The organism is Dulcicalothrix desertica PCC 7102 (genome assembly GCF_003991905.1).
In the GTDB taxonomy this organism is placed as follows: domain Bacteria; phylum Cyanobacteriota; class Cyanobacteriia; order Cyanobacteriales; family Nostocaceae; genus Dulcicalothrix; species Dulcicalothrix desertica.
Map to the genome: position 1 here is coordinate 1 of NZ_RSCL01000018.1, position 57,671 is coordinate 57,671.

49 protein-coding genes are annotated in these 57,671 nt (G+C 37.5%); 23 read left to right on the plus strand and 26 right to left on the minus strand.

Going from position 1 to position 57,671, the window contains the following annotated elements:
- Positions 1-223: 223 nt before the first annotated feature.
- Entirely contained in the window at positions 224-751 is a 528-nt protein-coding gene (locus DSM106972_RS32320) for a hypothetical protein (RefSeq protein ID WP_127084545.1), read from the minus strand.
- A gap of 480 nt (positions 752-1,231) precedes the next feature.
- Here DSM106972_RS32320 and mrdA point away from each other — a divergent pair, with 480 nt between their 5' ends.
- Positions 1,232-3,061 carry a penicillin-binding protein 2 gene (gene mrdA / locus DSM106972_RS32325; protein ID WP_127084546.1) on the plus strand — a complete coding sequence of 610 codons (1,830 nt, stop codon included), beginning with the start codon at positions 1,232-1,234 and terminating at the stop codon, positions 3,059-3,061.
- A gap of 56 nt (positions 3,062-3,117) precedes the next feature.
- On the opposite strand, the gene DSM106972_RS32330 is transcribed toward mrdA, so the two are convergent.
- Positions 3,118-3,669, minus strand: a complete 552-nt coding sequence (locus tag DSM106972_RS32330; RefSeq protein WP_127084547.1) for a peroxiredoxin family protein — start codon at positions 3,667-3,669, stop codon at positions 3,118-3,120.
- A gap of 214 nt (positions 3,670-3,883) precedes the next feature.
- Complete coding sequence (locus DSM106972_RS32335; RefSeq protein WP_019489078.1) at positions 3,884-4,477, minus strand: peroxiredoxin; 594 nt, start codon at positions 4,475-4,477, stop codon at positions 3,884-3,886.
- A 144-nt stretch (positions 4,478-4,621) separates the two neighbouring features.
- Here DSM106972_RS32335 and glgX point away from each other — a divergent pair, with 144 nt between their 5' ends.
- Positions 4,622-6,586, plus strand: coding sequence for a glycogen debranching enzyme GlgX (gene glgX / locus DSM106972_RS32340; RefSeq protein WP_127084548.1), 1,965 nt, complete (start codon positions 4,622-4,624; stop codon positions 6,584-6,586).
- Between the two features lie 113 nt (positions 6,587-6,699).
- On the opposite strand, the gene DSM106972_RS32345 is transcribed toward glgX, so the two are convergent.
- From DSM106972_RS32345 to DSM106972_RS32355, 3 genes are all read right to left on the minus strand, one after another.
- Complete coding sequence (locus DSM106972_RS32345; RefSeq protein WP_127084549.1) at positions 6,700-7,170, minus strand: DUF1822 family protein; 471 nt, start codon at positions 7,168-7,170, stop codon at positions 6,700-6,702.
- Positions 7,171-7,189: 19 nt separating this feature from the next.
- Complete coding sequence (locus DSM106972_RS32350) at positions 7,190-7,852, minus strand: hypothetical protein (protein WP_127084550.1); 663 nt, start codon at positions 7,850-7,852, stop codon at positions 7,190-7,192.
- A 399-nt stretch (positions 7,853-8,251) separates the two neighbouring features.
- Complete coding sequence (locus tag DSM106972_RS32355; RefSeq protein WP_127084551.1) at positions 8,252-10,561, minus strand: NACHT domain-containing protein; 2,310 nt, start codon at positions 10,559-10,561, stop codon at positions 8,252-8,254.
- Positions 10,562-11,133: 572 nt separating this feature from the next.
- Between DSM106972_RS32355 and DSM106972_RS32360 the strand changes: the two genes are divergently transcribed.
- The 6 genes from DSM106972_RS32360 (at position 11,134) to DSM106972_RS32385 (ending at position 16,200) form a co-directional block, all read left to right on the plus strand.
- Complete coding sequence (locus DSM106972_RS32360; RefSeq protein WP_127084552.1) at positions 11,134-12,018, plus strand: acyl-CoA desaturase; 885 nt, start codon at positions 11,134-11,136, stop codon at positions 12,016-12,018.
- A gap of 890 nt (positions 12,019-12,908) precedes the next feature.
- On the plus strand, positions 12,909-13,106 hold the full coding sequence (locus DSM106972_RS32365) for an NblA/ycf18 family protein (protein WP_127084553.1): 198 nt from the start codon (positions 12,909-12,911) through the stop codon (positions 13,104-13,106).
- A gap of 108 nt (positions 13,107-13,214) precedes the next feature.
- Positions 13,215-13,700, plus strand: coding sequence for an allophycocyanin subunit alpha (gene apcA / locus DSM106972_RS32370; protein WP_127084554.1), 486 nt, complete (start codon positions 13,215-13,217; stop codon positions 13,698-13,700).
- Positions 13,701-13,956: 256 nt separating this feature from the next.
- The gene (locus DSM106972_RS32375; protein ID WP_127084555.1) at positions 13,957-14,991 is read left to right on the plus strand and encodes an Acg family FMN-binding oxidoreductase; all 1,035 of its coding nucleotides are present in this window, start codon (positions 13,957-13,959) and stop codon (positions 14,989-14,991) included.
- Between the two features lie 75 nt (positions 14,992-15,066).
- Complete coding sequence (locus tag DSM106972_RS32380) at positions 15,067-15,258, plus strand: hypothetical protein (RefSeq protein WP_127084556.1); 192 nt, start codon at positions 15,067-15,069, stop codon at positions 15,256-15,258.
- Positions 15,259-15,366: 108 nt separating this feature from the next.
- Positions 15,367-16,200: a DUF6920 family protein gene (locus DSM106972_RS32385; RefSeq protein WP_127084557.1), complete on the plus strand. Its 834-nt coding sequence runs from the start codon at positions 15,367-15,369 to the stop codon at positions 16,198-16,200.
- Between the two features lie 16 nt (positions 16,201-16,216).
- Here the strand turns inward: DSM106972_RS32385 and DSM106972_RS32390 are convergent, their stop codons facing one another.
- Positions 16,217-16,630 carry an OsmC family protein gene (locus DSM106972_RS32390; protein WP_127084558.1) on the minus strand — a complete coding sequence of 138 codons (414 nt, stop codon included), beginning with the start codon at positions 16,628-16,630 and terminating at the stop codon, positions 16,217-16,219.
- A gap of 351 nt (positions 16,631-16,981) precedes the next feature.
- On the opposite strand from DSM106972_RS32390, the gene DSM106972_RS32395 reads away from it, so the two are divergent.
- From DSM106972_RS32395 to DSM106972_RS32410, 5 genes are all read left to right on the plus strand, one after another.
- Positions 16,982-17,512, plus strand: coding sequence for a universal stress protein (locus DSM106972_RS32395; RefSeq protein WP_127084559.1), 531 nt, complete (start codon positions 16,982-16,984; stop codon positions 17,510-17,512).
- Positions 17,513-17,594: 82 nt separating this feature from the next.
- Positions 17,595-18,188, plus strand: coding sequence for a hypothetical protein (locus tag DSM106972_RS32400; protein WP_127084560.1), 594 nt, complete (start codon positions 17,595-17,597; stop codon positions 18,186-18,188).
- On the plus strand, positions 18,188-19,228 hold the full coding sequence (locus tag DSM106972_RS32405; RefSeq protein WP_127084561.1) for a glycosyltransferase family protein: 1,041 nt from the start codon (positions 18,188-18,190) through the stop codon (positions 19,226-19,228). The genes DSM106972_RS32400 and DSM106972_RS32405 overlap by 1 nt, the downstream gene beginning before the upstream one ends.
- 66 nt (positions 19,229-19,294) lie before the next feature.
- Positions 19,295-19,423 (plus strand): hypothetical protein, encoded by a 129-nt coding sequence (locus DSM106972_RS55060; protein ID WP_267901189.1) that lies wholly within the window; start codon positions 19,295-19,297, stop codon positions 19,421-19,423.
- Positions 19,424-19,504: 81 nt separating this feature from the next.
- The gene (locus DSM106972_RS32410; RefSeq protein WP_127084562.1) at positions 19,505-19,777 is read left to right on the plus strand and encodes a peptidoglycan-binding domain-containing protein; all 273 of its coding nucleotides are present in this window, start codon (positions 19,505-19,507) and stop codon (positions 19,775-19,777) included.
- Positions 19,778-19,848: 71 nt separating this feature from the next.
- On the opposite strand, the gene DSM106972_RS32415 is transcribed toward DSM106972_RS32410, so the two are convergent.
- A complete protein-coding gene (locus DSM106972_RS32415; protein WP_201800816.1) occupies positions 19,849-20,100 on the minus strand; it encodes a DUF1816 domain-containing protein in 252 nt (83 codons plus the stop codon).
- A 60-nt stretch (positions 20,101-20,160) separates the two neighbouring features.
- Positions 20,161-20,874 carry a dienelactone hydrolase family protein gene (locus DSM106972_RS32420; protein WP_127084563.1) on the minus strand — a complete coding sequence of 238 codons (714 nt, stop codon included), beginning with the start codon at positions 20,872-20,874 and terminating at the stop codon, positions 20,161-20,163.
- A gap of 265 nt (positions 20,875-21,139) precedes the next feature.
- Between DSM106972_RS32420 and DSM106972_RS32425 the strand changes: the two genes are divergently transcribed.
- The 3 genes from DSM106972_RS32425 to DSM106972_RS32435 all read left to right on the plus strand — a co-directional run bounded on the left by DSM106972_RS32425 (position 21,140) and on the right by DSM106972_RS32435 (position 23,699).
- Complete coding sequence (locus DSM106972_RS32425) at positions 21,140-21,334, plus strand: DUF2949 domain-containing protein (protein ID WP_127084564.1); 195 nt, start codon at positions 21,140-21,142, stop codon at positions 21,332-21,334.
- A gap of 37 nt (positions 21,335-21,371) precedes the next feature.
- Positions 21,372-22,916: a phytoene desaturase family protein gene (locus DSM106972_RS32430; RefSeq protein WP_127084565.1), complete on the plus strand. Its 1,545-nt coding sequence runs from the start codon at positions 21,372-21,374 to the stop codon at positions 22,914-22,916.
- Positions 22,917-23,087: 171 nt separating this feature from the next.
- Positions 23,088-23,699 carry a DUF4360 domain-containing protein gene (locus DSM106972_RS32435; protein WP_127084566.1) on the plus strand — a complete coding sequence of 204 codons (612 nt, stop codon included), beginning with the start codon at positions 23,088-23,090 and terminating at the stop codon, positions 23,697-23,699.
- Positions 23,700-23,811: 112 nt separating this feature from the next.
- Here DSM106972_RS32435 and DSM106972_RS32440 read toward each other — a convergent pair whose 3' ends face one another.
- Positions 23,812-25,224, minus strand: coding sequence for an efflux RND transporter periplasmic adaptor subunit (locus DSM106972_RS32440; RefSeq protein ID WP_127084567.1), 1,413 nt, complete (start codon positions 25,222-25,224; stop codon positions 23,812-23,814).
- A gap of 94 nt (positions 25,225-25,318) precedes the next feature.
- Complete coding sequence (locus tag DSM106972_RS32445; RefSeq protein ID WP_127084568.1) at positions 25,319-27,685, minus strand: ABC transporter permease; 2,367 nt, start codon at positions 27,683-27,685, stop codon at positions 25,319-25,321.
- 365 nt (positions 27,686-28,050) lie between these two features.
- Here DSM106972_RS32445 and DSM106972_RS32450 point away from each other — a divergent pair, with 365 nt between their 5' ends.
- The gene (locus DSM106972_RS32450) at positions 28,051-28,935 is read left to right on the plus strand and encodes a DUF8173 domain-containing protein (protein ID WP_127084569.1); all 885 of its coding nucleotides are present in this window, start codon (positions 28,051-28,053) and stop codon (positions 28,933-28,935) included.
- Positions 28,936-28,956: 21 nt separating this feature from the next.
- Here the strand turns inward: DSM106972_RS32450 and DSM106972_RS32455 are convergent, their stop codons facing one another.
- The 10 genes from DSM106972_RS32455 to DSM106972_RS32495 form a co-directional block, all read right to left on the minus strand.
- Positions 28,957-29,667 carry an ABC transporter ATP-binding protein gene (locus DSM106972_RS32455; protein ID WP_127084570.1) on the minus strand — a complete coding sequence of 237 codons (711 nt, stop codon included), beginning with the start codon at positions 29,665-29,667 and terminating at the stop codon, positions 28,957-28,959.
- 67 nt (positions 29,668-29,734) lie between these two features.
- Positions 29,735-29,974 (minus strand): hypothetical protein, encoded by a 240-nt coding sequence (locus DSM106972_RS32460; protein ID WP_127084571.1) that lies wholly within the window; start codon positions 29,972-29,974, stop codon positions 29,735-29,737.
- A gap of 303 nt (positions 29,975-30,277) precedes the next feature.
- Positions 30,278-30,451 (minus strand): hypothetical protein, encoded by a 174-nt coding sequence (locus tag DSM106972_RS52290; protein WP_170213615.1) that lies wholly within the window; start codon positions 30,449-30,451, stop codon positions 30,278-30,280.
- Positions 30,452-30,585: 134 nt separating this feature from the next.
- A complete protein-coding gene (locus DSM106972_RS32465; RefSeq protein WP_127084572.1) occupies positions 30,586-32,586 on the minus strand; it encodes a response regulator in 2,001 nt (666 codons plus the stop codon).
- Positions 32,587-32,780: 194 nt separating this feature from the next.
- The gene (locus DSM106972_RS32470) at positions 32,781-34,097 is read right to left on the minus strand and encodes a toprim domain-containing protein (RefSeq protein WP_127084573.1); all 1,317 of its coding nucleotides are present in this window, start codon (positions 34,095-34,097) and stop codon (positions 32,781-32,783) included.
- Positions 34,098-34,212: 115 nt separating this feature from the next.
- Positions 34,213-35,169, minus strand: a complete 957-nt coding sequence (locus DSM106972_RS32475) for a hypothetical protein (protein WP_127084574.1) — start codon at positions 35,167-35,169, stop codon at positions 34,213-34,215.
- A 202-nt stretch (positions 35,170-35,371) separates the two neighbouring features.
- Positions 35,372-36,661 (minus strand): toprim domain-containing protein, encoded by a 1,290-nt coding sequence (locus tag DSM106972_RS32480; protein ID WP_127084575.1) that lies wholly within the window; start codon positions 36,659-36,661, stop codon positions 35,372-35,374.
- Positions 36,662-36,677: 16 nt separating this feature from the next.
- Positions 36,678-37,853 (minus strand): diaminopimelate decarboxylase family protein, encoded by a 1,176-nt coding sequence (locus DSM106972_RS32485; RefSeq protein ID WP_127084576.1) that lies wholly within the window; start codon positions 37,851-37,853, stop codon positions 36,678-36,680.
- On the minus strand, positions 37,841-39,592 hold the full coding sequence (locus DSM106972_RS32490; protein WP_325052236.1) for an asparagine synthetase B family protein: 1,752 nt from the start codon (positions 39,590-39,592) through the stop codon (positions 37,841-37,843). The genes DSM106972_RS32485 and DSM106972_RS32490 overlap by 13 nt, the downstream gene beginning before the upstream one ends.
- A 9-nt stretch (positions 39,593-39,601) precedes the next feature.
- Entirely contained in the window at positions 39,602-40,198 is a 597-nt protein-coding gene (locus DSM106972_RS32495) for a DUF3859 domain-containing protein (protein ID WP_233787405.1), read from the minus strand.
- 260 nt (positions 40,199-40,458) lie between these two features.
- Between DSM106972_RS32495 and DSM106972_RS32500 the strand changes: the two genes are divergently transcribed.
- Together DSM106972_RS32500 and DSM106972_RS32505 are read left to right on the plus strand one after the other, a co-directional pair.
- A complete protein-coding gene (locus tag DSM106972_RS32500; protein ID WP_127084578.1) occupies positions 40,459-41,568 on the plus strand; it encodes an LLM class flavin-dependent oxidoreductase in 1,110 nt (369 codons plus the stop codon).
- A gap of 124 nt (positions 41,569-41,692) precedes the next feature.
- Positions 41,693-42,211: an HMA2 domain-containing protein gene (locus DSM106972_RS32505; RefSeq protein WP_127084579.1), complete on the plus strand. Its 519-nt coding sequence runs from the start codon at positions 41,693-41,695 to the stop codon at positions 42,209-42,211.
- Here the strand turns inward: DSM106972_RS32505 and DSM106972_RS32510 are convergent.
- Positions 42,189-43,466 (minus strand): amidase, encoded by a 1,278-nt coding sequence (locus tag DSM106972_RS32510; RefSeq protein ID WP_127084580.1) that lies wholly within the window; start codon positions 43,464-43,466, stop codon positions 42,189-42,191. The genes DSM106972_RS32505 and DSM106972_RS32510 overlap by 23 nt on opposite strands.
- Before the next feature lie 17 nt (positions 43,467-43,483).
- Between DSM106972_RS32510 and DSM106972_RS32515 the strand changes: the two genes are divergently transcribed.
- Complete coding sequence (locus DSM106972_RS32515) at positions 43,484-45,196, plus strand: asparagine synthetase B family protein (RefSeq protein WP_127084581.1); 1,713 nt, start codon at positions 43,484-43,486, stop codon at positions 45,194-45,196.
- Positions 45,197-45,245: 49 nt separating this feature from the next.
- The gene (locus DSM106972_RS32520; protein ID WP_127084582.1) at positions 45,246-46,964 is read left to right on the plus strand and encodes a cation:proton antiporter; all 1,719 of its coding nucleotides are present in this window, start codon (positions 45,246-45,248) and stop codon (positions 46,962-46,964) included.
- Between the two features lie 20 nt (positions 46,965-46,984).
- Here the strand turns inward: DSM106972_RS32520 and DSM106972_RS32525 are convergent, their stop codons facing one another.
- On the minus strand, positions 46,985-48,892 hold the full coding sequence (locus DSM106972_RS32525; protein WP_127084583.1) for a sensor histidine kinase: 1,908 nt from the start codon (positions 48,890-48,892) through the stop codon (positions 46,985-46,987).
- Between the two features lie 247 nt (positions 48,893-49,139).
- Between DSM106972_RS32525 and DSM106972_RS32530 the strand changes: the two genes are divergently transcribed.
- Both DSM106972_RS32530 and DSM106972_RS32535 read left to right on the plus strand, forming a co-directional pair.
- Positions 49,140-49,817, plus strand: a complete 678-nt coding sequence (locus tag DSM106972_RS32530; protein WP_127084584.1) for a hypothetical protein — start codon at positions 49,140-49,142, stop codon at positions 49,815-49,817.
- 165 nt (positions 49,818-49,982) lie between these two features.
- On the plus strand, positions 49,983-51,485 hold the full coding sequence (locus DSM106972_RS32535) for an FAD-binding oxidoreductase (RefSeq protein ID WP_127084585.1): 1,503 nt from the start codon (positions 49,983-49,985) through the stop codon (positions 51,483-51,485).
- Between the two features lie 470 nt (positions 51,486-51,955).
- On the opposite strand, the gene DSM106972_RS32545 is transcribed toward DSM106972_RS32535, so the two are convergent.
- From DSM106972_RS32545 to DSM106972_RS32555, 3 genes are all read right to left on the minus strand, one after another.
- Positions 51,956-53,836 carry a sensor histidine kinase gene (locus tag DSM106972_RS32545; protein WP_127084587.1) on the minus strand — a complete coding sequence of 627 codons (1,881 nt, stop codon included), beginning with the start codon at positions 53,834-53,836 and terminating at the stop codon, positions 51,956-51,958.
- Positions 53,837-53,952: 116 nt separating this feature from the next.
- Complete coding sequence (locus tag DSM106972_RS32550) at positions 53,953-56,301, minus strand: NACHT domain-containing protein (RefSeq protein ID WP_127084588.1); 2,349 nt, start codon at positions 56,299-56,301, stop codon at positions 53,953-53,955.
- A gap of 53 nt (positions 56,302-56,354) precedes the next feature.
- Positions 56,355-57,548, minus strand: coding sequence for a two-component system response regulator (locus DSM106972_RS32555; RefSeq protein WP_127084589.1), 1,194 nt, complete (start codon positions 57,546-57,548; stop codon positions 56,355-56,357).
- Positions 57,549-57,671 lie beyond the last annotated feature (123 nt).

Here is a 57,671-nt window from a genome sequence, read left to right on the forward strand (position 1 = left end):
TCTAGACTACTTCTTAAGTCTAGTCTAAAATGTACAACATGTCTAGCATGTCTGATGATTTGTTGTCCTATCTTTTACTCCTCGCTATCGTTTTTCAACATTTATGATTTATCACGATATATCGTTATCGTTCTAAATAATCTATCGCGATATATCGAATTTGTCAAATCATGAATATAAATAGGGCGGGCAAGGATGCCCACCCCACAAGACAAACTGTTGATTATGCTCCTCGGTCGCGCGTTAGGTCATAAATAACTTTCTCTGCGTACCAGTTATTTGTCCGGTTTGGGTATTTGAACTTAGCTTGGTTCAAAAGTCTGTTTATTCCTTGTATATCTCTGTGTAGCAAAGTTAGAAGCTGCGTGCGAAGTTTACTACTTACTTGGTCAATCGTAATAATGTTACGGTCTTGTTGCTGCTGTTGACTTCGAGAATAACTGGCGCCAGTTTTATTAGTACTTTTATTCGCTTGTAAGGCGCCAACACCAAGACCAACGATAGCAGCAGCACTCAGTAACAGTCCAACTTGAGACGCTTGTTCAGCTTCGCGTGAAGTAGAACTCAAATTAGCTTCTCGAACAGGAGTTGTATTTAATGTTGCAGTAGCAAGTAAACTAGCCACAGCTGTCGCAGCCAAAATCTTTAAATTAGTCGATTGCTTAACAAGTTGATCAAATAATAGTTGCATATAGTTTATAACCAATAACTCATCCGTTACATCCGTTGCATCCGTTGCAAGCGTTGCCATATTTCTACTATGCTTAAAAATTATGACAAAATTATGTCATTATTAAAAATATCAAATTATCTCTAGCCAATAAAAAACACTGCTTTCGTGTTCTCCCCTTTCAACGATGTTTTACGGGCGAGTGAAGAATTTTGAGTAGCAGTTATTGGCGAAAGTTTAGCGAATAAGCGCGCGCAAAAATTTACCGACATGAGCTAGAGTGTTTTAAGTTATACATCTGTTTTCTCATGCCAGAGCTTAAAATGGCAAAGCAGGTATTACCTGAATTCAAAATATCTATAGGTATTATCGGAAAAAACTATCCAAAATCTATCTGAGTGTAGTTATGCTGATAGACCAAAGATAAAAATTACTTTATCTTAAGATTGTTTGTGATTTATTAATCAAATACATAGCCAATATCAGTGTATTAATGCCGATACGGTTGTCAAAGGCAGTATACAAATATAGTTAGTCCCCATTTGAGTATATATATTATTTATGGCATTATTAGATTCTGAATTTGGCAAGAAGGAGACACGTACTGTCGGGAACGGTCTTCAGTCATTATTTTTAATTATATTTACACTTGCCTCAATTACAGCAATGGGCGCCCGTCTAGCTCACTTGCAAGTGGTGGATGGCAAAAAGTACTCAGAGCGCGCGCAGTCAAATCGAATACGAGTTATTCCTAAACAACCAGAACGGGGTAACATTTTTGACCGTAACGGCAAACTGCTAGCAACAACTCGCTACCCACGTTCGGTGTACCTATGGCCTATGACCCATACAAAATCGGGTTGGGACGAAAAAATCGGGCCGCGTCTGTCTAAAATTCTAAATATGCCACAAGAAGAAATCGAGCAGAAACTCGAAGAAGCTGGCCCAAATTCTTCTACACTTGTGCGTATTGCTCGCGATTTGAGCATGGAAGAAGTTACTGCGCTCAAAGAATATCAGCATGAACTTCCTAACGTTGAGATTCACACCGAGGCAGTACGTTCTTACCCGCATAAGCACGAATTAGCTCACTTATTAGGATATACTCGTGAGTTAACGGCAGAACAACTCAAAAATAGGAAAAGTGAAGGTTATCGGCTTGGTGATGTAATTGGGCAAATGGGGGTTGAAAAAGCCTTTGAACAACACCTACGCGGAGAATGGGGTGGTCAAGAAGTCGAAGTTGATGGTCGTGGGCGCCCGCTCAAAACGCTAGGAGAAGTACAGGCAAAACAGGGTAAAGATTTACACTTAACTATTGATTTAGATGTTCAAAAAGCAGCCGAGAAAGCTTTGGGTGGTAGAAATGGCTCAATTGTGGTAATGAATCCAAACAATGGGTCTGTTTTAGCAATGGTTTCCCATCCCACATTTGACCCGAATGTTTTCTCAAAACACAAACCAAACCCAAAAGAATTACGAAATATTTTAGCAGGTGAAGGATATCCACTTGTAAATCGTGCGTTAAGTGCGTTTCCTCCTGCAAGTACCTTCAAAATTGTTACTACTGCTGCAGGCTTAGAATCGGGTAAATATAAATCGAATCTAATTTTACCAACATATGGGTCACTCAATATTGGCGGTGTAACATTTGGTGAATGGAACCATGCTGGGTTTGGACCATTGGGATGGAATGGTGCAATGGCAATGAGTAGCGATACCTTCTTTTACCAAATTGGTAGAGGTATAGGTGGTCAAATATTAATTGACTGGACGCGCAAATTTGGATTTGGTCAAAAAACCGGATTTGAATTTACAACCGAAGAGTCTAGAGGTTTAGTCCCAGATGAAAAATGGACGCTAAGAGCCTTAAAAATGCCTTGGACTATTGGACACACTATTAACATGACCATTGGTCAAGGCGCCTTGTTAACAACACCATTACAAGTAGCACGAATGTTTGCGGTGCCAGCTAACGGTGGTTATCTCGTGCAACCACATTTGTTCAAAGACAACGAAGATGCTAAAAAGTGGCGTAAATCAGTAGGAATGAAACCTGAAACAGTTAAAATTTTACAAGATGGTTTACGTAAAGTAATCACCGAAGGTACAGCAAAAGCGATGAATTCTCCAACAATACCCCCAATGGCTGGTAAAACAGGTACCGCAGAAGCTTGGAGAAAAGGCATAAAAGAGAACCACACATGGTTTGGCGGTTATGCTCCTGCGTCGAAACCAGAAATTTTAGTAGTTTCCTTTGTTGAACACTCTGGTGGTGGTGGTGGTAGCGTCGCGGCGCCGATGGCTTTACAAATTATGGAAGACTACTTCCAAAGAAAGTACCCTGGTAAATACAAAAAACCCGAAGTGAAGGAAGTAAAAACAAACTAATAACTGGCAACGGATACAACGGATTTAACGGATGAGTTATCCGTTACATCCGTTCATCATCCGTTGCCAATATTGTCGAACTGTTCTAATAGTTTCTCGACGCTGGCGTTATGGTCAATAAACGAAAATAAATGTCTATAGCGCAGTTTACCTTCTTTATCCAATACAAATTGTCCTGGTAACGGCGCCCCTAAAGCTTGCCCAGTTTGATACGTCCGAAATATTCTACAACTGGGGTCACTCAATAACGGCATTTTCAAACCTAAATCTTTAACTACGATTTGACTTTGCCTTTCATCGGTACTTGTTACCATTAATACTTCTATCCCACGATTGGTAAACTCCTCGTAATTCTCATTCAAAGCTTTGATGTGGGGAAAGCAAAACGGACAATACTGCTTTTCTGTAAAAATTCGAGTCAATGCTAGTAAAACAGGTTGCTTGTTACGATATTCTGACAACTTGACAACTTTACCGTTTTTCACATCCTGTAGCTGAAAGTCTGGTGTCAAAAAATTTATCAAAAGTTTGTCATATGCCGGAATGGGTAGAAAATTCCGTGCGAAACGCTCATTAAATAAACCCCTAAAATCTGTAGAAATCGCCATATTTATACTTAGTAAAGCATTCAACTTAATAGCAATGTACTAATTAAAAACCACAGTTAAACACGATTTGAGCGCAGTTGGTATTCCTTGACCTGTGAATTCTGCCCAATTTGGGTGAGAATAAAGCAAGAAACTATACGTGTTTACCTGTGGTTATTTCTATGATAATTCTAAAATTTTACTCCAATATCAAAAATGGAGCTAGGACAGGCGCCTACACACTCGCGAAGTAGACTTTGGACTTAACAGGGTCGGGGTTCATTGTCTTGTCACCAGGTTGCCAACCGGCAGGACAAACTTCATCGGGGTGCGACTGTACGTATTGAATTGCTTGTAGTGTTCGTAATGTTTCATCAACGCTACGACCAAATGCCAAGTTGTTGATAGTCGCGTGCTGAATTGTGCCATCTTTATCTATGATGAACAAACCACGCAATGCTACACCTGCCGCAGGGTCGAGAACATTGTAAGCTGTGCTGATTTCTTTTTTGATGTCAGAAACAAGCGGGTAGTTTAGGTCACCTACACCACCTGATTTACGGTCTGTTTGTATCCAAGCAAGGTGCGAAAATTCACTGTCAACTGAAACACCTAGTACTTCTGTGTTGACTTTCTTGAATTCTTCGTAACGGTCGCTGAATGCTGTAATCTCAGTTGGACAAACAAATGTAAAGTCTAAGGGGTAAAAGAATAGTACGACATACTTACCGCGATAGTCGGAAAGTTTTACTGTCTTAAATTCTTGGTCTAACACTGCTGTTGCTGTAAAGTCAGGAGCAGTTTGACCTACACGAATGCATTCTGTCATTTATTATTCTCCCTCATTGCTTACACATTTCTAATTAGCGCGCACAACTTTGGTGACTTTTGCACCAATGTTACGTTCTACGCTTTACTATTTAATTACGAACTGTTACAACTATATCATACTCATAACGATTTTGAGTAAATAATGTTAGATGATTTAGATAAGCGGGAATGGTTGTTAACTAACGGTTTGGGCAGTTTTGCGAGCGGGACAGTTACGGATATCCGCACCCGGACTTACCACGGGTGGTTTTTTGCTGCTTTAAAACCACCACTAGACCGCAGTTTACTGTTATCACATTTGGAAGCGAGTTTGGAGTTATTTGACCGTACTATACCTTTAGGTACAAACTACTGGGGAACGGGTGAGATTGAACCATCTGGATATAAGCTACTGCGTCATTTTAATATTAATCCGGTACCAACATGGGAATGGGGAGATGCAGATTGGCGCCTAACTAGACGTTTGTTAATGCCACATGAAACTAATCGCTTATTGATTCAATACTGTTATAACGGTGCAAAGCCTGCCATATTAAGGTTAAGGTTACTAATAGCCGACCGCGATTTTCATCGTCAGCAAAAACAGGCGCCATCTTTAAAGTTTATCGAAATGTTGGGAGTACAGCAAGTTTGTTTACAGGCAGACAATGGTGATATGGGTGTACCTTGGCATTTACGCTGGACGAGGGGAGAGTATAAGCAAGATGCTGTTTGGTACTGGAATTATAGTTTAAAAGAAGAAACCGCGCGTGGATTAGATGACAAGGAAGATTTATATAGTCCTGGTTATTTGAGTGTGGTAATGGAACCTGGAGATACTGTTACCCTGGAAACACGAGTTGGTTTTCCTGAAAGTTATCAAGATTACCTAACGGACGAAACTTTTGATAAAGCGGTAAGTGTCGAGCAACAACGCTTATTGGGAATAGGGGATAAAGAATTATTAAAAGCTTGTGACCAATTTATTGTTTATCATCAATATACTAATAGTCCAACAATCATGGCTGGATATCACTGGTTTGATGATTGGGGACGAGATGCTTTGATTGCGTTGCCAGGTTTATTGTTAGTTCCTAAGCGTTATGACCTTGCCAAGCAAATTTTAAATACTTTTGGTAATCATTGTCGTTATGGTTTAATAGCAAATCATTTACCTATTGCAGACGGTGAAGCACTATATAACAGTGTAGATGTATCGTTCTGGTGGATTGAAACACTCGGGTTATACCTTGAAGCAACACATGATTGGGAATTTTTAGCTTTACAATATCCAGTCGTACAGCAAATTTATAAAGCTTATATTGGTGGTACTCGCTACAATATACATGTGGATTCTACTGATGGATTAGTCAGTTGGGATAACCAAAGTGTACCATTAACTTGGATGGATGCGGTAGTTGACGGGCGCCCTGTTACGCCTCGTCGAGGTAAACCAGTGGAAGTAAATGCGCTGTGGTATTCTGTTTTGTGTTGGGCATCGCGATGGACAGAAATTCTTAGCGAATTACCCAACCTGCCAAATATAGATTATAAAAAACAAAGGCGCCTAGCGAAACAGTCAAGACGTTATGCAATGCAAGCAGAGTCAGTAAAAATATCACTGCAAAAATATTGGAATTCTAACTTGGGCTATCTTTACGACACAATAGAACCAGATGACCGTCGTAATTCTCAAATACGACCAAATGCCGTATTAGCATTATCATTTGCTCATTGTGGATTTACACAACTACAAGGGCAACAAATACTAGAAGTAGCACGTACACGTTTATTAACACCATATGGTCTTCGTAGTCTTGATCCACTAGACCCTGATTATATTGGTAAATACGCAGGCAATCAACAACAGCGTGATTATGCGTATCATCAAGGTACAGTATGGTGCTGGTTAATTGGTAGTTTTATTCGAGCTTGGCAAAGATTTCATCCAAATGAACCATTACGCTTTTCCTTTTCACCTTTACTCGAACACTTTACTTCTCAAGCATGTATTAATTCAATTTCAGAAATTTTCGATGGTGATGAACCATATACACCAAGAGGAGCAATAGCGCAAGCTAAATCTGTTGCTGAAGTCATGGGAAGTCTATATAAACGTCATCTTTAACTTAAACAAGCTAGTAGGTTGGGTTACACGAAGCAAAGGCAACATAATTATTAATATTACTAATACGTGGTGCCATTTAATTTGTACTTGTTCGTATACTTTGTCCTAGAAGTCTATAATTTGTGGAGATAATATAAAAAATCTTCTAGCGGTTCTAAACTAGTTAAAGGTAACTTTTCGCTCTCGACTGATTTAACAAAACCTAATATAGTAGCTTTAGAATTAACCTCATCTATCTCGACTCCTATATAACCAATACGGTCTTCTCTAACTTCTGTGGGAATATAACAAAAATCTTGACTCTTGAGTACAGGACGACATTCTAATAACCCTTTATCCTTAATAAATAAACCAGCAGTATCCATTAAGGGAGTTAAAATATTATTTAAAGCAGAACTTTTGGCAATATCAGTTTCTATATCAATGCACTGGCAGTAAAAGTCAACTGCAAGAACAGCTAAGGTATTAAAATATACTTGATTAGCTTTTGTTTGATTGCGGTGCTGTAGACTGATTTTTTGAGCATTTGCAATCATTCTACTATCGATAGGTATCGTGATTAGATGAGATTGTTTAGAATCCATTGCTGTCTCCATATCTTATTTACTCGCAAAGATACTGATTGAAATAAGGTGCAAACTTTTTACAAGACCTTTGGTAGAAACTGTAAATGGGTCCGTGTGTTGCTCCTATTTTAAATTCTTGAGCTATTTGTTCCCAAGATTTATCTTCCTCAATTTTCTTAAGTAAGATAGTTTGAAAGCTAGCATTGGGATTTCGATTAAACAACTCGTGTTGTAACAATCCTTCCGGGTCTTCTTTAATAAATGCTAGTAATTTTTCAGAAGGAAGAGGATTTAGTTCAGGAGAAATGTGAATATCATATATATTTACTTCATTTCCATCACCTGTATACGTGTAGATAGACATAATATCCCAATTAATCGAGTTAAAAGAGTTTATTTTTCGCTTTTTTAAAATAAATAAAAGCCATCCTATAATTGAACCTCTTGCTGGGTCATAATTGTGGATATTCTTACAAATATATAAGTAAGTATCCTGGAGAGCTTCTTCATAGACATAGTTTGATGCATCAGTTTGAGGTTTTGGTAGTTGGTCTATCTTTATAGTTAACTCACTAAAAAGTTTGGTCAATGCAATTTGCTTCTCTAACGATGCTTTATCCCTTGCTTTTTCATCTAGCGAACCATCAGACGCTTTGATTGCAGCTTGTTTTGCTAATATTGCTAGGTCTTCGAGAGTCATAGCGAAAATCCTCTTCTTTGTTCGTGTGATTGAGTTTCAGCCATAATCGCGCTTCTTCCACTCACAAAGATTTACATATCCACATAAATCATCTTGAGTAGCGATAAACTTGGTTTCCGTGTAGACACCTAGTTCCAAAACAAACTATTTCTCAGGGAAAGCTAGTTATGCACTATTCAAGAATTTGTTTTATATCTGTATATGTTGTTTGTCTCCACTCCTATAGTTGTTCTGGTCTATATATCTATTTCCAGGGTTAGAGGTGAGATTTATGCACGAACTCGAAAAAGCCTAAAATATTTACATTTTGTTACAAAAAGGGTTTTAGATTCTGAACAACCGCAACAATTACAAACAACTTATGTTTAATGAATATTGCTATAGTTGACAAAGAGGACTTTATTGCCATTCTCTGTCTTCAAGTTCACTAGTAGGTAACAATAAACTTGCTTCAATTTCCTGCTTGATAGCAGGTGTCACTTCACAATTGCTATTTAAGCAATCAAGCAGTAGCTGATTGGCGCCGTAGTAACGTTGCAGCACTTGTTGTTGCTCTTGGCTAAACTGCCAGCGGTGGCTAATATTACGATAATTAATGATTACCGTTTTTAACTGTTCAACCCAGACTTGGGAGTGTGTCTGCCACCAAACCTGAAATTTTTCTCGGTTTTGATTTGGATTCGGCAATTTCTGGCTAAGTTGTTGCAAGGCTTTATGAAGTCCGGCATCAAGAACAATACCCAAAATGTTCGAGAGAGCATCTCTACAGGCCTGTCCATAGGCAAAGTCCTGGCTGCTGTAGGTAGCACATTCCACCAGGTTATCTAACGCCGCATCCAGAAACATCCCCTGGTCAAGGGTGCAAGCAAGGGTAAAGTCAGAAGCGATGTGAGGAGTTTGGGCAAGGGCAAGGTAAAATGCACGGGCACTTGCAACCTTTGGTTGCTTAGGAGTAGTACTACATTTTTGGCTTGCCCACGTCAAGAATTCTTGTAGGTAAGGGTCTTGGGCGACTAGTGCATCAATGTGTTGCTTCATTAACTGTACTAAAGAGTCAGCACTCTTTAGCATAGCAGCGGTCAACAAGAATATTTCGCGCCAATGAGGATCACTGATGTGACTGACCAATCTTGCTAAAGCTTGCTCTAATGCTTGTAGGTTATGGCTAGCAACAATTTTTCTAGCCGTGAAGTATTCGTGAAATGCTAGATAAGAGAAGGAGAAAATTCCCTCTGCCCGTTCTGTGAGTAGCCCATGTTGAGACTCTATCGCTTTCAACACCGCTTTACTTTCCAGTTGCAGTTCCTCTGGATCGGTTGGCATCTCAGGTAAATTACGAATATAGTCACTAATGTATTGCTCAATAACGCGCTGCTCAAAGAAATATTGGCCCTCCTTAAAGGTTGCCGCTGCAATCTGACTAAACAACTTGAGCTTTTGTGGTAACAAAAACCCTCGATAAACGTTATCCCTTTCAACACCTCTAGCTTCATCCCATTTGCCTAAAAGAATATCTAGTCCTTGCTTGTAAAACTCAGTCCGCTTAGTTGGAAATTTTTCGTGACCGTCGAACACCCAACAGGCAAGATGCAGAAACAGGGGTGTGATAATAAGTTGCCGAAATTGCCAGTTTTCAGGTTCGTCCAGCTTCTGAATAAACTTAATAGACTGTGCTTGCCCATCTTGAGTGTTTGTTTTGGTAAATGCCACAAACCATTTTTTGGCAAAGCTAATGATTTGTTCTTGGGTAAATGGAGCAATTTCAACATCGGTAAAGCCTCGAAGCGCCAGTTTTCGAGCCGCCGTTCGACAGGTTGTTACAAACCTATTTTTGTGATATTTGTCCGAAAATCTGCGAATTTCTCTTAATACAGCATTACTTTCTTGATTAGTAACTTCATCCATGCCATCAAGCAACAGCAAAACTCTGCCTGCACCAAGTAGGGTTTCAATGATTGACGAGTCTTCTATTTTGGACGTGAGAAACTCCTGCGAGATATAGTTTAATAAGCTGAACTCACCGCGTCCCCGTAATTCTTCAGCAAAATTTCTTAGTACGATGAAAACAGGAATCTGGTTTGCTGCGAAGGCGCCGAGGTTACACTGAATAGCGAGATGTTGCAAAAAGGTGGTTTTACCTGCCCCAGTTTTACCCAGCACCCTGAGTTTGGAGAAGGTTTCGACTGCCCGCGTACCTGGTATTTGCTTCTGGTCAATCTCACCTTTGCCAAAGCGGTCAAATTCCTCGATATTAAAATTTTGTAGTTCAGATATTTCTAACCACTGTTGGCTAGCAATTTCCTCCAAAATATTGACATCAATATATATGTCATCTATCGCAACCGGATGACCGATATCTAGCAACTGCAAGATACCACACTGGTCTTGAATTATTTTCTGGCGTTTTGAGCGCACTTGTTGCACCAAGACATCAATATCTGAGACAGGAGTCTGAGGGACTTCTCCAGGATGGGACAATTTGGCAGGGGGATCAACAGCTATATCCTGCCAATTCAATTCCAATATTGAACAAATTTCTATAAATATATGACGCTCGACCGGGCGCCCAGAGAAAAACCGCCAAATGGGTTGTCTAGTCTTCAAACCAACTTCCCATGCTAAATTATCCTGAGTCCACCCCTTACTAGCAAACGCTCTTTTAGCGTGTTGAATTCCAATGTGTGATGCTTGGAGTGAGCGTTTGACCATAACATACAAAACTCATAATAAAAGCTTTTAACTTAAATTTTTATTAAAACTATAGATTTTATAGACTTTTTGATGTTATTGAAAATCCGCTCAATTTAAATCATACAAAAGTAATAGATCCATTCTAATTTCATCCAAATCAAACCATCCACAATTGAACTGTACTGATAATTCGAGGTACAGGCAGGAATACATTCTGTCTGAATACCCTATGGAGATTAACTTTTAAGCTTCTATGTATAAGTTAACGCTTATAAATGACAAGTAGTATTGAGATATTATTAATTTTTATAAACTTTTGTAATAAAATCAACCAATATCACTTTATTTCATACTCTTTATACTATTCTAAGCTTTGCCAAGACTTGATCTCAAACACCCATCTGTCATGCTGGAGGAGTATAAATTCATAGTTTCTCTATAAACACTGGTTAGCTCTTTAGAGCGACGACAGTAAATAATAATCTTATTACGATAAATATAAGAGAGCAATATTATAAAAAGTTAAAAATTTCAAATGAAGTTTTTATAGTAATACTTGCTACGTCTCAACCTGATTTAAAAACTTACATATGTTATCAAAACAAGAACATAAAATAGATATTATAGGTAATATTCCTTTTATCTCAATTCATATTATCAGCCTATTAATATTTTGGGTTGGTTTTAGTTGGGTTGCCCTTATTACATGTCTTAGCCTGTGGGTAATACGAATGTTTGGAATCACAGCAGGATACCACCGTTATTTTTCACATCGGGCTTATAAAACAACACGTTGGTTTCAGTTTATTCTTGCTGTTTTAGGCAGTTCCTCAGCTCAGTTAGGTCCACTCTGGTGGGCAGCACGTCATCGTCATCACCACCGCTTTGCAGATACAGAACAGGATGTCCATTCCCCCATTATCAATGGTTTCTGGTGGTCGCACGTAGGCTGGGTGATGTGTCCTAAATATTCTAAAACAGACGAACAGCAAGTGCGAGATTTAGCAAAATATCCAGAATTGAAGTGGTTAAACCGTTTTCATATAACTGTTCCCATCGGGCTAGCAGTCATTGTAACTGTAATTGGTATTTTGTTCCAATTATATGTTCCTCAGCTAAAAACAACTGCTTTACAGATGCTTGTATGGGGATTTTGTCTAAGTACTTTGCTGCTTTATCACACGACTTTTACAATTAACTCACTGGCTCACATCTTTGGTTATCGTAGTTTTAACACAACAGACAGTAGTCGCAATAATTGGTTTTTAGCTCTCATAACTCTCGGTGAAGGTTGGCATAATAATCATCATTATTATCCTGCTTCAGAACGACAAGGCTTTTACTGGTGGGAAATAGATGTTACCCATTACATCCTTAAACTACTTTCATGGCTAAGAATCGTTTGGGATTTAAAAACCCCTCCCAGAAAAGTCTATGACCTCAAAGCTATTAAAAATACTGAGTACTATCTTTAGGAATTCTCACACTTTTCCCCCTTACCCTCTTTGAATAACGTGTTTTGCTACCAAAAGCAAACATGGTTTCACTGCTGTACCTTTGGATGTTTTAGTTCTAACTTATACAAATTATACGTTTTCAAACGCTTGCTAAAACATGATTTCTAAGAGAATGTTTGAAAAGTCAGACAAGGTATAAATTGTCCCAAGATTAAAGCATATACTGAGATGCTACCCTCCGGGAAAACTGTGTTAACGTCCACGACTCATGACACAAAACAACACTTTTCAAACAACCTCTAATATCATGTCCGGTTGATTACCCATAATTACCCGTTTCGGTAGAGACGCGATTAATCGCGTCTCTACAATGATTTTATTATGGTTACGTTACCGGACATGATATAACAGCGAGGTGCTGAGGCGCCTTGCTTTTCCGTAGTTATATAGAGGCATTTTATACATAGTAAGTCTGAACATCTTATACATCATTTTTTATTATATTTTGCAATAAACATTGCAATTTTGTAATAATAGTGTTAAATTTAATTTATAGCAAAAAGCAAACCAAAAAGTAAAACTTATCAAAAGTTTAGTAATTGAAGAATTCGGTAGGCTGAACGACTACGCTATTGAATCTTTGCAGGACTTACGCATTTTTACGAAAAACTGTCATTCTTCGTTTCGCTAGCGAAGCAAAGAATCTCCGAGATACTTCGCTACACTCCGTTTCGCTCAGTATGACATTCTGGACTTTCTTGTTCCGACCTTTCTAAACGTAATTAAATTATACCTATAGTACGTATAGCAAAGAATTCAAATGAACAGCGAAGCACTTAACTATAAAACATAGCGAGTGCAGCATCGAGCTAACAGTTTTTATACTAATTAATTTACATTAGGCAAATATGGATCAAGCTACCAAACTAACTTTAGAGCAAGAATTTAGTCTTAGAAACTTTAGCGACAAAGTGCAGGAAATGTCCCGCGAACAAGCTCAAGAGTTCTTGGTTATGCAGTATAAGCATATGATGATTCGGGAAACGATGTTTCAAAATCTTTTAAAACAAGAGTGGAAATTAGATATGAATTTCGCCTCTTTGTAATCTAAAATTGCGAAGCAATTGGTAGAAACTGCTTATCACAAAGCTTTCGATACACACAAGCTTAACCGTTTCAAATAGATATAATTCAAACCTTTTAGGAATTAAAAAATGAGTATTATTACGAAGATGATTACGAATGCGGATGCTGAGGTTCGCTATTTTACTCCTGGAGAAATTGAGCAGATCAAAATCTTTGTTAAAAGTGGTGAGCGCCGTCTACTTTTAGTCCAGGCTTTAACTCAGGGTCGCGACCGCATTATTAAACAAGCTGCAAGCGAATTGTTCCAGAGGCGCCCAAGTCTTGTTTCTCCAGGTGGGAATGCTTACGGCAGCGAGATGACTGCCACCTGCCTACGGGATATGGATTACTACCTCCGCTTGATTACTTACAGTGTTGCGGTTGGAGATGTTACACCAATTGAAGAGATTGGAGTCATTGGTGTTCGTCAAATGTACAGATCTCTCGGTACCCCAATTGAGGGCGTTGCTGAAGGTGTCCGTGCTATGAAGAACATTGCCAGCTCGCTGTTGTCTTCCGAAGATGCTAGCGAAGTAGGAACTTACTTCGACTACCTAATTAATGCTCTCAATTAGGCAGACAACAGCCATGACTTGAAAAACCTACATAACCTTCTGAACCCAGTGAAATATCTGGGTTTTTTTGTATTCATCACATCAAGCTGGGTAAGCGCCATTTTAGACACATAAAATCTGTAATATTACTCAATGTTTCGCAACAATTGGGGATGATTATTAAGAATATTATCCTCACAAGTTCCTCAAATTATCTGCGTATAAACAGAGTTGTGAAGCGGATGAGCGATTATAAGTTAGTAATGGGGACTTCAAAATGTTTATGAGAACTGATATTTGGAATGTCCAAGAAACAGATTTTCCTGCAACTGGAACACCAGAGGAAAAACTCAAGTTTATTTTGAACTACGCAATATTGGCGCCTTCAAGTCACAATACCCAACCGTGGTGCTTTAAAATTGATTCAGGCGCCATATACCTACTTGCTGACCGCACTCGTGGTTTACCCGTTGCAGACCCAGATGGTCGGGAATTGATAATCAGTTGCGGAGCAGCGCTTTTTAACTTACGTATAGCCTTGCATCACTTTGGCTACACAGGTAAAATTAAGACTTTTCCTGACCCCACAAATCCAGATTTGCTAGCTTGTATCGAATTGGGTCATTCATCAGGGGAAACTACTGACGGAAAGTTACTGTTCCAAGCAATTAAAAAAAGACATACAAACAGACACGATTATCAAGATTGGAATGTTCCAGAAACACTGCTTAAAACTTTGCAGAAAGATGCAATATCTGAAGGTGCTAATTTACAAATTGTCAAAGGTGACATTCTGCGTGCTACCGTTACAGAGTTAATTGCACAAGGCGACCACTTGCAAATGGCAGACCCAAATTTTCGTAACGAATTAGCAACTTGGGTGCGTCCTAGTACCAGCAAAAGTCATGATGGTCTTCCAATTTATACTCATGGTATAGATGAACACTTTGAATTTGCTACGCCCTTGTTTGCTTTTGTCTTACGAACTCTGGATATGGGTTATTCAATTGCAGAACGTAGTCGGAAACTTTTAGAATGCTCACCTGCGATTGTAATTTTAACTACAGAATCTGATAAACCTGCCGATTGGCTAGCAGCTGGGCAAGCACTAGAACGGGTGTTATTAAGGGCACAAGTAGTTAAATTATTTGCATCTTTTTTGAATCAACCAGTTCAAGTACCAGAATTAAGAAGTCAACTGAGCAAGCTTCTTGGTGATAAAGGCTATCCACAAATTATGCTCCGTTTAGGGTTTGGGTTAGAAACGAAGCCAACACCAAGGCGAACAGTTGATGAGGTTGTATCTAATTGAAAAAATAAGCATAAAGCAAAGCCTTACCCTGCAACAGCAGTAATTACAGCACATCTTCAAAGTGAGGTATCTGTTATGAAAAAAGAAGCGATGGATTCTTTAGAAGTATTAGTTGATAAGTTTACATTAAGCGCCATTTTAGAGTTGCTAGAGCGAATATGCCATAAAAAGGCAGAAAACCTCAGAAATAATTGGGAAGACGAGACTTTGGCAAAATTATGGGAGAAAGCTGCAAGACAAATTGAACAAATAAATGTTGATATCTAGCTAAAAACAACACCATTCGCAGCAACGAGTTTCACAAGTTCCTCAAATTAAGTAGTTGGGTGGTAAGGCTAAATGTATACAGAATATAAAAATAGAGGGGTCAGAAAAATGATAGTCAAAATTCTACTTAGTATTGGTGTATTGCTAGCAAGCGCATTCCTCACTTTAGGTATTGTGCAAGTAAGGAACGACCAAGAAGTTAGTCGAATTTGGCAAGCACTTTCAACTTCACCTGACTTAAAAAATAATTTTACTAAAGAAATGGTTGCAGAATTACCCGCTCCCGTACAACGTTATTTTTTGCATTCCATTGCGCTAGGAACCCCTCTGGCTTCTGGAGTCAATCTAAAAATGAGTGGTAATTTTAGGCTTAGTCAAGACAAACCGTGGTTGCCAATGGTAGGTGAAGAGATTATTTCAGATAAAAAAGGATTTGTTTGGAAAGCAGCCATTGGTAGCCCTCTTTCACAAATGCGAGGAAGTGATTACTATATTAATGGTTTGGGTCGAATGCGGTTTTCGCTTTGGGGGTTAGTTCCCTTCGTAAATGTCCAAAATCCTGATACTAACCGCTCTGCAATTGGACGATTAGCTGGAGAAATGGTATGGCTACCTTCTGGTTTGCTACCACAGCGCAGTGTAAGTTGGAAGGCAATTGATGAGAACACTATTCAAGCTAGTTTAAAGATTGACGGTGAACCAGTAACGCTGACACTCTTTATAGACTCAAACGGTAAGCTGCTGAAGTTATCTTTCCCACGTTGGGGAGAACAGAAAGAAGATGGTACTTACACTTACATTCCCTTTGGTGGAGAAATTCAGCAAGAACAAACATTTGCAGGATATACAATTCCATCCCAGGTTAGTTTGGGCTGGTGGTTTGCTCGATACCATTACTCAGAGTTTTTCCGTGCCACAATTGAGCAAGCCAAGTTTAACTAAACAATCTAATAACTTATTATTTGACCAAGGTAGGAGCAGTGATAATATGGGTTGTTATTTGTAGTGAGTGGATTAAAGTGTTATGAATTATGCAATTTTCAATTGCTTGCTGTAAGCCAAGTTTATGCTTTGTTTCCAAAGAGCAAGGTAGACTGACATCAACTTGGAAATTATCTAGATGCGCGACAGGTCTAATCGATTTATCAGCATTCACCGTAATGCTAAGACCCGAAGAATCAATGTTTCTGCTTTGCAAATATTTAACTCCATACAAACCAATACAACTACCAAGTGACGCCAATAACCACTCTGGTGGAGTCATTCCCTTATCTTCACCACCATTTTCTTCTGGTTGGTCGCCAATTATATAATGATTTCTAGCTGTCGCTTTGAACTGTAGCTGACCTTCATAATTAATTTTAACTTGCATAAAACCCTCCAAATAATTATTAATGAAGGAAATCGTAAGCAGCAATAAGCTAGCGTTGCAGGGATTATAGAGTATAAGCTTTACTTACCCCTACTTTGAGTTATAGGCAAATATTTTGAGGAACTTGTGAGGAAAGTTAGATTCGGGATAGAAAGATTGGCAACGGATGATGAACGGATGTAACGGATAAGTGATTTTAAATAATTAGACTCTGCTTATAACCAAAAACTCATCCGTTGTATCCGTTGCAAAAAAAGCTGAGATTGAAAAAGTATCAATTTATTGCAAAAATGTAACATTGAGGGGTTTGTGAGGGAAAATAGAATTATAATCAAGTAGCGAAAAAATATCATGATTTACAAGAAAATTTTGGTTGCTCTCGATAAATCTTCACAAACTTGCATTGTCTTTGAAGAAGCATTAGGAATGGCTCAGAAGTACGGAAGCCAGTTAATGTTCTTTCATTGCATCAATAGCAATAAACTAAATGAGCCGTTTTTATCTGTTGGCACTATTGGAGATGTTGATATGTACGGTGCTTTGCACAAACAGTACCAACAAAACTTACTTCACGAAATTCAACAAGTTGATATTTGGCTAGAAAGTTGCTGCCAGCAAGCCAATATCAAAAAAATTCCCGCACAATTTAAGCATGGATTTGGAGAAGCTGGTAAACAGATTTGCAGTTTAGCAGAGTCATGGGGTGCGGATTTAATTATATTAGGTCGCAGAGGGCACAGAGGGATTACAGAAATTTTGCTTGGTAGCGTCAGTAGTTATGTTCTTCATCACGCTCCTGCAAGCGTGTTGGTTGTACAAGAACAGATATTCACAAAGCATAAAAAATTTGTGATGACAACATCAACTCAAGCTGAAATGTGAAGTTTTTATAAGTTTACGTAAATTTTATGTTAACAGTTGTTAAAAGTTAAGGGGGAAAGGTGCTATTTCAAACAGTACAGTTATGAAACTCAACCAAAAGATAGCGGTAACAACTTCCGGAGTTGCTCTAGGTTTTGCTGCAATAAAAGTCAGCCCAGTATATGCTATTACTCGAACTGTTGATTTTACCATTACTGACGTTACTCAAACTGCTGCCTACGGAGGACCACCATTAGTTATAGAACAACCGCTTTCAGGTTTTTATAGCTTTGATGACCAATCAACACCCGTTGTAGTTCCTCCTGCGTCGCTTAATCTCTCTTTATTTCCTTTAACAGATTTTGGGTTTAATTTAAATGGGCGCCAGTTTTCGATTGAAGACATAAGCGGGTATGGCGGTACAGCAACAGACTTATTTATCAGCGGTTCTAAAGCGGAAGGGAATAATGTAGTAACAAATTTTTCTATTTTTGCGATTCCTAGACCAGGTTTTGCTGAACCTCGTTTTAATGGTTTTGCCCAAAGAGGTTCTTTTTTATATTCTTTAGAAGGCAAACCTCAGCTTCAAGTACGAACTACACCTGTGTCGGTTGCTGAACCAGCAACTTTAGCTAGTATATGTATCTTTGGACTTACTACTATATTTATTAAAAGAAAGATTGCATCAAATAATTAATGAAAGTCCTATTTGGTTGGGAACTAGGAGGAGGACAAGGGCACATTCAACGTCTTGTGGTGCTGGCAAGGGAACTTGAAATCTATGGATTCGAGCCAGTCTTTGCGCTCAAATCCTACAATATTAAAGCGACAAGTTTTCCCTGGCAGATTGTCTTTGCTCCTCGCTTACCCTTTACTGGCAGGTCAGAATCTTACACATTTGCCGACATTTTAGAAACGTTTGGTTTTGGTAATTCTAATTTACTAAAATCGCATATCTTAGCATGGCAAGCGATTATAAAAGAGGTCAAGCCAAGTTTAATTATTACTGACCATGCTCCTGGATTAGTACTAGCAGCAAAAAATATTGTGCCTACAATTGTTACAGGAGATGCTTTTACAGTACCGCCACCAGTTGAGATTTTTCCAAACCTAAGAATTCCGGCGCCACTCGAATCACAACATCGTCAAGAGCAAGTTAGTAAAACAGTTAAGCAAATTCTTCAATATTCGGCGCCTTTAGGACAAATTCTTAATGGTGACACTAGTTTTATTTTTGGTATCCCTGAACTAGACCCATATCAGCATTTACGAACTCTGAACCAATACTTGAGTGTACACGTTACACCTATTCCAAACAATTTATATAAAAGTGATGGTCATGCTTGGGCTTATTTGTACGATGACTATCCACACCGCAGTTTAGTTTTGAATACTCTCAAACCACAATGCGATTTTCAACCTTTAACAAAAGTACTAGCTGGAAAATCCCTTGCAATTCATCATGGAAGTTCAACAACTGCTATTACTTGTTTACTAGCGGGTATTCCTCAATTACTACTTCCCAAGCACTTGGAACACCAACTTAATACGGTTTCACTGTCTGGGTTAGGGGTAGCGAAGACAATTAACAATCCAACATGGGAAATTTTAGTAGCGAAAAGAGCGCAAGCTTACTTACTTGCAGAAAATGCTTTGCTCCAAGCTGAAAAACTTGCACATTGGAATCAAAACTTTATATCCGTTTTTGTCAAAACTTGTCTGAAATTTTTGAAATAACAGTTGGGTTGCTCACAAGTTCCTCAAGATTTTGTTTTAAGGTGAAATTATAGTATTAGTACTGATGTGAGTACAGGTTATCCAAGCGTGCCAGGTGTGATTGGTAATGGTATGAATGTAGCCAAATTAATAACTAGAGAATCTGTGCGTAAAATAAAAGATGTACCAAAGTCATTGGTGGCGCCTCATCTTTAGTAGAATTTGGCAAGATAAGTTACCCAAAATAAAGCGATAAAATAGTTAGTAATTTCTAAAAATGATAGATGAGGATAAACTATGCTAGTTCAAACTCAATCTGTAAAGTTGGTCAATACCACTGATATGCCAGTTTTAGAACTAGGTGCTTGTGGGGAGGCTGTGAAATTTTTGCAAGTGCTACTTGTCGCTTATGGATTTTTGACTCGCGATTTCGTTAGCGATGAGTTTAACGGTAGAACAGAGCTATCAGTCAAAAATTTTCAAACCGTTCATCGTTTGTATGTGGATGGTATTGTTGGAAGCCAAACATGGCAAAAGTTAGCAGAGCTTGCAACTGAACACCATTATTAAATTAGAATGAAACTAACTGAATTCTCTGCTTTACGAGCAAACATCGCCGCCATTTTACTAATAGGTTGATATCATTCATCGTTAATAAGCGTAAGTACTTTTGGCTGAAAACGCTTGACCTCCACAGAACTGATTTCGGCTCCTTCTTGAGCGATATCTTCAATGTATCCAAATTGAGATACTTTTGCAGCCGATTCAGTTATGAAAGGACCAAAATAGTAAGTGCAATGAGGGTTATTAGTAACTACCTTTAGCCACCATGCTAATCTTAATTGTTCTAATAAAGATACAGTAATGTTTTCAGCAGTTTCTAAAATATTCACAGTTTTTCTCCACAAATTGTTTTTCTAAGTAATTGGTAAAGTGTAGATTTAGATAGTCTTTTAGACTAATGATAGCGTTTGCAAACAAGTTCGGTTTGAGTTTGCTAATTGTAAGTGATGCTTAAACCATTGATTCGCTAATCTCGCAGTTTCTTCTAATGTTCCGGGTTCTTCAAACTTGTGGGATGCATTTGGGATAACTTCAAGCCGTTTATCATGGGCTGGAATTTGTAACAATGCATCTTCATTCATGGTAATAGTTGGGTAATCTTCGCCACCTACAATCAGTAATGTAGGCGCCTGCAAATACGTAAGGTCAGAACCGATTAAGTATGTATAGGCACTACGCGCAACAACCGAGCAAACTTTCGTTCGTTGTGCTGCTGCTAATAGAGCCGCTCCGCCTAGGGCACTGGCGCCAAAGTAACCTATTTTAAGATTACAAGTCATCGCATTTTCCGCCAGCCAATCAGTTATGCCTACAAGTCGCGTTGCTAGATGTAGGATATTACAACGAAAATGTTTGCTCCGTTGGTCGAGTCGGTCTTCTTCTTCCGTTAGCAAATGGATTAATATTGTTGCCCAACCAGCTTGGCGTAAGAGATGAGCAAGATAACGGAGTCGATGTTCGTACTTAATACTACTTTTGGCGCTTGGAATTACAACTATTCCCTGTGCGTCTTCAGGAATTACTAACTCGCCTTCTAGTTTGACTTGACCTAACTGGACAGTGATGATTTGCTCTTCTACTTCAAATGCTTGTTTTTTATACACAAAAATTCCTCCAATTTCTTAATTATTACGGTTCTCTTACGGAATCGTTATATTTATTTCGCCACATTCCGAACTAGACAAGTTATGTTTAAGCCTAAACAACAAAATTGAGGAACTTGTGAAGATAATTTGCTATTACAATGCACGGATTTTATAAACGATGTGGGGATTACTGTATTTAATTTGTAATAAAATTGACAATCCTCACAACTTCCTCAAACTTTTCACATAATCTGACAATACAGTATTCATGAGGGGTAGTAACATGGAAACTACTAGAATGATTGAGTTGATCGGCTTTTTGCAGAAAGACCTGGCAATTCCAGCATCGGATTTGCAATTGGCATTACGGCACCCAGAGCAAACCCCTAGTTCCTTACCAATGATTTTATGGCAGTATGGTTTGGTAACTTTAAGTCAATTAGACCAAATTTTTGACTGGTTGCAGAGGAGCTTTTGAAGTTAACAATTTTTATAAAACTTAAGTACTATCACCTATGAAAAGTTCCTCAACCGACATCATTATTATTGGTGCAGGCATTGCTGGACTGGCAGCAGGTTGCTATGCCCAAATGAATGGTTATCGTACCCAAATTTTTGAGATGCACAACTTGCCTGGTGGTTTATGTACCGCATGGAAGCGCAAAGGTTATGTATTTGATGGCTGTATTCACTATCTATTTGGCTCTGGAAAAAACCAGCCGTTTTATCAAATGTGGGAGGAACTAGGTGCAGTTCAGGGTCGGCAGTTTGTCCATCACGATGAGTTTATGCGGATTGTGGCGCCGGATGGCAAAACTCTAATTGTCTATAGTGATCCCGACCGACTCGAACGGCATATGTTAAGTCTCTCACCGAGTGACAAAAGGCTGATAAAGGAATTTTGTGCGGGTATCTGGGATTTTACCGACTTTGATATGTCCTTACTCCAGCAAAAGCCAAAAGTTTTGATGAATCCTGTTGACTGGGTTCGTTTGAGTTGGAAAATGCTACCGTTTGTTGGATTACTTAATAAATGGGGGAAAATCTCGGCATCTGAATTTGGCAATCACTTCCAAGACCCCTTTTTACGTTGTGCAATCCCACAAATGTTTGCTTGGAAAGACATTCCGATGATGGTCGGTATGTCGCTGTTAGCATATACATTTAACAAAAACGCTGGGTTTCCAGTAGGCGCCTCATTAGAATTTGCGCGCGCTATTGAAAAGCGCTATTTAGATAATGGTGGTGAAATTCATTATTGTTCCCAAGTCGAGCGCGTTCTTGTGGAAAACGACCAGGCTGTGGGAGTGCGGTTGTATAGCAATGAAGAATATTATGCTGACCGTATCATTTCTGCTTGTGACGGGCGCGGTACAATTTTTGACTTGCTAGGAGGTAAGTATCTCAATCGCCAAATAAAAAAACTCTATGATGGTCATCTACCGTTACACTCACAACTTCAGGTTTCTCTTGGCTTAAATCGCGATTTATCTTCTAAACCTCACTGGGTTACTTACTTGTTAGAGCAACCAATAGTCATTGCTGGCGAGGAACGTTACGAAATTGGTGTCAAGCACTATTGCTTCGATCCTTCCCTAGCTCCTGCGGGTAAATCAGTAGTTATCGTGATGCTAAATACACCCTACGATTACTGGCAGCGCATTTATGGACGGTCTATATATGATGCTGAACAAATACAAGAATCGCATATTCTCATCAATCAATTGGAGAAATTTTACCCTGATATTAAAGCTGACATTGAATTTATAGATGTGGCTACACCCCTTAGTTATGAACGCTACACTGGTAATTGGCAAGGTTCAAACTGTGGCTGGTTGTTAACAAAAAAGACGATGTTTCAGATGGTCGCTGGTATAGACAAGACGCTGCCAGGTTTGGATAATTTTTATATGATTGGGCAATGGGTTGAACCTGGTGGTAGTGTGCCAGTAGTTGCAATGTCGGGACGTAATATAATTCAGCAAATTTGCCATGAGGACAAAAAGGTATTTATAACTACAACCCTTGATTCTAAAATTGTTAAGTCAAAAGCAATATAGTAATTGTTAAGTTTTGTCAATTATTTTAGTTGCTGATTCTATTATTATAAATTGTAAATTTTGTCAATCAAGAATAATACTTTTATTAGAAAATGAGTCAAAATAATAATATATAAAAAATAGGCATATCCTCAGACACTTCAAGCTACCTTTTGAGGAAGGAAGGTAAGTATGAATAATAAAATTTCTTGGAAAACACCGTTCGTGGTTGTACAAGTTTTTCTCACTACAGCGACACTAATAGCAGCCTTTGCTAGCCCCGCCTTTGCCGCACCAAAAGTTGAAATTGTCGGCGCCGGCTACGGTGGCAGTGGTTGTCCTGGAGGTTCCGCGAATGTTACCGTTAGCCCAGATGGTCAAGAGCTAACTATTCTATTCGATAAGTTTATGGCTCTTGGAAATAACTCTAGAGAAAGCCGCAAAAGCTGTAACTTGACTATTCCAATCAAAGTACCTCAAGGCTATCAAATTTCCCTTTATGATGCTGATTATCGAGGCTATGTTGCTCCTAAAACCATTGGGCAACTAAGAGCAGAGTATTTCTTCGCTGGTGGACGTGGGCCTGTTTTTTCGCGGAAATTCAATGGTGAAACGCAGTACAACGTTCGAGACAGTTTAGCAACGGTTGCTGATGTCTGGTCGCGCTGTGGCGACAGTTTGAACATGCGGGTAAATGCTGCGATGTCGGCTAGTGGTCAAGGTATGGCTACTGTTGACTCCTTCGATCTCGCACACCGAGGTTTGATTTATCATATCAAATATCGTACCTGCCCTAGTAATTAGTAAAATTCAGATGATTTATCAGTATGTTTACTAACTATTGAGTTAATCAATAGTTAGTAAATGGCTAAAAATGATGAATTTCAGAATTATTACTTCCTATTGCGTGTAATATTTATCGAAGTTTAATTTCACTACCATCATGAATCTGCTCGCTAGGATGCAGAATAACTAATTCTTCTTCTTTCAATCCTCGACGAATTTCTGCTTCAAAATCGCTGCGTCGTCCAACTTGAACCAGGCGCCGAACTGCTTTACCATCTTTAATTACAAACGTACACCATGATTGACCACAGCGAAACAGCGAACTTAATGGTGCCTTTAATATACTTTTCCCATCCCAAATTATAATTTTTACATCAACACGGTAAGCATCACCAAGAGATTTAGCTGTATCAACAAAATCACCAATTACGTTGACACGCTGTTCTTCCACCCCCAAGGCAGAAACTTTGGTAAATGCAGAAGGTTCTATCCGTCTAACTTTTGCTTTAATTGCTTGAATATCTCCTCCTTGGTCAATTAATATAGTGTCTCCGATTTGAATTTTGGTTGCATCACTCGAAAGTACATCAATAACTAGCTCTAGTTGCGAGATATTACCTACTTCAAGTACAGGTGTACCTGATGTAACGAACTGGGCACTTTCTTTTTGCACTCGCAGTACTTGGCCACTTACAGGTGAGTAAATATTAGTACGTGCGGCTTCATCTCTCAACTTTGAAAGTTCTGCTTCAACGCTGGCGATACGAGCATCATAGACTTTAAGTAAATAATCAGGGTCTTTTTGCTCTTGTTGTAAAACTAAAAGCGTCGCGCGTGCAACTTCAACCTCATTGGCAGATGCTTTTGCTGCAAGCTTTACAGTTTCTAGTTCTTTAGCTTTAGTTATTTGATTAAGTTCTGCAACTTCCCTATTTTGACGGGGAATAGCACCAGATGTCTGTAATTGCTGGGCACGCTGAGTATCTCGTTGCGCTTGTTCCAATGCAGCTTGTGCTTGTACAACTCTTGCCTCTGCTTGTTGCTGTGTTGCAAGTGCTGCTTGGATACGTTTTTGTGCTTGTTCGAGGTTGGCTGGCTTTGGGCGTTGCGTTGCTACTCCTTGACGTTGCGCGCGCCATTCTGCCAATCTTCCCAAAGCCTCTTTCACCGAGGAAGTCAGAGGAAGTGGGTCGATACGTGCGACTACTGCTCCTTGTTCAACTTTATCGCCTTCATCCAATTCTATTCGTGCGAGACGACCATCGACAGGCGCCGAAATTGTATAACGATTACGCACTCGTGTTTTACCTTCAGCATTAACGCTAACCTGCAATTCACCGCGACTAAGGCGCCTGGTATCTACAGGAATAGGAGTAGGACGGAAAGCTTGTACAATTAAAACAACGGTAGTAAAAGCAATTGTAAAATAGATAAACAGTTTGGGCGATATTTTAGGTAAGCGTTTCCTTAATCGTTTAGTTTCCGAAATTGGTTCATTCTCGTTCGGTTGTTCTTTTAACCACCTGGAAGGTAAAAGTTTCATGTTGAATTGTTTGTATATAAATTTACCTAGATGCTTAAATTGTGGCTATATATATTAAGATTAAACAGTAAAATTGAGGAAGTTGTGAGGATGTTTATTCTCTCATTTTTAACACAGCAATTAAATCTAGGTTCTTCAAATGGCGCCGGACAATTAACCCAGAGATAATTGCAGCAATTGTCACTACCACAAATGCGAAAGCGTAAGTTGCTTTAGTTACAACTAAGGGAATACGGTAAAGTTCTGAGTTGTAAGTTAGAGACATCAACGCACAAAAACCAAACCCGATTGCAAATCCCAAAGGTATTGCTAGAAGCGTTAAAACAGCTTGTTCACCTAAAAGAATCACTGAAATTTCTGCCTGGGTAAAACCGATAACACGCAAAGTAGCCAATTCTCGACTGCGTTCGGATAAAGCTATACGCGCAGCGTTGTAAACCACCCCAAAGGCAATTACGCAAGCAAAGACAACTAATACAGTTGTAAAAACACCAAGACTACCTGCAATTGTTTCTTGAAAGCGCTTAATTGCCATTTCCCGCACGGTAACACCAGCTACCCCTGGTGTTTGCTTTAACATTTTATACAATCTATCAATTTGCAAAGAGTCGGCTGCTAAATATGCTCCTGATACAGTTCTACCTTCGCGCATCAATTGATTTAATGCTTGTATATCCATGTATGCCGCGACACCAATTAATTCATCTACTAAACCAGCTACAGCGACTGTACGTGTAGGCCTTTCTGCTTCTAATACTTCCACCGTTAAAGTATCACCGGGTTTAACACCTAAGATTTCTGCTAGTTTTGTTGTTAGTAGCACCCCATTGGATGGTAAATTCACAGGACGCAAATTTTTATTTAACAGGCGCCTTAGTTCTGCATTTGGCTCTAAACCTGTCAGTGCAATTCGGTAGTCACGGTGTTCAAAACGTAATTTAGCTGGTACAGCGCGGAATGTTTCGGTACGCAATACACCAGGTAGATGGGCAACTTCATACCGCACGCGCGAGGGTCGTGGTTCATTAAACACAATCATCACGTCTTCACGCTGAACGTTGCGAAATTGCACATCAATTATGTGTTGCATTGCATCGCTAAAATAACTACCGACAACTAATATCGCCACTGCAAGAGCTATTCCAATGATAGAAAAACATGCTTGTATTGGCTTGCGTTCGAGGTTTCGCAGAATCATTCGACTTACAGGAGAAAGTAAACATTCAAACCCCAGACGTTCGATAATCGTAGGATGAAAATGTGCAGGTGGTTCGGGACGCATTGCTTCTGCTGGTGGTAGCGAAACTGCTTTTTCCACTGCCATAAATCCACCAATCACCGCAGCACCACCACTAATTAAAATAGAGAGCATCACTAAACCAATTCCAGCTTCGTAGCGCAGTAAAGGAAACGAGAAAAACCTAGTATAGTTTTGAGTAACAGCAGCACCAAACCAGAGTCCAAGGGCTGTACCGAATGCGGCGCCTGCCAATACAATAACTAAAACAAACTTTAAATAATGTAAACCAATATCTGTATTACTGTATCCGAAAGCTTTGAGAACTGCTATTTGGTCGCGTTGGGTGGCGATAAGCCGAGAAAGCAAGATATGTAAGAGAAACGCAGCAATTCCAAGAAATATAGATGGTACTATTGTTGCAGTTCCTTGGAGTTGGCTAATTTCTTCCGAGAGAAAACGGTTAGAAAGTTGGTAAGAACGACCATAGGCGCCAAAACCACCATAATTCTCTAAAAGTTTATCTAGGCGAAATATCACATCAGCTTCAACAGCACCTCGCATACACGAAAGCGTCACATCATTAAATGCACCATCCATATTAAAAGCAGTACCTAAAGCTTCGCGTCCCATCCAAAAAACACCAAACCGTTCATTATCAGGGAAAACATCACCCGTTCCTTGAATAGCATAAACATACTCTGGTGAGAGCGCTATCCCCACAATTCGCAGCTTTTGCCAACGTCCATTAATAATGGCGCCAACAGAATCACCTAAATCTAGTTTGTGTACTTTAGCAAAGCTTTCGCTAATTAATACCTCATCATCTTTATCTGGTTGAATATAACGCCCCCGCCGAATAAAAATATCATTGAGCATTGGCATCTGTAGCCGTGGTATCGATATTAACCGCCCAGTTGCAGGTTCACTCCGTCCAGGAATATCGAGACTCACATCTGCAACCACTCGTGTTTGTACCTGTGCGACTCCAGGGATATCTTGAATTTGTATTGCTAAAGATTCTGGCGCGCGTTTAAGTTGAGCGAAAACCTGGGCAAAGCGGTACTGTTCGTAATAACTAGCTTGGGAAAGTTTTAATGAGTCATAAGCACTCAGCATCGAGACAAAACTGGCAATACCACAAGCGACAACTAGCGCTATGGCAATAATTTGACCTCGCTGATGCATTAAGTCACGGGTAAGCTTTATATCGAGCGGTTTCATAATTATGTAGAGACGTTACATGTAACGTCTCAAATCAAGGATTTATCAGCCTATCACCCAATTTAGCCTAAGTTTTGGCGCCGACTATTCCATCTGCCTCCCTCTAAAGTAGTAAATTTACGATTTACTTACTTTGTTAAAAGTTTACATAAACTAATTTTTATTTGTATTAAGTTTTTTCCTCACAAATTCCTCAAATTATTTCCGTAATCTCAAAACAGACTTAGCTAATGCAACGTACATTTGATAACAAGCGAGTAATTAAGCCAACAACGGTGGTATTGCTTTGCCATCTATTAATTTATTATTGGCAGTATCCGAATGCGTGATTAATGGTGAATATAGGAATATGAGGGCAAAAGAATATGAAAGGTATCAAAAGAAACTCATTGATTCTGATATTGGTATCGGTCTTAAGTGTAATTGTTTTTTCTTTAACAGCTTTAGCGCAAACTGAAATTAATATCAACAAGAATAATATTATTCGGATTGGCGGTGATGTGGTTGTTGCTCCTAAGCAAAAGGTGGAAAATGCTCACGCGATAGGTGGTGACGTAACAATTGGTGAGGGTGCAAGAGTTACCCAGACAGCAATTGCAGTTGATGGTGATGTAATTTTAGAAAAAGGCGCCCGTGTGGATGGCGATGTTTATGCTGTAGGTGGAGAAATTATTGCAGCGACCGGGGCTACCATTGGTGGTGCTTCTGGTACAGCTTTAGACAGTGGCAGATGGGGAACATACGGTTACCGAAGGAGGGGAATTGGTAACTTTTTCCGTTATCTTTTCCATATTGGATTTCACATTCTCAACGTCGCTGTAGTTACTATTATTGGTGTTTTACTTCTACTTTGGCGCCCAAATTTTTTGCTTAACCTAGCAGCAAATGTTAGAGAATATCCGCTTCAATGTGGATTATGGGGTTTAGGCGGTTTGTTTGCGGTAATTTTGCTAATTATCTTCCTGGCAGTTAGTTTAGTCGGAATTCCATTGTTACCCTTAGTTGGTTTAGCTGTCACTATTGCATTCGTACTAGGAAATATGGGAATTGCTCTTTGGGTTGGGCAAAGAATTTTAACTAGGAGAGAACGAACAACTATGCAAGAATTTCTGATTGGGATGCTAATTTTGGGTTTAATCGGTTTGATTCCCGTATTAGGAGGACTTATGTCGTCAGTAGTAAATATTTTTGGTTTGGGTGCATTAATTACGTGGTTGCTAAGTAAAAGGCGAACAAGGTCTGTTGTATAGATGTTGTATAGATATTCAAAGTTACCATTCCAACTGAGTCGGAGATAATTTTTCTTTATTCAGTTTCACGTTTGTAATCTGTCCACTTCGCATTGTAATTACCCTATCAGCCATTGCTGCAATACCAGCATTGTGGGTAATAACTACCGTTGTCGTCCCTAGTTCCTGGTTTACCTGTTCCAAAGCTTCCAATACCAGTTTACCTGTTTGATAATCCAAGGCGCCTGTAGGTTCATCACATAATAACACTTCAGGACGCTTGGCAATCGCGCGGGCAATAGCAACTCGTTGTTGCTCACCTCCTGACATTTGTGCTGGAAAGTGATTGAGACGTTCTTTTAGTCCGACTAAGTTTAACGCATCTTCAGGACGTAAAGGATGGCGAGCAATTTCCGTCACAAGTGCCACATTTTCTTTAGCTGTTAAACTGGGAATTAGGTTATAAAACTGGAAAATAAAACCAACACAATTGCGACGAAAACGAGTTAGTTCTGCATCACTCGCATTTTGCAAGTTATGTCCTCTGAAAAATACTTCACCGCTAGTTGGTACATCTAAACCACCAAGTATGTTTAATAACGTTGATTTTCCGCTACCACTAGCTCCTAGTAATACTACTAACTCGCCTTCGTAAAGTTCTAGGTCTATTCCTAATAATGCATGAACTTCCACCTCACCCATGCGATAAACCTTAGTGATATTTTTGACATTAAATATGCCTACTAGTGGCATAGTTGACTCACTGTAAATGACTGAGTGTTTTTCTGGCAGATTGTCCATAACCACACCGAATAGCTTATCAAAATTGTTTATTCTTACTCTTTGGAGAATATATAATGTTTCCGTAATCTCCAATAGCAATTACTTCATCATCTTGGCGCCAATTGTTATTTTCTATAACGTAGTCAAATTTTTCTTTTAATTCTTCGTCAGACAAACGTTCTAAACTTTTCGCCCATGATAGCCCAAAATTAAAGGGAAGTGAGATAGTTGATTCTTGTTGCCTAGTAGTATTTACAAATTTGTAATATTGTCCCATTGCTCGTTACCCAATTTTTGTAAATATTTGTAAAAATTAATTATTTTATAGAGACGCAATATTGTCTAGAGACACGATATCCTGTAGAGACGCAATATCCTTGAGAGACTCCATTAATGGAGTCTCTACAGTGTTACAAATAACACTATAATATTGTTAGCATTATTTGGAACATTTATCAATTGTTCAATTGCTTTATACCATTTCTATATGAAGATGCGCTTTATTACTCTTACTCCCCCCTTATTAAGGGGGGCAGGGGGGGATTTAATTATTTGCAGCTTCATATTAAATTGGTATTAATTAATAATGTTTTTTCTCACTTGGCTCACCTTCAAACGGTTGAACTCCTGTTTCAGGGAAATCATCGTCTCTAGGAGCAAAAATTCTAGACACTGCCCCGGAAAGGTAGGTAATGATTTTTTGAGGTACTTCTTTTACTGCTTGTAAAATTCCATTTGTATTAGAATTCGTCATATTTAACCCCTTTGTTCGTGTGAGATTGATTTAGATTACTCCCTTTTTAAATTAGAACAAAAACTTGAGGAACTTGTGAAGATGCGATTTTTAATTATAATTTATACTTATTCATATGTTTGTAAAAATTAATTTTATGATGTAAAGCTGGCTGCGCGCGAGTATCGCTCATTTAATTCAAGCAAGTGTTCATTTACCCGAATTAATTCCCTAGCGCGTTCTGCTACTTTTCTTTCTAACTCATCCTTAGATTTGCGTAAATCAGCTTCGATTTTTTTACGTGTACTAATGTCAGTAACCGTACCTAGCATTCGCATTGCTTCCCCTGCATCGTTATAGTAAAATTGACCTCGCGCTTCAATCCAGTGAATGCTACCATCTTGCCAGACAATACGAAACTCGTGATGGTACTTAGTATGTTCTGAGCGAACCTGGTTGATTTTTGAATGTAAACTTTCCCGGTCAGATTTTAGAACGCAATTTATAAAAGTGTCAAAAGTACCATCAAATGAGCCGGGAGTCATACCGAACAACCGTTCGTGAGTTTCTGACCAACTTATTTGGTTAATCAATACATTCCAGTCCCAAATACCTATTTCAGCAGCTTCCAAAAAGAGCGCAAGTCGTTGGTTTTCTTGTTGTGCCATTCGCCGAACTAATTTTATCCGCTCTAAACGATTGATAATTCGGGTGACAAGTTCGGGACCAACGAACGGTTTACTAACAAAATCATCTGCACCAACACTAAAAACTTGATTGACAATATCTGCATCGTTATGAACTGTTAAAAATAGAATCGGTAACTCACTCCAATCAGAATGATTACGCACTGAAGAGCAAAGTTCAATGCCACTGACTCCAGGCATTTCTACATCTAAAATTAATAAATCTGGCTTGACTGCTTCCAGAGTTTCCCAAAATGCGCGCGGTTCGGCAAGAGTTTTGACTCTAAGCCCCCAAGGTGTAAGTAAAGTTTGTAGTAATTCTAATATCTTTGGGTCATCGTCTACAGCTAAAATAAGCGAATGCTCCTGAAACGGTATTGCATCGGTAGTATATTGAGAATGCTGCGGTTCTAACTCGATTTCTTGCCGCAAAGCTTTTATTAATGCACCAAGTTGTACAGCATTATTTAATGAAATAGTTTCTTCTTTGAGTAATCTTTCTATTTTGCGTGCAATTTTAGAACCTTCTGGAAAGCCAAAAGTACCAAGCGAACCTGCTAACGTATGCGCTTCTTTTTTCGCTTGGCAATGCAATTCTTGATTTAAAGCATTTTGAACTAATGCTTGAGATGCTTCTTCTAATATATTAACCTGTTCGGCAACTCGCCCTTTAAATTTCTGCCAAACTTTATTTATAGCCAAAGCAGTTTGTTGCGATTTTGACTCGGATTTGGAATGAGATACTGGATTTACTTGTAATTCGTAAGCTTCCTTCTGTTTACTTCCACTACTTTCTGACTGCGACTTGAGACGATAGCCTATACCGTACACCGTTTCAATTAAACTACTAGAGGCGCCTTTCTCTTTTAACTTCTGCCGCAAACCTTTTATATGAGTACGAACTGCTTCCTCACCAGGAGTATCTTCGTAAGACCACAGATGCTCCAAAATCATACCGCAGCTAAACACCCGTCGGCTGTTTCGCAAAAAAAGCTCTAATAATGCATACTCTTTAGGAGTTAAAGGCACTAATTGGTCGTCATAACTAACCTCGCAGCTTGTGGGGTCAAGCCGTAATTTACCCCACTCCAGAATAGGTTGTGAAGTAACTCCTCCTCGACGCAATAGCGCACGAACACGAGCAACAAGCTCTTCAGCGTCGAACGGTTTAACTAAATAATCATCTGCACCAGCGTCAAGTCCAATCGCTTTTTCGTGACTGCTATCTCGACCAGTTATTAAAAGGATTGGAACGAGCAAACCATGAGCGCGTATTTGCCGACATAAGCTAATCCCGTCTAGCTTGGGTAGCATGACATCGAGAAGTAATAAATCGTAATCAAAGTTTTCAATTAACTCCCAACCCGATAAGCCGTTATTCGCTACCTCGACGACGTAATTTTGATTGCGAAGAATGGCTGCAAGCGCCTCCGAGACAAATCCATCATCTTCCACAATTAAAATTTTCATGGCAAAAACTTTTCCTGGTATTACATGATTTTTAACCTGACGAAAGTTAAAATTATACGTACAATTCACTAACTCTTTAATTATTTCATCATATTAATATTTTTTTCAATTTTAATACATAACTTAAAACTACTGTAACATAACTCAACATTCAGCTAGCAGGCGCCAACCTCTGATTCTGAAAAATTGCGTGATTATCCGAAGCTTTCAGACATATATATAGACGTATCTGAGCTACCACTGTCTACTAGTAAGCTAGTATTATTTTCTAAGTTTGAGGAGTTGCTGATTCTACGTTGAATAATTTGAATTAGCTGTTGTGGTTTAAAAGATTCTAGGTTAACAAAATTACCTGCTTGTAGCCATTGTAATTCTTGTAATGTTAATGTACTACGAATCTCATTAGGTAGCTGTACTTCATCTACAGTCAAAGATGATTTTTCTACAAGTAGATTATTTTTATTAGCCAAGACTTGCCGAGGTGTGATACCTATATCAATAATAGTGACATTTGTATCTTTAAACCAGTCAGGACTTGTGCTGAGACGATGTACTACACATAAACCTTCGGATGTACAGTTGTGCAGTGCGTAAACTTTTAATTCTGGGTTGCGTCGTAGCATTTGCATTGTGGTATCAAAAATGCTTTGAGGGTATCCAGTAATACTAAGAATCGCACAATTATTTTCAAAGTGAAAGTTGTTAGCAATTAAAAACTGAGCTATATCTGCACTATCACAAACTACCAATCTATCAAAACTATAAGCTGTAACATCAAAATTAACTTGGGTCGGAATATTATACTCTTGTGCAGGCGCCAGTCTTCGCGGTATCTTACTATTTATACTTTCCCATCGATTTAATAATTCTAAAAATCGGGCTTCAGATATTGCTAACTTCTCAACTAGCTCACTTTTACGGTTTTTAACTACCTTTCCACTATATATAGCTATAACTCCAACAAGTAAACTAATAATTTCCCAATATTCCCAAGCGACTAAACTACCTAGCACCCCAGTCCCAATAATAATGACGCCCAATGTATATAATACTCTACTGTTTTTCTGTAACTCTTGGTCAGTAAGATTCATTGGACTACTATTTATTAAAGTCAAACCTATATTAAGTAACCCAACTGCACCAGCAATTATAAAATATACAATCGGTGATTTATAATCTTCGTATAAAGCATTACCTAGTGTAAAAGTAATTAAAGCATTGATAACAATGTAACTAGTAATATCAAGTCCCTTAGATTTAAATAAATAATTTTTAGGTTTAAGCTTGCGATGTAAAAAATAAAAAAGTTGCTTTGATGTAAAATTTAGAGTATTGTTTACAGAAATACCTATAATTAAATTTTGAAAGAACGTATCAGTAACTTTACTTAAATAATACGGCGTGGCAGTTCTAAGTTCAAAGGCAAATTCATGACCGCAATTTTTGCATTTGCCTTGATTTTCATATCTTTCTTTAAGTTTATTGTCAGTTCCGCATTGAATACACTTCATATTATTTTTCTGGTAGAAATTAAATTACACGATATATTAAAAAAGCCGAAGTATTTAGCTTCGACTTTTTGAGCTTTCATCTATGATACAAGAGCGCACGCCCTTAACGAACACGTTAAGATTGTCTTCCAAACCTAACTAGCAACTCCTCGCGTGGTAGCTGCGATAGTTGTATCAACAAAGGAGTAAATTCTTCTGGAGATAGTGGTAATAGTGTTTCTACAATTGACTGAAGCTCGTTATCTACTGAGCCAAAACGAACTCGTAATAAATTTTCGATAGTAGTGCGTCGTTCCTCTTGGCGCCCTTCTTGACGACCTTCTTGACGACTTTGTTGTTGAATTTGTTCTTTCTCTTGTTGGTAAAGCGGCTTCAGTCTCATAATCAACTCCCTATCAGTTTCATTTGTTTTCTTTTCAGCTGCCAAGTTGTTACGCAAGTTATACAATAATTCTAACCCTACTTCTTTGTAAGGGTTATTATCTGGCAACGCTTGGAGTTCGTCGATTGCCCGTTCTTGAACTTTGCCGCGTCCAAGAACTCTTAACCACAGCGTTTCGGGTATTTTGGGCAGTTGATGGATGGCAACTATTGCTGCTCGTAAACCCGGTGCTAAGAAATATACTCCTTTTGGCCAGCCTTTTCTTGCACTGGCGCCGAAGTACGACAGTTTTCTTTTAGATGCTGTTGGTGTTAATATCCATACTTTTGGTATTTCTGAGGATTTTAATTTTTTATCTGCTTTTTTATTCTTATTCTTCTTATTGCTTTTACCTCTATTTGCCTTACGTCGTAAAAAAGCCTTTACTTCTAGCTGCTTAAGTAGACAATCTCCAATCTCATCTGCTGTTGCTGCGTTTCGATAAGGTTCGAGTATTGCGGGGTATTGTGCAAATTGCCCAAGTAGACCCAATGATTGTAAGTTTGCTTTTTGTTGTGAGTCGGGTGTGAAGTAAACATCAATTAACCTGATTTCCCCTGATACACGCTTGGGTGATTCGACTTTTCCAGATGGCGCCAGTAATGCTTCCAAATAATCTTTACTAAATTGGTCGTGTATGAATATGGTCATTTAATTGGCGATTCCCTAATAAGTTTTGAATGTTGTAACTCACATCATATTGTTTTTAACGTATATGTGTACTACCTTAAAGGAAATCAAATCAAACTTTTATTTTTTGTTTACGAAAAATTTATGTTAATATTCGCAATAAATGATGAACGGATAGTAACAAATAACTTATCCGTTACATCCGTTATATCCGTTGCCAGTGTTACCCGAAGCTCTGAGTTGAGTAGATGTAAGTATCTGAGCTACTAGCTATCAGCAAACCGCTGTCGCTTTCTAAACTTAAAGTGTTTGCAATTCCCCGTTGAATGATTTGAATTAACTGTTGTGGTCTAAAAGATTCTAAATTAACAAAATTACCTGCTTGTAACCATTGTAATTCGTCTGGTGAGAGATTATTACGAATTTCACTAGGTAATTGACTTGCTTCGCTTGCTGATTGCGATGATGTTTCTATAAAAATATTCTTTTTGGCGCCAATTGCTTGGCGAGGTGTTATACCTATATCAATAATGGTAATATTACTGTTTTGAAACCAGTTTGAACTTGTTCTGAGACGGTTGATTAAACCCAAACCTCTTGGTGTACAATTATGTAATGCATAAACTTTTAATTCCGGGTTACGTCGCAGCATATCCATCGTGGTTTGAAATATGCTTTCTGGATAACCTGTAACGCTGAGGATAGCACAGTTATTTTCAAAGTGAAAATTATTGGCGATTAAAAACTGTGCTATATCTGCACTATCACATACTATTAATCTGTCAAAGCTATATGCTGTGACATCGGGGTTGATAGGAGTAGTTTGATTATTTAGGTTTTGCGGCGCCAAAAGTAGTTTTTGAATATTACCATTAACTCTCTGCCAGCGGTTAAGCCAGTCTTGATAATCTGATTCACCGATGAGAAATTCTTGGGCTACGCTGGTTTTATGTTGTAACGTGGCGCCTTTATATATAGAAAACATTGCTAAAAGTACTGCTATCACAAATACAGGAAATGACTTAAGTAATATAGTACTGCTAAATATACCGATAATTAAAATACATATTCCTACAAATATAAGTGATTTTGTACTTGCTTTTCGACTTGCAGCATTAAGCTTTGGTGATTTGGTATTTTTGATAAGAGTCGTAATTATAATTATTTGATAGATGAAATTTGCAGTCAACCCACCAACTGTACCTCCAAAAGAGCTAAAGAATATAGTAAAAAATACCATGCCAAAAATGTAACCGCAGCCAAATCCACCACTATTAAAAGCTTTGTTTCTAAATCTGTTATCTAAAAGATAAAACATCTGTTTGGGTGTAAAAAACAGAGTGTTATTTATAGAAATATCGCTAAGTGCTTTAGCAAACATTGGGTCAGTCAATTTCGTTGTACCCATGCTTGTTGGTTCAAACACGAAAGCATGACCGCATTTTGAACATTTTCCGTAGTTAGCTGTTCTGTCTTTGAGGTTATTGTCAGTTCCGCAATTGATACATTTCATAGTTATTTAGTAATCTTTAAATAATTTGATTTGCTAGCAAAACACTGTAATCTTCACGCTTGCGAATTAAACGGTGATTCCCGTTTTCGATTAAAACTTCTGCTGGTCTAGGACGGTGTAAAAAGTGTGACGACATTGCATACCCATAGGCGCCGACATCTAAAATAGCGACAATATCATTAATATTCAACGCTGGTAACAAACAGTTTTTACCTAAATAGTCGCGCGAGTATGTTGTATTGCCGCAAACATCTGTTTGATATAAATTAGAAGATGTAGAAGATGGATAAGCAATGATTTCTCGATAACCACCATGAACGCTAGGCACACTTAAATTAGCCACAGTAGTATCAACACCAACAATTTGTTTCTCCGATTGCCATTTAACCGAAACAACTTTAGCAAGTAGAATAGCACATCCAGCAATTGCAGCTCTACCAGGTTCAATCACTAATTGTATTGGGATATCTAATTTCTCTAAACAACAAGTTAACTCGGCGCCAAAAAATTCCCAATCAAAAGCGGCGCCACCATGACGATAAGGATAACCAAACCCACCGCCAAAATCTAAATATTCCCAATCAGGTAATTTACCTGCAACACTAAAAACGCTTTCAATAGCTTGAGTAAAAGCAGTAGTAGCATTAGTACCAGTACCCCGATAGAAATGTAAACCGCTAACTTTCAACCCAGCATCACGAGCAATACTCGACGCTTTACCAAAATCATCAGGATGCACACCAATACGACTATCACCAGTCAACTCAGGAAAATTCAAACGCAACCCCAATCTTACCTCTTTTTTCTGATTCCAAAAATTATAAACCTGACAGAATAACTCCAACTGTGAAACACTATCCAAATTAAACGTCCTAACCCCCCACTCCAAAACCATTAACATCTCATCATAATTAAGATTGCTACCACTATAAACAATCTTCTCTGGACTAAACCCAGCTTGCAGACCTAAATAAACATCCCCAGGAGTATTAGCATGAAGTCCCCACCCACAATCTTTAAAAATTTTGAGCAAAGCCACATTTCCATTCGTCACACTCGCAAACCGAAACTGCGTTCCATTATACCTAACAGATGCACTAATATGATTAATAGTTTGCCGTAACTTATCCGCATCATATATATATAGAGGCGAACCGTATACATCTAATAGTTCCTTAATTAAGTTTTCCATTTCTTGTAAAATCTCCAAACTTGACGAGGTAATACAAACGGATGATTCAACTCTTTTCTACCAGGTATTTCACCAAACACGTAAACTCGCCATAACTCCCACATAATTAGTAACCATAAAATTTCACCAACACGGCGCCCACTAACAGCAGCGCTCAATTCTCCACTGACAATTTTAGCTGCAATATCTGGCTGAAAAACACCTTCGCTACGTAAAATACCAGGATTTAACCAATCACCTAACTTATCCCAAAACTCATGCAAACACCAAGAAGTTAACGGTACTCCCATACCACGCTTTTGGCGCCAAACGATTTCTTTTGGTAGCCAACCATCAACCGCGCGTTTCAAGATATACTTTTCACAACTACCTTGCAGCATTAATTCTCCACTCAAACGAAATGACCATTGCGTTAACGGTAAATCGCAAAAAGGAGAACGAACTTTTAACATGTGCGAAAACCCAATATTAGTAGCTCTAGGCTGAATATTTTGGGCGCCTTTTAACATTAGCGAAGCGCGCCGTAAGCGATGCATCAATTCATAACTATATTTAGATTCAAGAGCTTCCTGTAACCAATCTTCGGCACTTAATGAATTAATTTGATGACGAACACCAAGTTGATAGACACTTTTCTCATAACCCCAAAGACGGTGAAAAGTTTTTATATACTGACGAATAAAACTTTCTTCTCCATCGGGGTGTTGAGCTTGATAAATAGCAGCAGCAATTAAAGGTTTATTTGTCCAACCAGCAAATAACTGGTCGCCATTTTCGCCATTAAATATTACCCTAGTTTCTTGACTAGCAGCTTGCGCCAAAAGAAACAAAGGTACTGTTACGCCATCACCAAAAGGTAAATCAAGCGCTTTAACTGTAGGTATCAAAGCTTTCTGAATATCACCAGGACTAGCACCAACTTTTACCAAAGGGATATTTAAATGCTGTGCAACAATTTCTGCATATGGATATTCGGGAATACCTGCATTGCCAAAGTCAAGAGTATAAGCTTTGACTTTTACACCTGCTTGCACTAGTAACGCTGCAATAATAGAAGAATCTAATCCACCTGATAAACAAACTCCTACAGGTTCATCATTTAAATCATTTATTTGACGATTAACAGCATCTTTAAGTAAAACTTGTAATTCTTCTATTGCTGTGTTTTCATCATATATTAAATCTGTCGCCTGTTGGAATTGTAGTAGTTGTTTTTGTCGTATAAAATTAATTTCATTATCATTATAATTCCAACTTAATTCTATACCAGCTTCTACAGCTTGAATTTGGCTAACTGGAGTTACAGGGGTAGGAACGTATGAAAAACAATTATACCCATAAAGTGCAGCGATATTAATCTCAGGCGCCTTTAGTAGTGGTAAAAGTAATTGCAACTGAGAAGCAAACCAAATTACTTGCTCTTGCTGCATCCAATACAAAGGAACTCGTCCAAATGGGTCTCGACCTAAAACTAGAGTACGGTCTTCAAGACGTACCCACGCATCAGGAAAATCATCCATTCCAGATGCTGATATCGAGACAATATGATTTGATCTAATCTTAGCCGAATCTGGTTGAAAATTAGAAATATAAGCAACATTATATATAATATCGCTATCATTCTGAGCATCTAATTTATAATATTTTACTTTAATCTTGCTGAAAAGTTTTTCGAGTTCTTGACTTTGATTATAACCCCAATAGCCAACAAAATGATAATTACAAGCGATGCTACCCATATTATTAAATTATTTTACCTCAAAAGTTTCCTCACCAAGCACTCTACCATCTAATAACATTTGTACTTTCCACTTACCAACTGCGGCGCCGGAGTTGAGTGTATATTTACAGTGAGTATCCCAAACGGACGTAGTAATACTTTTTGTTTCATAACTATTTTGCTTGACAGTTTGACCGCTAGGATTTATCCAATTACAAGATAAATTTAACTTTTGACCGACAGGTGCCTCTTTGAGAGTTACGCGGTAAAAAAACTCAGCATTACTTCCACTATTTTGAGTATTAGTAATTTTCTCACTTTGTACAGCTACACGAGCCAAGGAGCTACTACGCTGCTGTGAAATAAATATTCCGCTACCTATAATTAATACCAAAGCCGCAGCAACAGAGCCAAAAATCAACTTATTGCGACGTTTTTCGGTTTCCAAAGCTTGACTGCGTGCGACTTGCGTCATTGCTTCACCAAGTAACTCAGGAGGTAAATTCAACTCGTCAAGTATTTGCTTGACTTGCTCTGGTTCGAGTTCTTGTTCTTGACGCTCTTTTAGGCGCCCTAGTTCTACGATTATTCGGTCTAGTTGTTCTTGGGTTAATCTTTGATTCATAGAATAATTAAAGTAATGAACCATAAAGGAAGAGATAGCCGTTATAACATATTTTTAAAAGCGACTACAGAGCGGCTTGCTTCAATTCCGTAAAAAACTCGCTACTTAGAAAGACCTTTACCTCCTGTTAACTTATTTAAATCGGTCTACTATATAATTTCTATAACAAAAGCAGAATTTTATGCATATTCAGAAAAATTTCTCTGTACAGACGCGTTCACGCAGTGTCCCGCAGGGATTAATCGCGTCTCTACCACCATATGCCTCCTAAACCTCAGTTAGAATTTAATTGGTGCGCTCCTGTTTCTGGTGATGGTTTTTACTTAGGATTACCAACTTGGGAACGTTCACCAGAGTTTGAATATATAGTACAAATATTTAGAACTGCTGAAAAATTTGGCTTCAAGCAACTTTTAATTGGTATGGGTTTTACTCATCATACTTTGGAAGCATGGACTTTAGCGACAGCAGTACTAACACAAACTAACTATGCAAGTGCAATGGTGGCAGTGCGTCCAGGTTTTATTAGCGCACCTGTTCTTGCAAAAATGGCTGTTACATTAGACCATATCAGTCGAGGGCGCCTTTCACTAAATATTGTTACAGGTGGTAGACCAACTGAGCAAGCGATGTATGGAGATTATTTAGACCATGACGGACGATATCGTCGTACCCGTGAGTTTATGCAAATTTGCCGGCAGTTATGGTTGAATAATATTGCTTTTGATTTTGATGGAGAATTTTATCAGCTTCAAGGTAGCAAATTAGAAACTTTGCCTTTACAACCAGGTGGCCCTACATTTTATTTTGGTGGTGCTAGCGACATGGCGCAACAAGTAGGCGCCGAGTTGAGTGATGTTTATTTAATGTGGGCTGAAACGTTTGAACAAATAGAAGCTCGAATTCATAAAATGCGTCTATTAGTAAAAGCTTGTGGTCGTGAAAAGTTGGTAAGGTACGGTGTACGAGTTAACATTATTACTCGCTCTACTGAGATAGAAGCAAGAGAAGCGGCAAGAGAAATGATATCTAAAGTTAACCCTGATATACTTACTAAAGCCCGTGCTACAGAATATCCTAATACTAAGCGTGAAAGTGTTGGGCAAGGGCGCCAATGGGAGTTACGGGCTAATTCTACCGACGAATGGTATATTGAACCACATCTATGGGCAGGTATTTCTATAGTTAGAAGCGGCGCCGGAATGACTATTGTTGGTAGTTATAAGCAGGTAGCGGAATATGTAGTCAAGTATATTAACTTAGGAATAACGGTATTTATTTTATCAGGTTATCCTCACTTAGAAGAGTGCGAGAACGTTGGAAGAAATGTTCTACCCCTAGTTAGAGAAAAATATTTGAAATTTATATAAAATTTATATAATTTATTTCTTTAGGTTCATTATATATACATCACAAGGAACAGGATAGAATAATGATTTTATACGAAATTAGATTATTATGCAATTAAACTGAATTAACATAAAATTATATTATATGAATGAGAAAAATCTAGCAAATAATCAAACAGCTTATAGTGTCGCCCACGAAATTCATGGACGTGTTCGTTTTCATGTATATCGACTGGCAAAAGATTCTAAATATGCTGAGAAGTTAAAGGCTTTAGTCGAGTCAGATTCTAGAGTTACACAGGTTCGCATCAATACTCAAGCTGCATCTATTGCCATTAGTTATGAATCAGATCTTTCTGATGAACAAATGCGCGAACATTTTATTAATTTGATTCAAACGGCTCCAAATATTGCTACTCCAAAACGATTTACAGCTTCGTCAATTACGTCGGCTATTTTTGACGCAATTGTAAATTTAATCGATAGCGCACGTAATATAAATAAGGTTCGTAAAGGAATTACAAAAAAACCTTCTAAACCTGACTTTTGGGAGCGAGCATTACAAACTCTAAAAGCCACAATGAAAACCTTAAAATCAGCGACCATGTTTGTTTTACCTAAACGCTCATCACAGGCGCCATCTACTTTATCAAGTAGTAATTAATTATGGACTCTAAATCCTTGGCTATTTTCAAAATTAACTTATCTTGAAAAGAATTGGCGACAATTTGCAAACCAATAGGTAAACCTTGTGGACTCAACCCACAAGGTATAGATATACATGGAAAACCAAAATAACTAAACGGTAGAACAAATTTTCTATTTAATTGATAGACTTTTGTATCTGCTTGAATATTTGGCGCCGTCGTTGGAGTAGTCGGTGTAATTATTGCGTCAACTTGTCGGAATACATTTTGGATATCACCGAACTCCCAAAGTCTTTGCTTTTGAGCTTTTTGGTAGCTGTTACCAGAAATAGCGACGCCTTTACGTAAATCATAATTAACTTTATCACCAAATAAATGATGTTGATTTTGATATTCTTGCAATACTTGGTTAAATTCGTGTAAAGCAATAATTGAGTAATTTGTTTCATTAAAATTACTTAATAATTTACTTTGTATATTAATAATTTCTATGCCAGCTTGTTTACAACTATATATTACACGGTGAATTGCGGCGGCAACTTCTGTATCAACTCCACGAAATGTATAATTATTAACAATACCTAACTTATATGTAGATGGAGGTGACATATTGGGTAACGCCAGGGGATGTAAAATGGCATTAAATAATATTTTTACATCTGTGACTTTACTTGCCATTACACCAACTGTATCAAAACTTGGCGCCCGTTTAAAAACACCATCTGTACTAATTAGAGACTGAGTAGGTCGCAACCCAACTATTCCCGACCAGCTAGCAGGGACACGTATCGAACCTCCTGTGTCTGTACCAATACCACCAACACATAAATTTGCTGCAACTGCTGTAGCTGTACCACTCGAAGAACCACCTGGAGAATAATTCGCATTTACCGCACTGCGAACATTACCATAAAAACGGTTCTTTCCTGTAATATCGGCGCCAAACTCACTTAAATTGGTTTTACCCAAAATAATGGCGCCTGCTTGTTTTAATCTTGTTACAATATCCGCATCTACTACAGGTGTACGTTGGTGAAACAATTCTGTACCAACAGTAGTAAATATGTTCGCAGTGTCGATATTATCTTTTATTACTATCGGTATACCATGCAATAATCTTTTGACCTTACCAGCTTTGATTTCTGAGTCAAGTTGCATTGCTGTTAATAACGCTTCTTGCTCAGTAACGGTAATGAAAGCATTTAATTCTGGATTTAACTTGTAAATTATTTTTAAGTAATGTTGAGTTAGATTGTATAGGGATTGGTTCATAAGATGACGAACGCATTATGTTATTTAACGCTTTTTTTAACCGTGAATCTATAGCTGCACCGGGCAATGTAGTAACCACCTGGCAGATAGCTTATGGTTATGTAGACTCACTCTCGGTAGAGAATATATTTTGGAGAGATAATAAAGTTATAATTATTGCACCCGATAGTAAAGCCGTTGCGTTTAGCTCTAACCAACGGTTTGTTGTTGTTGGTGATGTCTGGTTGAGTAATCGACGAGAGTTAAGCGTTGCTTATAGTATCTCAATAAATAATGATATTCAATTAGTCGCGCAGCTATGGGAAAAATTTGGGATTGAATCTTTAAAGTTACTAGTTGGTATGTTTGGACTGGTAATTTGGGATAAAGATGAACAAGTTTTATATTCAGCACGCGATTGTACTGGTTCCCGTACTATTTACTATACAACTAATGGTTTGACTCGTTGGTTGGCGCCTTCATTAAGAACACTTGCACCATACCGTTCTAAAGATTTAGATGTGGTAGCGTTGCGTGATTATTTGTGCTGTGCTTTTGTACCTGGGAATAGAACTTTGTGGAATGATGTTAAAGAATTGCGTCCAGGAACGATATTAAAATTGCCTTCAGGAGAAATTCATTCCTTTTGGCAACTTAAAGAGCAAATTATTGATAGTGATAAAGCTTTATCATGGCATGGGGAAAAGTTACGGCAGCTTTTAGACCAAGTTATTAAAGAATATTTACCTCAAAATCAACCTGTAGGAGTTTTGCTTTCGGGTGGTTTAGACTCTAGTAGTGTGACTGCACTTGTAAGTAAGCTTCATAACGCACCAGTTCATACTTTTTCGATTCACTTCGGCGCCGAATGTCCAAACGAGTTAGAATTTTCGAGTATGGTGGCAGACCATTGTCAAACTCAGCACCACATTCTCGAAATTACTTTTAAAGATATGTGGGAACGTTTGCCTGAAGTGATGACGCATTTGGATGACCCGATAGGAGACCCTTTAACTGTACCAAATTTATTGGTAGCTCAACTTGCGCGCGAATATGTTGGAACAATACTCAATGGTGAGGGTGGAGACCCTTGTTTTGGCGGTCCCAAAAATCAACCGATGTTGATAAATAATCTATATGGTTCGGTGACAAATCAAGATACTTTACAAGCTTATTTAACTTCTTTCCAAAAATGTGCCGTTGATTTACCGTTGTTACTTAAACCGGACGTATGGAAAGCAGTTAGTAATGCCCCATCGGTATTTACTGAAGATTTATATTCAAAAGATAACTATTTAAATAGATTGATGGCGATTAATATTAAATATAAAGGCGCCGATCAGATATTGACTAAAGTCAATAATACGAGTACTGCTGCTGGGTTGCTAGGACTTTCGCCTTTATTTGACCAGCGAGTTGTAGATTTAAGTATGCAAATACCTCCACAGTATAAATTATCTGGAGTCGAAGAAAAAGCGGTTTTAAAGCAAGCAGTAGCAGATATAGTACCCGATGCGATTATCAATCGTCCAAAAAGTGGCATGATGGTACCAGTCCAGCTAGGTTTTCGTAAATATTGGCAACGCGAAGCCAGAAGTTTATTATTAAATAGAAACGCAATGACGGCGCCGTATTTTAATCAAAGTTTAATTAAAGATTGGCTAAACTACCGTGGTGATACGTGGAGAAGATACGGTGTTAAACTCTGGTTACTCGTTAGTTTAGAAATTTGGTTACAAGTTAATCGTTAATATTATTATTGTATTGAGGGTGTTTTCCTTTTATCAAAAATAAAAAACAATGGCAGCAGAACATGGTCTGATTCTAGATTTCACAACTGTTTTGGCTACTTCAGCTTTAGGGGGATATTTAGTCAATCGATTGCGTCAACCTGTTTTACTCGGTTATTTAGCTAGTGGAATGATTGTTGGGCCGTTTGGTTTCAAGCTTCTTAGTGATGTAACGCGAATTCAGTCTCTTGCTACGATTGGTGTTGCTTTTCTGTTGTTTGCGCTTGGAGTTGAATTTTCACTTTCGGAACTCAAAAGAGTCAAAGATATTGCCTTAAAGGGCAGTTTATTGCAAATAGGTTTGACTACTGCTGTTGTTGCATTATTGACAATTTTAACCGGTTGGGTTGAGGGGATTCTCCAAGGTATTTTTTTAGGAGTTGTTCTGTCGTTTTCTTCGACAGCGGTAGTATTAAAAACGCTTGCAGAACGAGGTGAGACTTATACTCTCCACGGTCAAGTTATGTTAGCGATTTTAATTGCTCAAGACTTAGTACTAGGGTTCATGTTAGCTTTGTTACCTGCTTTAAACCAACCTAGTAGTATTGTATTCGCAATCGGCGCCGCTTTATTAAAAGTTATAGTTTTTTTAGCTTTATCTGTAGGATTTAGTCGTTGGATAGTACCTGGGTTAATTACTCGTGTTGCTGCAACCGAAAACAGTGAATTGTTTTTGATAACAGTAATTGCACTATGCTTAGGAGTCGCATTAGTTACAGCTAAACTGGGTCTTTCGATAGAAATGGGCGCCTTTGTTGCAGGTTTAATGGTTTCTGGAGTTGATTATTCAGACCATGCGTTAGCAAAAGTATTACCGCTACGAGATACTTTTGCATGTCTTTTCTTTGCCTCAATTGGTATGTTAATAAACCCAGGTATTTTACTGCAAAACTTTGGGCTGATATTGGTTTTAGTGACTTTAGTAATGTTGGGTAAAGCAATTATTATTTTACCCATTGTTGTCAAATTTGGTTATTCTATCAAAACTGCTATTATTACAAGTTTAGGAATCAATCAAATCGGAGAATTTTCATTCGTATTGGCATTGGCTGGTTTGCGACAAGGATTAATTACAGAAAAAACTTATTTGCTTTTATTGGGCACAACAGCCATTACTTTGGTGCTTACACCTATCTGGCTGAATATTTCTCCTTACCTTGCTGATAAATTTACTCAAGTACCTTTATTTGCAAAGTATTTAAGCAACGTGATACAACCAACGCTTTTATCGATTCCAGAAACTATAAATGGTCATGTTGTTGTAGCTGGTTACGGCAGAGTTGGACAAATTATTGTCAACATACTTCAAAATCAAGGATACCCAATTTTGGTGATTGAGAATAGTGAGGCTGCAATTCAACGTTTGAGAATGCAGAAAATTCCTTATATTTTTGGTGATGCAGATTCGGAGTTAGTATTAGAGAAAGCTCATTTAAAAAATGCCAGTGCTTTAGCTATTGCACTACCTGACCCTTCTAGCACTCGTTTGCTTTTACAACGAGCGTTGAAGATTGCACCTTCTTTAGATGTAATTGCGCGTTCACATTATAATAACGAGATTGATTTGCTGACTCAAATGGGCGCCAAAGAAGTAGTACAGCCTGAATTTGAAGCTGCTTTGGAATTAGGCGCCCACTTGCTAGCAAGTTTGGGTGAAGCTGACGAACATATACATAGTGTGATTAAAAATATCCGTATAGATAGATATCGCAGTATTCGACCGTTATAAATAGAAGCCAAAATTATTAATTAAAGTTTCAGATGGTTGGAGCATTTAGTTTGAACTGCAGTTGGAAGCTTAACGCTAAAAGTTGCACCTTTACCTATAATACTATTAACGACTATTTCACCTTTGTGTAAGTTAACGCACTGTTTAACTATTGATAACCCTAAACCAGTACCAGAAACAGTGGATACATTATTTGCACGATAGAAAGAATCAAAAATACGAGCTATATCCTCTGGGGGAATGCCAATACCTTGATCTTCAACATTAAATACTATCGCTTGCTCATAAAAATTTACATCTAATTTAACCTCACTGTCAATAGAAGAATATTTGAGGGCATTTTCTAATAAATTTGTAATAATATGACAAACCAGTTGAGAGTCAAGTAATGCTTCTATACTAGAAGTCGGCGCCATAAACTTGAGACGATTTTGGTTTTCACTGTTATTAATTAGAGTGTTAATAATATTTTGGCATAGCTTTACTACATCAACATTTTTAGGTTTAAATTGTAGAGCATTAGCCTCGACTTCAGATAATATTAGTAAGTTTTGAACTATTTCTGTAATACGTTTAATAGAAGTTTCTATTTTATAAAAATGTGCTTGTTTTTTTTCTTCAGTAAGATTATTGATATAATACTGTAACATATCACACGAAGATTGAATCGTCGCAAGCGGTGTGCGAATTTCATGAGATGTTGTCGCGATAAATTTAGTTTTAGATTCGCTTAGTTCACGTTCTCTTTGTAGAGCTTTTAATATTTGTTCTTCTGCTTGCTTACGATGGGTTATATCTTTAGCCACACCAGCCATTCTAAATAAATTACCATCTTCGTCGTATATAGGAAAGGTTCGGTCACGTACCCAACGCATTGTACCATCAGGACGAATAATGCGATATTCTTCGTCCATATTACAGGCATTGTCACCAACTGCAACAGCACTTACTCGCTCTATATCGTCAGGATGAACGAATTTGAGAAAAGACATTGGATTAGAATAAATTTCATTACAAGGACGACCCCAGATTTTTTCATAACCAGGGCTAATATAATAGAAGTTACTTATGTCTAAATCACATACCCAAAATACTATTTCTGCATGATTTGCGAATTGCTGAAATTTTTCTTCTCTTTCTATAAGCGAAATTTCTGCTAATTTGCGCGAAGTAATATCTTCTGCAATTCCTACTTGACGATACGAACTACCGTTTTTCTGATTCACTACAAATGTTCGTTGATAAACCCAACGAACTTTACCATCAGGGCAAATAATTCTATATTCTTGCTCTAAAGTGCAGTTTTCTTTTCCCAAACATGCTTTTAATACCATTTCCCTATCATCAGGGTGGATTGATTCAAAAAGTAACCTAGGATATTCGTAAATAGAAGCACACGAATAACCCCAAATTTTTTCAAAGCCAGAGCTTATATAATAACAATCACTTATATCTGGCGCAAAAATCCAAAAAGCAATATCTAGATTATCGAGTAGCTGAGAGAAGCTCTCCTCAATATCTATTAACTCAGGATCAATCAAAGACAAGTTTGGCAAGGTTATTTCTTCAGCGAGGCTTGCAATATACTCAATATTATCCGTGTTTTCGTACCTAAACGCGCGGTTATGTATCCATTTTATAGACCCATTAGCCGTTACTATACGATATTTTTCATCCATTGTCCCTGAAAGCCTTAATCTTTCGAGCGAGTTTAATATCCGCTTCTGGTCATCAGGATGGATGAAATCAATAAAAGATTTTGGGCATTTATAAAGACTTGCAGCATTACAACCCCAAATTCTTTCATAAGCAGTACTAACGTAGAGTGTTTGACTCAAATCAGCGGAAAACGCCAAAAACACTTGGTTGGTGCTTTCTAGCACTTGGTTCAACAACGTTCCTATTTTTGGCAAGTCACTGAATTCCACTTTATCCTCCTCAATTAATACAGTTTACATATGTAATCACTAAATTATCACACTACATTCAACAATTTTTTATAGATATACATGATATACATGATATACAAAGTATACAAAATATACATTTTAATCAATGCTGTCCTTAAAATTTATTTTGGTTAAAATCTTTACTTTTATGATAAATTCTGAAATTATTAAACAAAGCTGTTTTTGTCATGTATAACCATTTACTTCAGAGGAGAAAATTAGCTCTATGTCATTAGCCGTACTGTTGAAATCCAATGAGAATCAAAAGATTAACAGTGTTAGATTATTAGACTACGTAAAAAGTCTGTACGGTGATATTCCAGTATCGCCATGTCCATTCACTGAAGCGGAAATTGACGAGCTATCGAATACCAATGAATTGTTGGTTTATCTACCTGCAAGACTTACAATGCAGGAGTTATGCAATATTTTTGGTATCAGCGCCAATGTTAACTTTGAGCATGAAACCATGATTAGAAACAGCATGGTTAGTGAAGACCAATGGTTTATTGTATCTGCGAGCAAGGCGCCAGAACTCATTGATAAAACAGGTCTTTTTGCGAAGCGAGTCTATGAAGATGAAGGTCTTCATGGAATGGACTTCAGAAGATATTTGGCATTTGCAGCTACTTTTAAATATCATTTTGGAGAATTTCCAGACCAAACATATTGGTGTTTTTTACTATCGGGAAGCTATGACCGTAGTGGAGTATCAGTAGTCGGGCTTGATTCAAAGGGTGTCTTAAGTCATCATGGTTGGATGCGAAATTTCAAAGCAAAGTTCTGTGGTTCAAGATATATAGTTATCGCCCCTAGAATTGAAATATTGCCTTCTACAAAATCCTTACAAAGGGCACGCCGAGGCAAGCCAGGAGCTAGCGGGAAGGAAGCAGGAATGGAGTAATAATTACTGCATTGTCAGCAATAATTGAATATGATTTGTTTAGTCCTGCATTTTATGCATTTCTCGATGAAACCTTGTGTTGAATGCGGCTAAACAATCGAGTTTATTGGTGTAGTCATTTTGAATCTTGGATTTTAACACGTTAATTTAACACGTTAATATAACATGAACAATTACGAACAAGCAATTCAAGCATGGAAAGATAAAATTGGCGCTACTAAAGTAGAAGTTTCTACAGAGCAAAGAGAAAAGTACATGCAAAACATTACAGAATATCAAGCTGAACCTCCAGTAGCTATATTAAGACCCGCAAGTAGAAGTGATGTTGAAGCAATTGTGGCAGTTGCAAACAAATACCATGTACCTATTTATGTTGTAAGTACTGGAAAAAACTGGGGTATTGGCTCAAAAGTACCAGTCAAAAATGGATGCGCTTTAGTAATCCTTAGCGACATGAAAAATATAATAGAAGTAAATGAAAAATATCGATATGCAATTATTGAACCAGGAGTTACTCAAAAACAATTATCTGATTATTTACAGAAGAATACAAATTTAATGTTACCTTCCACTGGGTCTGCAGAAAATACTAGTATTGTAGGAAATATTCTAGACAGAGGTAGTGTTTTCTTTAATCATCGCTATGATTTTCTGACTGGGCTAGAGGTATTATTAGCCAACGGAAAAGTAGTAAGAACAGGCTTTTGGCATTACTTTGATTCTAATCAAACAAAAGTACCAATGTTTTTCCATCCTCCTGGTGTTGGTCCGGACATTAAAGGTATATTTACACAATCGAATTTAGGAATTGTCACTGCTATGGTAGTACGTCTTAAACCTCGTATACCAAGCACTATTGTATATGCAGAACTTAAAGAAGATAACTTTGTCGCATTCATAGATGCTTTTATCAAGCTTAAGGAAAATAACTTGATAAATAATTGGTTGATGATTACTAATACAAATGACCCAAGAACGACTGTTGCAAATCAATTCAATTATACAGGAAATTGGTCAGCTATATTTAATTTTTATGGAACAGAACAACTCAGGGATTTGTATAAAAAAGAAGTTGAAAAGGAAATTCATAAATTGTGCTATAATTTATTTTTTATAAATAGTAATATAGAAGAAAATTTAAACCATAGATATCATTTAATATTACAAAAACTATATAATGGGATACCCTCTAATTATAGTATTGAAACAATGGGAGAAATGAATAGTTTTGATTTTACAAATTCGGATTATGAGGTTGATTTTTGTAAAGAAATATCTGGTTTTAGAGCTGTTGCACCAGCAGTACCTCTTGAAGCCAGGGCAATGAAAGAAGTAATAGATTTAGTAAATAAAGTTTCTAAAGAATTTGAGATAACACCTTTTCATAATTTCGTGACTATAGGAGATATGGCTGTTGAAGGACTATTCAGAGCATATTTTAACCGAGAAAAAGAGGAAGAAATAACAAAGGTAAATCAATGGGCTGAGGAGTTGGACAAGGAATTAGAAAAAATAGGTATTTATCCTTATCGTATGAGTATTAAACAAATGAATTACTTTAGTAATCGTCAGACAGATACTTACTGGGAAACTATCGCAGCTATTAAAAAGCAACTAGACCCTAATAATATTATTTCTCCTGGGAAGTATTGCTTAGAGAATATCTAATACCAATTTAATATAAATTCGCATATAATAGTGTCGTAAACACCTAAAATATAGCACCCCATCCTCATCTGGTTAGAAAGCTTTATATTTTTGACTCAGTTAAATTTTGTCAATAAATTTACCGCTACTAATGATGATATTTAATCTATAGCTATTGACGCGCCGATTATTAGATAATATATTTAGAAATAGAATATTCAATAAAAATTCACAATCATAGTGAAAGAAAGAATACTAGAAACCCTGAGTGAGAAAAACTGGATGTGGATGGAAGAGTTAAGGTCACACTTTATGTTGTGTGACCTTCAAACTCACTACGTCTTTATAAATCCCGAATTTAGTAGCGCCATTGCTAACTTATCTGAGCAAGGATTCATAAGGATTATCAATCGCTTAGAAATAAAAGGATATTACAAAAAAACTGGCAAAATAGTTGAATTGGTAAACAGTGCCAGTTTCGCGAAAAAATGTTAATGACTCAACGGCAAGATAAGTGTAAAAGTCGTTCCATTCGCAATATCACTATTAACAGTTATTTTACCTTTATGTAAATCAACACATTGCTTAACAATCGCAAGTCCTAAGCCAGTTCCACCAATATTGCCAATGTTATTAGCACGATAGAAGGAATCGAAGATATATGGTAAATCTTCATTACTAATACCAATGCCTTCGTCTTTAACCACAAAAGTTACTTGATTTTGAGTACAGTCAACAGAGAATTCAACTTTGCTATCTTGATTTGAGTATTTTAAGGCATTATCGAGCAAATTCGTAATGATGTAGGTTACAAGTTTAGGGTCGATAACAGGCGCCTGGTTAACTGCATTTTCACTGATGGATAATTTTATGTTTCTTTGTGTAGCAGTAAAAGAGACTACCATTGCTATAACATCCGAGCAAAGTTTAGCAATATTAGTACTACAAGGCTGGAATTGCAAAGCATTAGCTTCAGCTTCTGATAATAGCAAGATGTCTTGGACAATTTGAGTAATGCGTCTAACAGCAGCTTCAATCTTCTGAAAATGTTTTTCTTTTTTTTCTTCAGTCAATTGGTCTTTGTAATGCTGCAACATATCGATTGAAGACTGGATTGTCGCTAATGGTGTACGTATTTCGTGCGAGGTGTTAGCAATAAAGTTTGATTTAGCATTACTGAGTTCGCGCGCACGTTGTAAAGCAATGAGGGTCTTCTCTTCAGCCTGCTTACGAAGTGTAATATCCTCAGCAATACCCACAACTCTAAAAGTATTTGCTGAAGAATCTTGAATTGGATAAGTACGGGCGTGTATCCAACAAATTGTACCATTTGGACGCACAATACGGTACTCCACATTCATTTGTGTAGAATCTTTTTCTATTGCGGCAAATACTCTTGGTTTATCCTCTGGTAGAATCGATTCGATGAAAGATAATGGGTTTTCGTACAATGAAGCGCAACTTTTACCCCAAACTTGTTCATAATTAGGACTTATATAAAGCACTTGGCTAGCGTCAGGGGTAATTAACCATGAAACGTGACCAATATTTTCTGCTAGCTGACGGTATTGCTCTGAACTTTGAACTAACGTAGTTTCCGCTTGCTTGCGTTCAGTAATATCGAACGCAATACCAGCCATCCGAAATAGGTTGCCTTGTTCATCGTACACCGGGAATGTTTTGTCTCTTACCCAACGAACGGCGCCATCAGCACGGATAATTCGGTATTCTTCATCCATGTTGCAGGCATTTGGTCCAGTTGCAGCAGCTATTATACGTTCTAAATCATCAGGATAAACAGATTCTATAAATGACCTAGGATTTTGGTAAATATCTTCACAACTTTTACCCCAGATTTTTTCGTAGCCAGGATTAATATAATAAAATTTACTGGCATCAGGTTCACACACCCAAAAAACAATATCAACATTGTTAGCAAACTGCTGAAACCTTTGCTCGCTCTGTTTTAAAGCAAGCTCGGTCATCTTTTTGTCTGTAATATCCTCAGTTGTGCCTATAATATATTCTATGTTACCACTTGTATCAAGCGAAGCAAACGCATGGTTATGTATCCATCTAATTTGATTATCAGGGCGAATAATACGATATTCTTCATTTAATTGGGCGCCTTGTATTAAACTTTGAAGTGCTGTATTTACTCTCTCTTTGTCTTCAGTATAAATGCTTTCGAGAAAAGACTTTGCACCTTCATTGAAATTAGTCATTTGGCGCCCAAATATGTTTTCGTAAGTAGGGCTTGTGTAAACTATTTGACTTAAATCAGCGGAACAAACCCAAAAGGCTTGATTATTATTCTCAAATAGTTTACCCAGAGGGCTGTTTGCTAAAACTTGCCAGTCATTAATATTCATATGAAATACTTTTAAACTACCCTGACATATTTTACCCAAATGTGACTACATTTAAGTAAAATTTTATAATAGTTAAGAATTAAATTTATTTTTCGATTTAGCGACATACTTATGTCTTAAGGCTGATGTAAAAATAAACTTTCTTTTATTGATTGACATGTATTATCTGACGAATTACTGCTCGCATTATTAAGACAATCGAGTAGCAGTTGGCAGGCATTCCAATATTGCTCAATTAATTTACATTCTTTCAAATTAAATTCCCAATTATAACCAATCTGAAAATCTTCAATCATTATACTCCGTAATTTCTCTATCCATACGGCGCCGTGTAGTTGCCACCACAATCTTAAAGTTTGCCTATCTTCGTCTATATTTGGTAGTTTGCTACGTAAATCGTATAAAATATCACTTAATAAATCGTTATCTGCTAGCAGATGTTTAAGGTCAAGTGCTAAATGCATTGCTCTTAAGCGCTGGTGGAAAACATCAGGAGTAATAGCTAAACTAATTGCGAATGCATGAGTTAATGCCATATCTAAACTCATTTTAATAGGCAGATTGGCGGCTAGGTAACAATCTAAATGTAGTGTGATATCTTGGTTATATGCCAATGGATGCTCACTAGGCAGTCCATGCGTGAAGTAGAACGCGCGTATAGCAGTCTTATATAAATTTGTAGTACTTGTTTTACTAGTAACATCTATTAATTCTGATTTTTGCAATACCCAATTTATAAAGCTTTGTAATTTCGGGTTGGTAGCAATAATAAGGTCAATTTGCTGCTTCATCAAAATTAATAAATTATCAGCCGATGGTAGCATTTCGGCGACGAGTAAAAATATTTCCTTCCAGGATTGTACGTGTATATAATTAACTAACTCATCTAAACTGTTTGAATTAACGTTAGCGACAATATCGCGCGCTGTTAAATACTCTTGAAACGTTAAATGAGAAAATGAATAAATTCCTCGTGCCCTTTGTACTAATAATCCATGTTGTGCTTCGATAGCTTTTAAAATTGCATAACTATCTAGTAACAGAGCTTCCGTATCTTCAATATTTTTTGATGTATATGATTGGCGTAAATAATTTGCAATCAATTGTTGAGTTCTACTTTCTGTAAAATAATATTGATTTTCTGTAAAATAAATTTTTGCGATCTGGCTCAGTAATTTAATTTTATCCAATAGCGAAAAATAGCGATATAACTCATCTCTTTCAATTCCTCTACTTTCATCCCAACGTATTAAAAGTAATTCTAAACCTTGTTTATAAATTTCAGAACGCGAACGAGGAAAGTCACCATGAGTGTGAAATAATAAACAAGCAATACTAAGTAATAAAGGTGTTGTCGTTAGTTCATGAATCTGCTGATTTTGTGAAAGTTGAAGCTTTTGAATAAATTGTTCAGCTAAAGTTTTTGCTGCTGCAAAGGAAGTTTGAGCCACAGTCAAAAACCATTGATACACAAAAATTACAATTTGAGATTCACTAAAATCAACTATTTCGACTTCTACAAAATATCTAAAATTATATAATTGTGCCGCTGTTCTACACGTGATAATAAATCTACACTTGTAGAATTTTTCTGTAAAGCTATTAATTTCTGTAATTATATTTTTGCTAATGCTTTCCTGAACTTCGTCTAATCCATCAAGTAAAATTAAAACTCTTCCATCTTGAAGGATAGCGTTAAGCTCTAAATGATTTATTTCATTATTTAAGCATTCAAGTATATAATCAAATAGACTTTGATTATATACTTCGTATTTTTCAGCAAAAGTTTTTAGGCTGATAAGAATAGGAATACTATCTGCTAGCAATTTGCCTTGACTACAGTAAATTGCAATCGCTTGTAAAAATGCACTCTTACCTGAACCTGGTCTTCCTTGTACTATTATTCTTGGGTATTTGACTGCAATATCAAACCCTGATTGTTGAGATTTTTTTATCTCTAATCGATTAAGTTGAGACAAATTTAGTTGAGACAAGTTTAAATTTGGCTTGAGATTTTGCAAACTCTCAATTTTTAACCATTTGTGACTTGATATTTCTTCTGATACATTAATATCAACGTAAACATCCTTTAAATGCAAAGGACGGGAAACATCTAAAAAACGTAGAGTCCCACACTGGTGCTGAGTTTTGTCTTTGAGTACTGACTTTATTTTTTTTTCATAGTCAGAAGGTAAAGCTGTGCTAATTTTTATAGACTCTATATTTTGCTCTTGAGTATTTTCGTCTGCTTGAATTATTTCTTCGGGGTTAATATTCAAACTCTGGCAAATTTCATGAAAAACCTGTCGTTCTACGGGTTTTCCAGAAAAAAACTTCCAAATTGGCTGACGAGTTTCTAAACCAACTTCACTTGCCAAATTTTCTTGCGTCCACCCTTTGCGTTTGAAAGCTTGTCTTGCCTTTCTTATACCTTCAGACGACGCTTGTAGCGACCTTTTTCCCATAGCTTTAATTCTCGTTTTTGTGAATGTTAAACAAGATGCAATTTATTATACTACTATTTTTTAGTAAGCATTGCTTCTAATTCTGATTTAGATAATGAATTGCTAAACAATGAGCCTTGCATGTAATGGCAATTTTTTTGACGAATATAGATTAGCTCTGCCTCTGTATTCACTCCTTGAGCAATAATTCTAAGATTAAGATTATTTGCCATATTGATTAAGGCATCGGTAATTGCTGACTTTTGCAAGTCACTTGTAATTTGGTGAATGAAATAAGGATCAAGTTTAAGAGTATTAATAGGTAGCTTTTTGAGACAAATCAAAGAAGAATTGCCTGTCCCAAAATCATCAATAGCTATTTCAATGCCTAGTTCACGCAATTGATGTATTATATCTATTGAGTTGTTCAAATTTTGCATAATCACATTTTCACTCACCTCAATTTGTAGTTTACTGGGTTCTAATGAGTAATTACTAATGGCTTCCTTTACAGTAAGGATAAAATTTGAATTATGGAATTCTTGTGCTGATATATTTACCGAAATTGGTAATACATTATACCCTAGTTTTGTCCATGCTTGAATCTGTTCACAAACAAGTTGTATAAAGCAGGCGCCAAGTGGAATTATTAAATCAGTTGATTCCGCTAAAGGAATTAATTCAGAAGGATAAACTGATCCTATTTCAGGATTGTTCCAAATTACAAAACTTTCAGCAGCTACAACTTTTTCCGAAATATTAACAATAGGTTTATAAAACAGCTTAAACTCTGATTTTGCGTTTGATTCTAACGCACGACGTAAATTAGCTTCAATAATTTTTATTTCAGGAGTGAAAGTTAGAATATCATCTTTAGCAGACAAGTATTTTCGCAAAATCTCTTGCTTTGATAAACGGCTAAGTATAGCGCTCAATAATTCAGCACGAGTAAATGGTTTGGTAATGTAGTCGTCCGCTCCCAAATCCATACCTTGACGAAAATTACCTTTTCCTGCTTTTGCCGTCAAAAAAATAAATGGAATTGTTGCTGTCACAGGTTCTTCACGTAAAGCAGTCAGCACACTATAACCATCCATTTCAGGCATCATCAAGTCACATAAAATCAAATCAGGTACTTCAGATACTGCTTTTTGCACCCCGACTCGACCATTTTCTGCTTCTACCACTTCATAATTCTCAGCTTCGAGTAGCTCTAATATGTTCTCACGTACTCCTAGCTCATCTTCAATTACTAGTACTTTAGTCATTTCATTTTTACTCTACTACTTGAATTATGTAATATATATTACCGACAAACCTAATTTTCTCATTAAAGCATATTTTATATCTTGCGTATAAATACTGAAAATATTTTTAACATTGATGTTAAA

Coding starts and splice junctions, on each gene's coding strand:
- DSM106972_RS32440 (WP_127084567.1), bottom strand. CDS start 25,224: ATGAAACTTTTACCTTCCAGGTGGTTAAAAGAACAACCGAACGAGAAT.
- DSM106972_RS32320 (WP_127084545.1), bottom strand. CDS start 751: ATGGCAACGCTTGCAACGGATGCAACGGATGTAACGGATGAGTTATTG.
- DSM106972_RS32545 (WP_127084587.1), bottom strand. CDS start 53,836: ATGAATATTAATGACTGGCAAGTTTTAGCAAACAGCCCTCTGGGTAAA.
- DSM106972_RS32425 (WP_127084564.1), top strand. CDS start 21,140: ATGGAAACTACTAGAATGATTGAGTTGATCGGCTTTTTGCAGAAAGAC.
- DSM106972_RS32470 (WP_127084573.1), bottom strand. CDS start 34,097: ATGAAGTGTATTCAATGCGGAACTGACAATAAACTTAAAGAAAGATAT.
- DSM106972_RS32430 (WP_127084565.1), top strand. CDS start 21,372: ATGAAAAGTTCCTCAACCGACATCATTATTATTGGTGCAGGCATTGCT.
- DSM106972_RS52290 (WP_170213615.1), bottom strand. CDS start 30,451: ATGACGAATTCTAATACAAATGGAATTTTACAAGCAGTAAAAGAAGTA.
- DSM106972_RS32495 (WP_233787405.1), bottom strand. CDS start 40,198: ATGAATCAAAGATTAACCCAAGAACAACTAGACCGAATAATCGTAGAA.
- DSM106972_RS32355 (WP_127084551.1), bottom strand. CDS start 10,561: ATGGTCAAACGCTCACTCCAAGCATCACACATTGGAATTCAACACGCT.
- DSM106972_RS32405 (WP_127084561.1), top strand. CDS start 18,188: ATGAAAGTCCTATTTGGTTGGGAACTAGGAGGAGGACAAGGGCACATT.
- DSM106972_RS32455 (WP_127084570.1), bottom strand. CDS start 29,667: ATGCCACTAGTAGGCATATTTAATGTCAAAAATATCACTAAGGTTTAT.
- apcA (WP_127084554.1), top strand. CDS start 13,215: ATGAGTATTATTACGAAGATGATTACGAATGCGGATGCTGAGGTTCGC.
- mrdA (WP_127084546.1), top strand. CDS start 1,232: ATGGCATTATTAGATTCTGAATTTGGCAAGAAGGAGACACGTACTGTC.
- DSM106972_RS32535 (WP_127084585.1), top strand. CDS start 49,983: ATGAACAATTACGAACAAGCAATTCAAGCATGGAAAGATAAAATTGGC.
- DSM106972_RS32375 (WP_127084555.1), top strand. CDS start 13,957: ATGTTTATGAGAACTGATATTTGGAATGTCCAAGAAACAGATTTTCCT.
- DSM106972_RS32530 (WP_127084584.1), top strand. CDS start 49,140: ATGTCATTAGCCGTACTGTTGAAATCCAATGAGAATCAAAAGATTAAC.
- DSM106972_RS32350 (WP_127084550.1), bottom strand. CDS start 7,852: ATGACTCTCGAAGACCTAGCAATATTAGCAAAACAAGCTGCAATCAAA.
- DSM106972_RS32390 (WP_127084558.1), bottom strand. CDS start 16,630: ATGCAAGTTAAAATTAATTATGAAGGTCAGCTACAGTTCAAAGCGACA.
- DSM106972_RS32480 (WP_127084575.1), bottom strand. CDS start 36,661: ATGAAATGTATCAATTGCGGAACTGACAATAACCTCAAAGACAGAACA.
- DSM106972_RS32330 (WP_127084547.1), bottom strand. CDS start 3,669: ATGGCGATTTCTACAGATTTTAGGGGTTTATTTAATGAGCGTTTCGCA.
- glgX (WP_127084548.1), top strand. CDS start 4,622: ATGTTAGATGATTTAGATAAGCGGGAATGGTTGTTAACTAACGGTTTG.
- DSM106972_RS32510 (WP_127084580.1), bottom strand. CDS start 43,466: ATGAACCAATCCCTATACAATCTAACTCAACATTACTTAAAAATAATT.
- DSM106972_RS32505 (WP_127084579.1), top strand. CDS start 41,693: ATGAATGAGAAAAATCTAGCAAATAATCAAACAGCTTATAGTGTCGCC.
- DSM106972_RS32435 (WP_127084566.1), top strand. CDS start 23,088: ATGAATAATAAAATTTCTTGGAAAACACCGTTCGTGGTTGTACAAGTT.
- DSM106972_RS32410 (WP_127084562.1), top strand. CDS start 19,505: ATGCTAGTTCAAACTCAATCTGTAAAGTTGGTCAATACCACTGATATG.
- DSM106972_RS32460 (WP_127084571.1), bottom strand. CDS start 29,974: ATGGGACAATATTACAAATTTGTAAATACTACTAGGCAACAAGAATCA.
- DSM106972_RS32555 (WP_127084589.1), bottom strand. CDS start 57,548: ATGACTAAAGTACTAGTAATTGAAGATGAGCTAGGAGTACGTGAGAAC.
- DSM106972_RS32550 (WP_127084588.1), bottom strand. CDS start 56,301: ATGGGAAAAAGGTCGCTACAAGCGTCGTCTGAAGGTATAAGAAAGGCA.
- DSM106972_RS32360 (WP_127084552.1), top strand. CDS start 11,134: ATGTTATCAAAACAAGAACATAAAATAGATATTATAGGTAATATTCCT.
- DSM106972_RS32380 (WP_127084556.1), top strand. CDS start 15,067: ATGAAAAAAGAAGCGATGGATTCTTTAGAAGTATTAGTTGATAAGTTT.
- DSM106972_RS32515 (WP_127084581.1), top strand. CDS start 43,484: ATGTTATTTAACGCTTTTTTTAACCGTGAATCTATAGCTGCACCGGGC.
- DSM106972_RS32465 (WP_127084572.1), bottom strand. CDS start 32,586: ATGAAAATTTTAATTGTGGAAGATGATGGATTTGTCTCGGAGGCGCTT.
- DSM106972_RS32490 (WP_325052236.1), bottom strand. CDS start 39,592: ATGGGTAGCATCGCTTGTAATTATCATTTTGTTGGCTATTGGGGTTAT.
- DSM106972_RS32345 (WP_127084549.1), bottom strand. CDS start 7,170: ATGGATTCTAAACAATCTCATCTAATCACGATACCTATCGATAGTAGA.
- DSM106972_RS32385 (WP_127084557.1), top strand. CDS start 15,367: ATGATAGTCAAAATTCTACTTAGTATTGGTGTATTGCTAGCAAGCGCA.
- DSM106972_RS32485 (WP_127084576.1), bottom strand. CDS start 37,853: ATGGAAAACTTAATTAAGGAACTATTAGATGTATACGGTTCGCCTCTA.
- DSM106972_RS32400 (WP_127084560.1), top strand. CDS start 17,595: ATGAAACTCAACCAAAAGATAGCGGTAACAACTTCCGGAGTTGCTCTA.
- DSM106972_RS32500 (WP_127084578.1), top strand. CDS start 40,459: ATGCCTCCTAAACCTCAGTTAGAATTTAATTGGTGCGCTCCTGTTTCT.
- DSM106972_RS32335 (WP_019489078.1), bottom strand. CDS start 4,477: ATGACAGAATGCATTCGTGTAGGTCAAACTGCTCCTGACTTTACAGCA.
- DSM106972_RS32365 (WP_127084553.1), top strand. CDS start 12,909: ATGGATCAAGCTACCAAACTAACTTTAGAGCAAGAATTTAGTCTTAGA.
- DSM106972_RS32520 (WP_127084582.1), top strand. CDS start 45,246: ATGGCAGCAGAACATGGTCTGATTCTAGATTTCACAACTGTTTTGGCT.
- DSM106972_RS32450 (WP_127084569.1), top strand. CDS start 28,051: ATGAAAGGTATCAAAAGAAACTCATTGATTCTGATATTGGTATCGGTC.
- DSM106972_RS32395 (WP_127084559.1), top strand. CDS start 16,982: ATGATTTACAAGAAAATTTTGGTTGCTCTCGATAAATCTTCACAAACT.
- DSM106972_RS32445 (WP_127084568.1), bottom strand. CDS start 27,685: ATGAAACCGCTCGATATAAAGCTTACCCGTGACTTAATGCATCAGCGA.
- DSM106972_RS32475 (WP_127084574.1), bottom strand. CDS start 35,169: ATGACCATATTCATACACGACCAATTTAGTAAAGATTATTTGGAAGCA.